General features: G+C 46.8%; 38 protein-coding genes (1 of these 38 cut by a window edge). 25 read left to right on the top strand and 13 right to left on the bottom strand.

The annotated features are described in order from the left end of the window. Window positions 1-481 precede the first annotated feature (481 nt). Complete coding sequence (locus J2T16_RS18230) at window positions 482-853, top strand: hypothetical protein (RefSeq protein ID WP_499018972.1); 372 nt, start codon at window positions 482-484, stop codon at window positions 851-853. 220 nt (window positions 854-1,073) lie between these two features. Here the strand turns inward: J2T16_RS18230 and J2T16_RS18225 are convergent, their stop codons facing one another. Then, window positions 1,074-3,260 (bottom strand): YhgE/Pip family protein, encoded by a 2,187-nt coding sequence (locus J2T16_RS18225; RefSeq protein WP_499018970.1) that lies wholly within the window; start codon window positions 3,258-3,260, stop codon window positions 1,074-1,076. A 76-nt stretch (window positions 3,261-3,336) separates the two neighbouring features. Continuing rightward, window positions 3,337-3,915 (bottom strand): TetR/AcrR family transcriptional regulator, encoded by a 579-nt coding sequence (locus tag J2T16_RS18220; protein WP_154890699.1) that lies wholly within the window; start codon window positions 3,913-3,915, stop codon window positions 3,337-3,339. Window positions 3,916-4,445: 530 nt separating this feature from the next. Between J2T16_RS18220 and J2T16_RS18215 the strand changes: the two genes are divergently transcribed. The 3 genes from J2T16_RS18215 to J2T16_RS18205 all read left to right on the top strand — a co-directional run bounded on the left by J2T16_RS18215 (window position 4,446) and on the right by J2T16_RS18205 (window position 7,113). After that, entirely contained in the window at window positions 4,446-6,026 is a 1,581-nt protein-coding gene (locus J2T16_RS18215) for a hypothetical protein (protein WP_336120979.1), read from the top strand. A gap of 159 nt (window positions 6,027-6,185) precedes the next feature. After that, window positions 6,186-6,293: a putative holin-like toxin gene (locus J2T16_RS18210; RefSeq protein WP_222591835.1), complete on the top strand. Its 108-nt coding sequence runs from the start codon at window positions 6,186-6,188 to the stop codon at window positions 6,291-6,293. 232 nt (window positions 6,294-6,525) lie between these two features. Further along, a complete protein-coding gene (locus J2T16_RS18205) occupies window positions 6,526-7,113 on the top strand; it encodes a hypothetical protein (protein WP_499018969.1) in 588 nt (195 codons plus the stop codon). Between the two features lie 434 nt (window positions 7,114-7,547). On the opposite strand, the gene J2T16_RS18200 is transcribed toward J2T16_RS18205, so the two are convergent. After that, window positions 7,548-9,317 carry a methyl-accepting chemotaxis protein gene (locus tag J2T16_RS18200; RefSeq protein WP_499018967.1) on the bottom strand — a complete coding sequence of 590 codons (1,770 nt, stop codon included), beginning with the start codon at window positions 9,315-9,317 and terminating at the stop codon, window positions 7,548-7,550. Window positions 9,318-9,685: 368 nt separating this feature from the next. Between J2T16_RS18200 and J2T16_RS18195 the strand changes: the two genes are divergently transcribed. Beyond that, window positions 9,686-9,853: a hypothetical protein gene (locus J2T16_RS18195; RefSeq protein ID WP_308722362.1), complete on the top strand. Its 168-nt coding sequence runs from the start codon at window positions 9,686-9,688 to the stop codon at window positions 9,851-9,853. Window positions 9,854-10,404: 551 nt separating this feature from the next. Here J2T16_RS18195 and J2T16_RS18190 read toward each other — a convergent pair. Beyond that, window positions 10,405-10,605: a cold-shock protein gene (locus J2T16_RS18190; RefSeq protein WP_090917732.1), complete on the bottom strand. Its 201-nt coding sequence runs from the start codon at window positions 10,603-10,605 to the stop codon at window positions 10,405-10,407. A gap of 369 nt (window positions 10,606-10,974) precedes the next feature. On the opposite strand from J2T16_RS18190, the gene J2T16_RS18185 reads away from it, so the two are divergent. The 7 genes from J2T16_RS18185 (at window position 10,975) to J2T16_RS18155 (ending at window position 21,554) form a co-directional block, all read left to right on the top strand. Beyond that, window positions 10,975-12,585, top strand: a complete 1,611-nt coding sequence (locus tag J2T16_RS18185; protein WP_499018966.1) for a response regulator — start codon at window positions 10,975-10,977, stop codon at window positions 12,583-12,585. Between the two features lie 38 nt (window positions 12,586-12,623). After that, complete coding sequence (locus J2T16_RS18180; protein ID WP_499018965.1) at window positions 12,624-14,405, top strand: cache domain-containing sensor histidine kinase; 1,782 nt, start codon at window positions 12,624-12,626, stop codon at window positions 14,403-14,405. After that, the gene (locus J2T16_RS18175) at window positions 14,392-15,621 is read left to right on the top strand and encodes a substrate-binding domain-containing protein (RefSeq protein ID WP_499018963.1); all 1,230 of its coding nucleotides are present in this window, start codon (window positions 14,392-14,394) and stop codon (window positions 15,619-15,621) included. The genes J2T16_RS18180 and J2T16_RS18175 overlap by 14 nt, the downstream gene beginning before the upstream one ends. Window positions 15,622-15,974: 353 nt before the next feature. Next, window positions 15,975-17,051, top strand: coding sequence for a galactose ABC transporter substrate-binding protein (locus J2T16_RS18170; protein ID WP_154890709.1), 1,077 nt, complete (start codon window positions 15,975-15,977; stop codon window positions 17,049-17,051). A 75-nt stretch (window positions 17,052-17,126) separates the two neighbouring features. Beyond that, window positions 17,127-18,650 carry a sugar ABC transporter ATP-binding protein gene (locus J2T16_RS18165; RefSeq protein WP_221790731.1) on the top strand — a complete coding sequence of 508 codons (1,524 nt, stop codon included), beginning with the start codon at window positions 17,127-17,129 and terminating at the stop codon, window positions 18,648-18,650. After that, window positions 18,647-19,666, top strand: coding sequence for a galactose/methyl galactoside ABC transporter permease MglC (mglC, locus tag J2T16_RS18160; protein ID WP_154890711.1), 1,020 nt, complete (start codon window positions 18,647-18,649; stop codon window positions 19,664-19,666). The genes J2T16_RS18165 and mglC overlap by 4 nt, the downstream gene beginning before the upstream one ends. Before the next feature lie 325 nt (window positions 19,667-19,991). After that, window positions 19,992-21,554 carry an ATP-binding protein gene (locus tag J2T16_RS18155; protein ID WP_499018962.1) on the top strand — a complete coding sequence of 521 codons (1,563 nt, stop codon included), beginning with the start codon at window positions 19,992-19,994 and terminating at the stop codon, window positions 21,552-21,554. 161 nt (window positions 21,555-21,715) lie between these two features. Here J2T16_RS18155 and J2T16_RS18150 read toward each other — a convergent pair whose 3' ends face one another. Continuing rightward, complete coding sequence (locus tag J2T16_RS18150; RefSeq protein ID WP_499018961.1) at window positions 21,716-22,870, bottom strand: DUF418 domain-containing protein; 1,155 nt, start codon at window positions 22,868-22,870, stop codon at window positions 21,716-21,718. 268 nt (window positions 22,871-23,138) lie between these two features. On the opposite strand from J2T16_RS18150, the gene J2T16_RS18145 reads away from it, so the two are divergent. The 5 genes from J2T16_RS18145 (at window position 23,139) to J2T16_RS18125 (ending at window position 27,222) form a co-directional block, all read left to right on the top strand. Next, complete coding sequence (locus J2T16_RS18145; RefSeq protein ID WP_154890927.1) at window positions 23,139-24,113, top strand: helveticin J family class III bacteriocin; 975 nt, start codon at window positions 23,139-23,141, stop codon at window positions 24,111-24,113. 217 nt (window positions 24,114-24,330) lie between these two features. Then, window positions 24,331-25,239, top strand: a complete 909-nt coding sequence (locus tag J2T16_RS18140) for an NrtR DNA-binding winged helix domain-containing protein (RefSeq protein ID WP_154984560.1) — start codon at window positions 24,331-24,333, stop codon at window positions 25,237-25,239. Between the two features lie 84 nt (window positions 25,240-25,323). After that, window positions 25,324-25,809 (top strand): riboflavin biosynthesis intermediates N-glycosidase, encoded by a 486-nt coding sequence (ybiA, locus tag J2T16_RS18135; protein WP_154959808.1) that lies wholly within the window; start codon window positions 25,324-25,326, stop codon window positions 25,807-25,809. Continuing rightward, complete coding sequence (locus J2T16_RS18130) at window positions 25,802-26,740, top strand: TIGR02452 family protein (RefSeq protein WP_499018959.1); 939 nt, start codon at window positions 25,802-25,804, stop codon at window positions 26,738-26,740. Before ybiA ends, J2T16_RS18130 begins: the two co-directional genes overlap by 8 nt. A gap of 59 nt (window positions 26,741-26,799) precedes the next feature. Then, on the top strand, window positions 26,800-27,222 hold the full coding sequence (locus J2T16_RS18125; protein WP_499018958.1) for a macro domain-containing protein: 423 nt from the start codon (window positions 26,800-26,802) through the stop codon (window positions 27,220-27,222). A gap of 208 nt (window positions 27,223-27,430) precedes the next feature. Here J2T16_RS18125 and J2T16_RS18120 read toward each other — a convergent pair whose 3' ends face one another. The 4 genes from J2T16_RS18120 to J2T16_RS18105 form a co-directional block, all read right to left on the bottom strand. Continuing rightward, window positions 27,431-28,393 carry an iron-hydroxamate ABC transporter substrate-binding protein gene (locus tag J2T16_RS18120; protein WP_154890928.1) on the bottom strand — a complete coding sequence of 321 codons (963 nt, stop codon included), beginning with the start codon at window positions 28,391-28,393 and terminating at the stop codon, window positions 27,431-27,433. A gap of 62 nt (window positions 28,394-28,455) precedes the next feature. Next, window positions 28,456-29,499 carry a FecCD family ABC transporter permease gene (locus tag J2T16_RS18115; protein WP_499018988.1) on the bottom strand — a complete coding sequence of 348 codons (1,044 nt, stop codon included), beginning with the start codon at window positions 29,497-29,499 and terminating at the stop codon, window positions 28,456-28,458. 14 nt (window positions 29,500-29,513) lie between these two features. Then, window positions 29,514-30,485 (bottom strand): FecCD family ABC transporter permease, encoded by a 972-nt coding sequence (locus J2T16_RS18110; protein WP_253500309.1) that lies wholly within the window; start codon window positions 30,483-30,485, stop codon window positions 29,514-29,516. 201 nt (window positions 30,486-30,686) lie between these two features. After that, window positions 30,687-32,441: a helix-turn-helix domain-containing protein gene (locus J2T16_RS18105; RefSeq protein WP_499018957.1), complete on the bottom strand. Its 1,755-nt coding sequence runs from the start codon at window positions 32,439-32,441 to the stop codon at window positions 30,687-30,689. Between the two features lie 230 nt (window positions 32,442-32,671). Between J2T16_RS18105 and J2T16_RS18100 the strand changes: the two genes are divergently transcribed. Both J2T16_RS18100 and J2T16_RS18095 read left to right on the top strand, forming a co-directional pair. Next, window positions 32,672-33,673: a Gfo/Idh/MocA family protein gene (locus tag J2T16_RS18100; RefSeq protein ID WP_499018956.1), complete on the top strand. Its 1,002-nt coding sequence runs from the start codon at window positions 32,672-32,674 to the stop codon at window positions 33,671-33,673. Between the two features lie 324 nt (window positions 33,674-33,997). Continuing rightward, window positions 33,998-34,630, top strand: a complete 633-nt coding sequence (locus J2T16_RS18095; protein ID WP_336122736.1) for a pyroglutamyl-peptidase I — start codon at window positions 33,998-34,000, stop codon at window positions 34,628-34,630. An 842-nt stretch (window positions 34,631-35,472) separates the two neighbouring features. Here the strand turns inward: J2T16_RS18095 and J2T16_RS18090 are convergent. Continuing rightward, window positions 35,473-36,315: a 1,4-dihydroxy-6-naphtoate synthase gene (locus J2T16_RS18090; protein ID WP_499018955.1), complete on the bottom strand. Its 843-nt coding sequence runs from the start codon at window positions 36,313-36,315 to the stop codon at window positions 35,473-35,475. Beyond that, entirely contained in the window at window positions 36,312-37,145 is an 834-nt protein-coding gene (locus J2T16_RS18085) for a futalosine hydrolase (RefSeq protein ID WP_221787700.1), read from the bottom strand. The genes J2T16_RS18090 and J2T16_RS18085 overlap by 4 nt, the downstream gene beginning before the upstream one ends. 1,122 nt (window positions 37,146-38,267) lie before the next feature. Between J2T16_RS18085 and J2T16_RS18080 the strand changes: the two genes are divergently transcribed. From J2T16_RS18080 to J2T16_RS18060, 5 genes are all read left to right on the top strand, one after another. Then, entirely contained in the window at window positions 38,268-38,657 is a 390-nt protein-coding gene (locus J2T16_RS18080; protein ID WP_090917764.1) for a GntR family transcriptional regulator, read from the top strand. Next, the gene (locus J2T16_RS18075) at window positions 38,650-39,552 is read left to right on the top strand and encodes an ABC transporter ATP-binding protein (RefSeq protein WP_339836094.1); all 903 of its coding nucleotides are present in this window, start codon (window positions 38,650-38,652) and stop codon (window positions 39,550-39,552) included. The genes J2T16_RS18080 and J2T16_RS18075 overlap by 8 nt, the downstream gene beginning before the upstream one ends. Further along, window positions 39,506-41,566, top strand: a complete 2,061-nt coding sequence (locus J2T16_RS18070; RefSeq protein WP_499018954.1) for an MFS transporter — start codon at window positions 39,506-39,508, stop codon at window positions 41,564-41,566. Before J2T16_RS18075 ends, J2T16_RS18070 begins: the two co-directional genes overlap by 47 nt. 307 nt (window positions 41,567-41,873) lie before the next feature. Beyond that, on the top strand, window positions 41,874-42,836 hold the full coding sequence (locus tag J2T16_RS18065; protein ID WP_499018953.1) for a hypothetical protein: 963 nt from the start codon (window positions 41,874-41,876) through the stop codon (window positions 42,834-42,836). A gap of 131 nt (window positions 42,837-42,967) precedes the next feature. Further along, entirely contained in the window at window positions 42,968-43,957 is a 990-nt protein-coding gene (locus tag J2T16_RS18060) for an alpha/beta hydrolase (protein WP_186809740.1), read from the top strand. Between the two features lie 104 nt (window positions 43,958-44,061). Here the strand turns inward: J2T16_RS18060 and J2T16_RS18055 are convergent, their stop codons facing one another. Beyond that, on the bottom strand, window positions 44,062-45,240 hold the full coding sequence (locus J2T16_RS18055; protein ID WP_154890725.1) for a PatB family C-S lyase: 1,179 nt from the start codon (window positions 45,238-45,240) through the stop codon (window positions 44,062-44,064). Between the two features lie 318 nt (window positions 45,241-45,558). On the opposite strand from J2T16_RS18055, the gene J2T16_RS18050 reads away from it, so the two are divergent. Continuing rightward, on the top strand, window positions 45,559-46,248 hold the full coding sequence (locus J2T16_RS18050) for a stalk domain-containing protein (protein WP_154890726.1): 690 nt from the start codon (window positions 45,559-45,561) through the stop codon (window positions 46,246-46,248). Window positions 46,249-46,403: 155 nt separating this feature from the next. Here the strand turns inward: J2T16_RS18050 and J2T16_RS18045 are convergent, their stop codons facing one another. Beyond that, on the bottom strand, window positions 46,404-46,582 hold the 3' portion of the coding sequence (locus J2T16_RS18045) for a prolyl oligopeptidase family serine peptidase (protein ID WP_499018952.1). The gene runs 1,843 nt beyond the window's last position; the window shows 179 of its 2,022 coding nt (coding positions 1,844-2,022); its start codon lies beyond the right edge, outside the window; it ends in the stop codon at window positions 46,404-46,406.

Below are 46,582 nucleotides of genomic sequence, written 5' to 3'. Positions count from 1 at the left end.
GTATCGTTGCCGTTGTTCTCCCATGTGGACACACCTCCGTTAGCCTTATTATCCTTCCGTCCGTTAACGGTTGTCCACTTTTTATTCTAGCTCCACCACAAGCGTTATTTGGGCTGAAATCCTCAAAATGTAGCGTGAATCGCTGTATTTAAAGTAAATAAGGTTTCTCGTGATCGTTAGAATTTTAAAATGGCTAAAAAGGGGTAAATAGGGTCTCTGGTGATCGTTAGAATTTGGAAAGGCGGAGATCGTCCACAAAGGTTAATCTGGCATCTGGCGAACTGTAGATCGCCCATACTAGTGTTCTTTTAGAACGAAACTTTCTTAGAGAAAATATAGGTGGGAGAAACCTCAAGTACATATATTCTACCCGAGAGACACACTCCACCATTTTGATAAAACTATGCCAGTTGGTTGATGCAGTCTTTAGTGTTATAGTTTTGACTGCGGGTGCATTTTACATATTAGGAGTACGATCAATATGCTACTTATTACTAGAAAATTAATAAATCGACTAAGCGAACCTTACAAAGAAGCAGATATGCTGGCCTGTTATGTTACGTCACAAGCGATTTCCTCAACGACAACTCGAGCTATATTGCTGATCAATCATGACGTGCTTAAAATTTTGTTCCTCAATTTATTTTCTTCCAAAGTTGTTCAAATGGTTCGAATACCACTTTCAGATCTGGAGCAACAGCGACTAAAATCCGGGGTTTCGTTGGCATTGATATGGTCATTTCAGTCTCATGGTATTCATTATCGATTTAGCATCATCAAAAAAATGCTTACGCTCGGCTCCATGCAAGCAGAGTTTCTAGCGTTTTTTGAAGAACATGTTGTGAGAGCCTGACGATAAGTATAAAATCTTTTTGCTTATAACATGAAGCCGGCAAAGGTTATTTTATTATAAAAACAAATTCAAAAAGGCATATCCATTGTCCCAACTCGCTGCATAACAGCCAGTCTGACATAAAGGATATGCCTTTTAACATTTCTATAACCGTTTGTGTTGATATTTATATTAAATCCAACATGATAGCTAAGTTTTATACCAAAGCTGAATATCTTATCTAAGCTTGAAGCACAGCTTCACTACCAAGACTTTCGTTTTCTACCGTGCGATGTTTCAGGAAATACGTCAATGTACCGACCAGACCGAGAACAGCGAAGATGCACAGAATGCCGATCTGATCCCAGGCAACGCCGAATTGTCCGCTGGAGATGACCGCTTTGTATCCCGTTACGGAGTACGTCATTGGTAACCATGGATTGAACACTTTCAGCCAGTTCGGAATGAGTTCCAGTGGGAACGTTCCCGCGCTGGTGGTGAGTTGGAAGATGAGCAGCAGGATGGCAATGAATCGTCCCGGATTTTCCAGCCAAGTTACCAATGCCTGAATGATGTACATAAAGCTCAGACTTGTCACAAAGCTGAACAAAAGGAATAACGGCACACTCTGTACCTTCAGGCCAAGCCCGTATAACACCAGTCCGGAAGCGAGCAAAGATTGAACGCCACTCATAATGGTGAAGGCAAGGGTTTTGCTGACAAATCGATTCCAGCCACTTGCGTCACTTACACTACTACCACGTGTTGGCACAACCAGCGTTGCAATCAACGCACCGACAAATAATCCGAGTGATAGAAAATAGGGCGAAAAACCTGTGCCGTAGTTGGGCACTTCGTTTAATTTGTGTTCATCGACATGAACAGGTTCGGCATACATCGTAACCAGTTCATCGGTCTTTTTGACACTGCTCGTTTGTTGCGCAGCGTCGTTTAATTTGGTGGCGAGTTCACCGGAACCGTCCGTTAACTTGATCGTGCCTTCTTGTAGCTTACCTGCACCATCAGCCAGTTTATGAGAACCGTCCGTAAGGGTGGAAACTCCGCCCTCCAGCTGGCTTACTCCAGACAACAGCTTACTTGCGCCAGTATTCAGTTGCTCTGATCCTGTTGCCAGTTTGGCACCGCCAGCGGCGGCTTCGTTTAATTTGGCATTGAATTGGTTGAGTCCTGCACTGAGCTTTTCTTGTCCGCCAGATAACTGTGCAGCGCCTTGTACCAGCTGTTCTTCACCTTGAACCAACTGGCTACTGCCTTGATGCAATTGTTGCTGTGCAGCTTGCAGTTGCTGACTTCCGGCAACGAGTTGCTGTCCGCCTTGATATACCTGCTCACTGCCAGCGGCAACGGCCTGACTAGCCGCGAGTAACTGTTGAACAGCGGGGCTGGCTGCCAGTTCGGGACTGGACTTTGCTAATTGAGCCAGACCTTGGGCGACCGCTTTTGCGCCTTCGCTGACTTTGCCGCTACCTTCCACGGAAGTTTGTAGTCCGGCGGTCAGCTTGGCACTGCCTTGTTCGGTAGCTGCGAGTCCAGCGTCCAGTTTGGACGCGCCTTCTTGCGCAGCTTGGATACCGGCATGCAGCTGTTTACTGCCAGCTGCAGCCTGCGTTGCGCCGTCACCCAGCTTGGTGCCGGCGGCAGCTAATTGTGCGAGACCACTGGATAATGTGCTCGCGCCGGAGTGAAGATCACCTGTGCCTTTGGCGAGGGTGGCTGTGCCTTCTTTTAACGAAACGGCGCCGGTTTGCAGCTTGCCTGCCCCGTCAGCCAGTTTCGCCAGGTTTTCTTTTAACGTAGCCGCCCCTTCATCCAGTTTGCTTGCTCCATCATGGATTTTACCTGCGCCATCTCCGGCATCCGCCAAACCGTCCGAGACTTTCTCGACCTTATCCAGCAGGGTTTCGGTATATGATTCTGTGACTTTGGCAGAGACTTTGGAGCGAATCTGTTTCACCGCCGTACCACCGATCTGACCCGCAAGGAAGTTGTACCCTTCGTTGGGCTCGTAGATCAGCTCAGCCGGAGTCGGATGCTCATCCATCAGCGTGGTTGCTTTGGCAGAAAAATCTTCTGGAATGACAATGGTCATGTAATATTTGTTAACCTTCATGCCTTGTTCTGCCTGGTCGCGGGTAACGAACTGCCAGTTGAAATCATCGCTTTTTTTCAGCTCATCGACCAGATTCTGACCGACTTCAAGCGATTTGTCATTGTAAACTGCACCCCGATCCGTGTTGACCACGGCGACAGGTAATTCATTCATTTTGCCATATGGGTCCCAGAAGGCGTTCAGGAACAGTCCGCTATATAACACGGGAATGAACAGCACCACGAGAATTGGAATAAATACTTTTGGTTTCTTAAAGGCGGATTTTAGATCCTGCCCAAATACACGAAATGATTTCATGATGTTCTCTCCCTATCTTACGCTTATCCCTTGTTTCTCTATTTAGTATGGTATGTGTGCGTCTGCGGGCGTTTTTCTAGTTGGGGGATAATCCATTTTTGAGAAAAAGACCTACAAACGCTTTGATCTGATCCTTGTGCAAGGTAGGATGCGCTTTATTCCAATCGGATGTTAGGCTGACGTATAACTTCAGTAGCACAAACGAGACCAGCTTGGGATCGTCGCTCCGAATCTGCTGTAACTCCATGGCCCGACTAACCTGACGCTCGAGATATTCGAGAATGGCCTTCTCTACTTTTTGCAGACCCTCTCTCGCTTGGGGTGTTCCAAAATCGTTGACCTCTTGGAAAAGCTTGATCAGCAGCTCGTGCTCCTCCCGATATTCCAGCAACGAGTCCATACTCTGATGCACGTTATCCAGAAAAGAGTTTTCTTCCTTCACCGTCTGCTCCGTAATCCGTTTCATGTCTGCAATAATCGAGCGCAGGATCTCATCAAACAATTCTTCTTTGTTCTCGAAAAAGGTATAGATCGTTCCTTTGCCCACATTGGCCAGTCTCGCCACTTGCTCCATCGTTGTGGCTTTGTAGCCAAACAGGGCAAAGGATTTCTCGGCAGAGTCCATCACCTGTTGCCTTCGATCTATCGTTTTCACGGCTATGCACCTCCTTGGGGTCTGACGTGTGTAATGGGTGAAGAGGGTAAAACACAAATTACAATTGACCAGTTTACTGTTTTGGTCAGTTGGTCGTTATCTAATGTAGCACTTGTGTATGGGGTTGGATGTGATCTATGTCATAGTTTGGGAAGTGAACGTTGTGATGATGGGGTGGGGAGAAGTTGGGAGAGTAGAGTAAGGTGCGAATGTGAAGCTCACATGAAAACCCCGGGGGATTCGCACCTTGAAAGTAGTGAAAATAGGGCATTTTGATGCCTTTTGGCAACAATATGCTGGAAAAAGATTGAATTCGCAGGCGGGAACACATAGAATAGTAGTGAAAAAACGTAGTTTTGTGATGTGTACGAACGTACTATATGTGTTTTTCGCTGTCTCACTCCGTATGGAGTGTGTGGATTGAAATCATAGGGGGGGAGTCGGTATCAAAATGAGCAATCGGCTACTCACTCGAGATTAGAAGTTTTGAAGATGTTATCCATATATCTACCGATGAGGAGTGTCAGGACATGTCCATACATCACATAGGTCAAGAGGTTACTTTTGCCGATATCAAAACGAGGTTGCCTCACGAGAGCTGGATGTATACACAGAATGAAGCACATGATGGTGAATTTGATGCCGAGGAAGTATGGCTGCATTCGGGTGATCTTCATATCAATGAGCTGTTGCTGGATGAGGGGCCTTTTTTAATTATGGTGGAGGGAAATCTGATCGTTGATCGTTATATTGGAAACACAGGATCGGACGCGGCTGCTTCTAACCTGGTTGTGCTTGGTGATCTTACAACGCCTTATATGCTCGTTGGAGGGCAGGAAATATATATTACAGGTAATCTTTATGTGGAGGATATGTTCTGGGGAGATTACAACCATGGAGAATTGACGGTGAGAGGCAACGTAGAAGGTGGGCTGCTAGTAAGTACAGAGCAATATAGAATTCAGATCCAAGGACAGCGGAAAGTGAAGCGTCAGCTTGAAGAGTGGGAGGATCTCGGACCATGGCAAGGCTTTGACATGCTGGAGTTATTTGTTCCTGAGTGTGTAATTGACGAAGATACAGAAGAGCCGTTTCCATGGCGAGAAGAGATGATAAAGAGGCTTCAGCAGGGACAGCCTATCATTAAACGAGAGTATATTTATGCCGCAGAACTAGCGCCAGATGTACCGGATTGGTTCGAAAATCATAAGTTCACCGCTGAGAACATTGAGCGTCTTACTCACCCTTCATTATTACCTGTAAGAGAGCAGGGTGAGTTGCTGAACAGCTATGAGTTTTGGGTGGATGGACAGTTTTGCCGAGGTTCTGTCTACGGGGATGAGTATACGGAAGGCTATTTCCGGAGTCTGTATTTTCAAGACGACCAAGGCTGTGCATTGTTGCTCAAAATAGAGCCAGCAGACCAAGCTTCAGGCTCTCTTAATGAACTTGCTGAGCAAGCGGGCACTCCTGTCTGGATGATCTCAGGCGCATATCGTTATTTGAACAGTGAGAACTCCGAATGGAGCGTATTTACGGAAGACTCACCTTCGGATATTCAGCAGTTAAGCAACCGTGGATGGGATACCTTGTTACAGTCTGTATCGAATTACCAGTATGTACGCACCTTGATTTCGCCGCAACGTATTCGTGATTTATTAGCGTTGTCTATCGCGGAGCCGTATGACGATTATTATGATGATGACCGGCATGGGTTGTGGATTGGAGACTTCTACTTTGCATTTCGACAAGCAGGTCAAATGTATAATGATGTTCCCCAGCCAGCTATGCTGCGTATTGGTAGAGAGTATACGGATACACAAGGGGAGACGAAGGTCGAGAAATACTTCTATACGCTACACCGGCATGCGGACGGCACGGAAATTGTGTTAATTGAATACTCGGCTCAGGAGCAAGAGGATGAGGAAGAGCCATTGTTGCTTGAACTTCATTATGTAGGTGGTCCTCAATTACTACATGCCGTTCAATTGCTGGAACGAGGACGCAAAGAGCTGATGCAAGCGAATCAGGATTTGCTGGATGGGGAATTGCCCTATGCTGTTGAATCCTTTGCGAAGCGATATTGGAAGTCCAAAGGATACCTGAAATAAAAGAGCTACACCATAAAACAAGGCGCCTAGACAGGATATTGCACCTGACCGAGCGTCTCTGTTTGGAGTTCGTCGATTGAAATATGTGAACTTAAGTAAGTTGTTAAAAAATAAAAAAAAGATGCTCGTCTGAGCACCTACACACTGGGATAATTTAAAATGTACAGCCAATTTGTGGTGTCTATGAATTTCTCTTTTTCAGATGTAATCATGTTCGCAACGTTAATTATTGCGCTCCTGACATACATTGATCGAAAAAAGAAATAACCCGCCATAGGTTGGAGGCCTAGCGGGTTATTTCTTCACCTTACGAAGCACACTTGGAGGATTATCCATCGCAAATGCTGTACAGGAGTAGCCATTGGCCTGGCTACTCTTATTTTTCCTTACTTTCATTTTATTAAACATTCATGCGACATACAACCGATGTATACATATTTTTATTCTTTAACTTTAATAACGAAGCGCAATAGTACAATATTGATAGAGACTCAGAAAGGTGCTGACAATAACGATGAATAACGAGCAAACCAAGTCACTTATCGGCGCGACCTCTTTGGAAGAGTATGTGCAAAAGGGAAAGTTGCCGCAGTGTTTACCAGCAGATGTTCAGATCACATTGGAGAAGGTTAGAGCACAGGCGGATGAAGTGTGGAGTGTGGAAGCGGAAAAACTCGAAGTAATTAGCTTTGATTACGAAGGATACACAGTAAATCTAACATTCCAGATGGACGGGACGTACTTGTTCGATAGTATGGATGTTTGGGCCGAAGTAGGAAACAGCGTAGGAGTAGCGACAGAAATAGATGTAGAGTCAGATTCAGGTTCAGTAGAGTCTACTTTAGTTACTTCTAAATTAGCTGCAATGGAGACAGTAGAACGTATTCAACAATTTGCGGCAAATTTGGGAATGCAGCTGGAATGGTTCGAAATGGGTGATGAGCGAGTATGCCTGATGCCCAGCGCGGTGACGTTACACTATTTGAAGCAGCAAAACAGATGGAAGCTGGTTAAAATTGCGGGAGCTTATCGAAGCGTGGACGAAGTTAGGGCCGGCCTGAGCCGCGTAGCTGATGCGGCGAATTAGTCTCGGACGAGTGCTAACGATCACAGGAGAGCTTATTTGGTCAGTTTATGACCTTTTCCAATTCTAACGATCACCACAGACGTTATTTGGAAGAAATACAGCAGAAAACGTCGGAAAACAAGGTGTTTGGAACAAATAAGGTTTCTGGTGATCGTTAGAGTTCTATGAAGCAAAAAATCAGGTAAATAGCGTCTCCTGAGATCGTTAGAATTAACGTCAATCAGAGCAAGCTAAAAAACCAAGGCATGAGTGCACAAACACTCAAGCCTTGGTTGATGGTACTTCTATGGCGCATACCGCCTATAATCAGTACTTGGTGATATGCCTGCAATTCCTCACAATTTCTGCGGGTTCTTATGCAATACAATTCACAACTACCGCATAATCTGTACTTCTCTCCTCCGCGGTATGCCCGCCCTGCCAAACTTCTCAGCTTACGCTTCTTTTACCTTAAAGAACGAGATGAGTTCTTGCAATTGCTCGGATACTTCAGCTAATTCGTCGGATGCGCTGACGATGGCAGCCATGGAAGTTTCCTGTTCGGCGATGGAGTTCTCGATGAGTTTGCTGCTGCTTGCTGCTTTGCTGACACTTGCAGAGAGTTCGTCTGCTGTCGCGGACATTTCTTGTGTACTTGCTGAGATTTCTTCGGTGGAGCTGGAGATATCCTGAATCTGGTTCGCTACTTTGTTGGTAGCGGTCAAGATATCTTCGAAGAAAACTCCCGTTTTCCGTGTAACGTTGAGGCCTTTTTGTACTTCTTCCGAACCCCGTTCCATTGCGTCTGCCGATTGTCCGATATCTCGCTGAATCTCATCGATCAACACACGAATCTGGGTTGCAGATTCTTGGGACTGCTCAGCCAGTTTACGTACTTCTCCAGCCACGACTGCGAAGCCTCGGCCTTCCTCCCCGACGCGTGCCGCTTCGATGGAAGCATTCAGGGCGAGCAGGTTGGTCTGTCCAGCGATATCCGTAATGATGCCGACAATGCTACTGATCTCATTGGAACGGTTCTCTAGAGATTGAATCGACGCATAAGTGTTCTGGACCGCACTTGAGATCAGGCCCATCTGGTCGATAACCTGTTTCATAATTTCATGTCCGTTATTCGAGCGTTGCTCCATGCTGAGCGCTTCATCGGCGACTTCAGCCGAGCTTCCGGCAATGTTCTGCACTACGGTAGACATCTCGGTCATAGCGCGTGCACTTTCTACAGTTGCTTTGTCCTGAGAGACGAGACCTGTTGAGATTTCACGGATGTTGGTGCTGATCGATTGAATATTATCGTTGTTTTTCGCCGAAATATCCAGCAGTTCTCTGGACGAATTCGAGAGATGGCGAGATGTATTTTTGACTTTGAACAGAGTCGTGTTGAAACGCTCAATCATCTCATTGAACTTGTCGTTAATGACTCCGAGATCATCTCGTCCTGTCCGAATCGTAACGTTTAGATTACCTGTGCTTACTTCCTCAATGCCTTTCATGAGGTCACGAATCGGGCGCATGGTTTTCTTCAGCATAATAAATTGCAGTACCATGAACAGAATCAGGAAACCGACCAGGTACATCAGTCCGTACAACAGTAATTTATTCAGCCCATTGGGAACGGCACTTGCATCAACATCAAAGTACAGTGCTGCGTAGATGGAGCCATCTGCCTTTTTGATTGGATACATCAGTGTTGTCCATGTTCCGAAATCATCGGTATAAAAATCACTAAACGCAGGTGCGCCGGTTGCATTCATATCATCGAGACCATGCTCAATCTGAGGAGATAACGGATAGTTTGTACCGGGCAGATACTTATCTTTCTCAAACGGTTCAACCAGACTGGTTGGAATCGCATAAATCGGAGAACCATTCTCCGCGTCTAGCTGCGAACCGAAAATGTAAGCTTGCGCGATATTGGGATTAAAAGTATGGATGGAATCCAGGTAATCCCGCAGTTTACTCTGATATGTATCGGAATAACTTTTCTCGGATGTGGCTTGTTCAACCTGACTTGTGTCCAGATCCTGGGACCATTTCAAGGTTGTAATCTCGGCTTGATCTTGCAACTGTTTGATTAATATACTTTTTTGCAACTGATAAGCTGCGGTGATCAGAATAATTCCAATCAGAGCGATACTCCCGAATGAAATAATCAGATTTTTGGCGAAAAATGGCATGGTACTCCAGCGAAGCTTTTTAAACAAGTTCATTCACTCCTCCTGTAAAATTAAAAAGGACTTCACCTGGACGTCGTATACGCTACATATTGAGTTGTATTTGGGATGGGTTGACATCTTCAATTACTATGAAAATTTCAATGTCTCTACAGATAAGAAAACTATAGTTGCTAATAAGACTGTGTTTGTTCTTCACGTATATGAATTCCAGGTAAGTTCTACTCATCAGTTATATCGTTATTTCGACATATTAATGTTAGGTTTCTTAAGTAAAATAGGACTTATGGACTGGAACTTTTGGATTATCTTCGTGTTTTGCACGTAACAATTGTCATATTGTACATCTTTCAGAGATCAAGACAATTTAATTGTGAAAAGGGTGGCGCACACACAATCGTAGCATGAGCATTGGTACTAAAATCAGTTTGATCGTGATCAGCAAGCGTGAATTCTCAGCATCCCGCGGGGTTTGCACAAGAGCAACTCAAGTCTGTGGAGCAGATCAAGGAGTCCGCAGCGATGTGTCTGACGTTTCGGCAGAACTGCAAGCATTTCCTGAAACCTTTTAAGATATAACATGTAGAGGATTGAACGCAGGCAGTGGTTTTTGCAATTCGAAACGGTTATGTAAAATAAGCATACAGATGTAGGACTACAAATAAAATAGAAATAGGCCCTGTACCGTTCAAGCGGTTCAGGGCCTTCTGCTTTTGTCGGATAGGTTGCTGTCTTTTCGTGGTTAACGTTCGGCCTTGTAATTCGTGTGATCCGTGTGTTTGGATGGATCAGCCGCACGCGCAGGACGTGAGTGAGCTTCGGTACGTTCAGTGCTCGTTTGCTGAGGCGAGTAGAAGTTAATGATGTCGTCAACCGTGGAAAATACAACGTGTTCACTGGATTTATAATGATCTGTTGGAATAAAAACCTCTTTTCTGTGATGGATATAAGTGTAAGGAAGGTGCTTATACGGATACTCCGATGACAGAATAACCTTTCTGTCCTCTCCGTTATTGTATAAACAGAAAATCCAAACTTATATAGGAATTGGTATTAACAAACAACAAAAAGTAAGTGTCGGTGGGCATAAATAAAGGGCTGCCGGAGGCAGCCCTCGTATCAATTACAGTTTAGTAACGTTCTCCGCTTGTGGACCACGGTTACCTTGAGTTACTTCGAACTCTACACGTTGACCTTCGTCTAACGTTTTGTAACCATCACCTTGAATCGCGCTGAAGTGAACGAATACGTCTGTTCCTTCTTCAGTTTCGATGAAGCCAAATCCTTTGTCTGCGTTGAACCATTTTACTGTACCTGTTTGCATGTGATTCCTCCAAAAATAATAAGTTTTGTACGACCATTGGTATGAGCTGCATTCAATAATTAATGCTCATACGGTGGTTAGACCGTAGACGTTCTGTCCACTAATGTATCGACCTATATCATCATAACACGCGTGCCAATATAAGTCAATTTTTGAATGTATTTTCTAAAAAAAAGAGCGCCCATAGAAGCGAAATCCCTTGCCAGACGGGATAAAATGCTTCATCGGTAGATCATATTTCCTCACCAAAAAGAAAGCGATTACACGAATTGAGTTTTATTGTATATTATGTTGGAAACCTTGCGCTTTATGATATCGGTTAAAGACCGTGCATATTCGTTCGTTAGAGAAAAAGGGAGGAAGTGTATCATGTACCGGGTTCTGCTCGTGGATGATGAGGAAGATGTTCGTGAAGGGTTAGTTGTCGAGGTGGATTGGGAGGCAATGGATCTACGCATTGTGGGTCTGGCCGAGAATGGCCGTGAGGCTCTGGAGATGGCAGAGAGGATAGAACCCGACATCGTGATTACTGACATCAGCATGCCGTTTATGGATGGATTGGAGCTGGCACGAAGATTAAGAGAGCGAAATCCACTAGTGAAGGTCGTTATTTTAACGGGATATGATGAATTTGATTACGCTCGGCAGGCGGTATCGCTCAGTGTGGATGAATATTTGTTGAAGCCCTTCTCGGCCGGACATCTTACCGAACTGCTCACCAGATTGCGTGCTCAGATGGAGGCGGAGATCGCGGAACGTGAGGACGTGCAACAATTGCGAGAACACTATCGCACCAGCTTGCCTTTATTACAGGCGGATTTGATTGCAACGTTGTTACATCGCCAGAAATCATCAGCATATATATTAAGCCGGGCAAGCCAGTGCGGACTGGAACTGAGAGGTAAACGTTATGGTGTATCGATCCTTACATTGCATCCGACCGAAGATCCGGAATTGAAGCTGTTTGCAGCGCTGAATATTGCGGCAGAGGTGTGGGCGGATCATAAGGCAGGCTATGCCTTTATGCACCAAGAGACGGTTGTATTGCTCTACGTGGAACCGCTGGACGGAATAGAAGGGAAGGCGGAAAACCCGCAACAGCATGCACTGGAAAATGTAGTGCGAAGCATCCGTCACTATTTGCGTGTGCCTGTAACGATTGGATCGAGCAGGCTTGTGGACACCCTTCCCGATGTGAAACATGCCTATGAGGATGCCTTGCTGGCGCTGGATTACCGACTTGTGCCAGGAACGGATTCCTTGATCTACATTGCGGACGTGGAGCGGCAGGCCGCAGGCAAGCTACGTTTTGATGAATTGAAACAACAGACGTTAACCCGCTGTTTGAAGGCGGGAACGCAGGCAGAGTTGGAGCAAGGGCTACAGCTCATTTTCCGGGAAATTACGGTGGAACACGGGCGCAGTGATATTCAGTTGTATTTGATCGAAGTATTAACTACCGTTTGGAAGGCCGCACAAGCCTCGGGCGAAGAGATGGAGGATATATTCGGTGCCGGATTCCAGCTGTATACGGATCTGTTCCGACTGCCGGGTCTGTCCGAGGCACAACATAGGGTGAGTGAAGTCTGTCTGCTTGTACAACAGCGAATCTCCAGCGGGCGTCAGCATGTATACAAAGATATTGTGGAGCAGGCGCTCACGTTTACGAAAAAACATTATGCCGATCCGGATCTGTCCATTCAGAAGGTATGCGCACATCTACATATCAGCTCCGGTTATTTTTGCAGCATTTTCAAAAAAGAAGTACAGCTTACCTTCCTGCAATATCTGATGCAGATTCGAATGGATGAAGCGAGGGAACTGCTCCGCTCTACGGAGCTGAAGTCGTTTGAGATAGCCGAGAAGGTAGGCTTTGCCGAGCCGAATTATTTCAGCTTTTGTTTTAAAAAGCATACTGGCGTCTCGCCCAAAGAGTATCGGAAACAGGCGACTACGACCCCTGAAGGTTCCCCTCAATGAGCTGGAGCACGTTAACCACACAAATTAAGTCTATTGTGATGAAACTCCGCTTGGTTGTACGTTCGTCCAAGGTCAGCAGTATTCGTTCTATTATTACGTGGTCTTTCTCCATCTTCATTGTGCTGGTACTAACCATTATGGCGATATTACTGCATGACAAATTCACCCAAGCTGCCGAGCGCAGTGCAGAATTGTCGACCAGACAGATCGTGGATCAGGTCAGTTATAACCTGGAGGATTACGTGCGCAGCATGTCCCATCTGTATCGTGCCATTGAGGAACATATGCTACGGGACGGTACATGGGAAGGGGAACAGGTGGACAAACAGCTGGATACTTTGCTCAGCAGCCGGGAAGATATCATCTCCATTACACTGCTCGACGCGGACGGACAGTTGCTCAAGAACAGGCCGGCTGCCGAACTGAAGCGCAGCGCGCATGTCACTCAACAAGGATGGTTTCAATCGGCCCTGCGTGTACCTAATCATCTAAGTTTCTCCTTGCCTCATATTCAAAATATGTACGCTGGACCTTATCAATGGGTCGTTTCCATGAGCAAGGGCATTACCATCAAACAGCAAGGTCAGGAGAAGCAAGTGATCCTGCTGGTCGATATCAATTTTAAACAAATGGACGAACTGAGCAGCCGGGTCAGCCTGGGGCAACGGGGTTACGTCTATATTATTGATGAGAGTGCTGGCAATATTGTGTATCATCCACAGCAGCAACTCATGTATATGGGACTGAAAAAAGAAAATATTGAGCAAGCACTGGTGGCTACGGGGAGTTACGAAGATGAGGCGGATGGGCAAAAAAGGCTGAATACCGTCAAATCGGTGGCCAATATCGGTTGGAAAATTGTCGGTGTGGCGTATCTGGATGAAATTATGACAACACGTCAGGAAGTGAACGGATACCTGATTCGTGTGCTGGTCGTTGTGCTGGTGCTTGTCATTGTGGTATCCCTGTTCCTCTCTTCGAGTCTGACGCGTCCAATCCGGCGGATGGAACGGAAGATGAAGGCGGTGGAGCGAGGGGACTTCAACGTGGAGCTGCCCATAACGGGACCGCTTGAGGTCGAGCGCCTGGCGCGTAGGTTCAACCTGATGGTGAACAAAATCCGTAACCTTATGGATGAGATCATTCATGAACAGGAGCAAAAACGCCGTCTGGAGCTGGAGGCACTACAAGCCCAGATTAATCCGCATTTTCTGTATAACACGCTGAATTCGGTTGTGCGCATGGTGGGCATGAGCCGTAATGATGAAGTGATTACGATGATTACGTCGCTTTCGCGGTTATTCCGCATCAGTCTCAGCCAAGGGAAAACGATCATTACCGTCCGCGAAGAATTGGAGCATGCCCGTCATTACCTGACCATTCAGCAGATGCGTTTCAAACACAAGTTTACTTTCACTATTCATGCGGATGAGCAGGTGCTGGACTGCCTGACACTGAAGCTGATACTACAGCCGCTCATTGAAAATGCCATTGTACACGGTATCGAGTATCACATGGACGAGGGAAGTATCGAGGTGCATGTGCAACGTGAAGAGCAGATTCTGATATTTCGCATTACAGATAACGGTGTAGGCATGTCGGAGGAACAGCTCGCGGGGTTGCTCAGCGGTCGTCCGGTGGTGAAGAGCGGAGCGGGTTCCGGTGTCGCTGTACGCAATGTGCATGATCGCATCCGGCACTATTATGGCGAGGGATATGGCCTGGAATTCGCAAGTGAGCTGGAGGAAGGCACTACGGTATGGATTCGGATTCCTGTTCAGGAGGAACAGAAGGAGGACGGGATGAATGATGGACGATAGCCCAATCAGTAGCAAAACGAGCAACAAAACCGATAACGAATCCATTAGTGGAACCAGCAGCAAGATCAATAACCACAACAAGAGTACATGCCGTGTATTGGCAAAAAAAAGCCAGGCCACTCTTCCCGGTTCCCCGGGATTATGGCTATTCAAAGCCTTGTGCCAGGCAGCCATAGCCTGCTGCCTGTTCATCTGTGCCGCCTGCGGCATGGCAGAGGCGGATCAACCGGCGTCGCCACAGCGTATTGCGCTGATTACGCCTGCGGGCACGGGAGAGCTCGCCGAAGCGATCCGCCTGGGAGCTGAGGCTGCCGCCAAAGAGCGCGGCGCACAGCTCATCACCGTTGAAGCGTATCCGGTGGATTCCGCTTCACACACCTCACCTAATGCGGACTATGCAATAAGTCCGCCACCTGTGGCAACACTAGCCACGGCAAATCGGGATTATACCCGCAGTGAGCGCGAACAAGCCCAGGTCCAGGCAGCCGAACTCGCATTGAAACAAGGGGCAACCGCACTGCTGGTTGATCCATTAAGCGAAGATGTCCTTGGCGATATCATTCGTAAGGCAGAGACAGCGAGAACAGATGGAGGTATCGTACCTGTTATTGTGTTGAATGATGAATTCCCCGTCAAAGGCATTACCAGCGTCATCTCCATGGATAATCTTGAGGCAGGACGTCAAGCCGGGCAGGCCCTGGCCGAATTACTGGAAGGCCATGGCCTTATTGCTTTAGTAGGCCCGGACCCGCTAAGCGAAGGTCTGGTTCTGAGGGAACAAGGGATCGAGGAAGCGTTGCAACAATACCCGGGCATCAACATCATTCCCAAATCCGTATGCAACAACAGGAATGCGTGCTGGCAAACAGTCAAGCAACTACTGGATCAGCATGAGCTGACCGGAATCATTGCCCTGCAAGAGCCGGCATCGCTCGGCGCGGCAGATGAACTGCATCGTCGCAAGGATGGAAGGCAGCTCAGCATTGTTGGGTTTGGCAGCGAACAACAGCAGTTAGAGCAGTTGCAGGAAGGCGTTTTTCAACGACTGATTGTGCAGAATGGGTACAGTGCTGGTTACCTGGGGCTTAATCAGGCACTCGCCAAACTGAAGCGGGAGCATGTTCAGACCCGGGTCATCTTGGAAACCAAGGTTGTTAGCACAGATAATATGTTCTGGATGGATAATCAAAAGCTCTTATTTCCGTTTGTTCAATGAAGATTAGATCATTGAACCCTATTTTAAAAGGGATTTATATAAGTTGAACTGTTTATTTTACACATTAACGGAGAGGACAGAAAAAAACTGGAAAAGCGAAGCGCTCGCCTTTATCACCGGATTTTTCCCTATGAAAAAGGGAATCGAAAAAATCTGGGGATAACAGCGATTGGAAGTTTATTCAGTCATCGGAGTGGACCGTGTAAAAAACTTTTAGTTCAACTTATATAGAATAGATGAACTGATGAGGATTTCGATAGAACAGATGAAGATATTGTATTCGAAAACAATGTAAACCCTTTCATAATAAAGACATCGGTAAAGCCGAATGAACTTGGGGGAGGTCATGAAGAATGAAAAAGAAAACGTGGATGACATTATTGCTTACGGTGTGCATGGCTGTGGCGGCAGGGTGCAGCAACGGAGGAGACAGCGCTGGTGGGAACGGAAGCGCGGGAACAGACAGTGGCACGAAGGCGGAAGCCGGAACGCAAACGGAAAACCCGAAAATTGGCGTTGCCATCTATAAGTTTGACGATACGTTTATGACAGGAGTAAGGAACGCAATGACTGCAGCGGCGGAGGGCGTAGCTACCCTTGATATTGTAGACAGTCAGAATGCGCAGCCGACACAGAACGAGAAGGTCGACCTGTTTGTATCCAAGAAATACAATGCCATGGCGGTGAATCCGGTAGACCGGACCGCAGCAGGTGTCATTATCGACAAGGCGAAAGCGGCTAATATTCCGGTAGTATTCCTGAACCGTGAGCCTGTAGCAGAGGACATGAACAAGTGGGATAAAGTGTATTATGTCGGTGCGAAAGCGGAAGAGTCCGGTACAATTTCTGGTCAGTTGATCGTGGATTACTGGAAAGCACATCCGGAAGCTGATAAAAACGGCGATGGCAAGCTGCAATATGTCATGCTAAAAGGTGAACCGGGTCATCAGGATGCCGAGCTACGCACCAAATATTCGGTTCAAGCCATACAGGATGCCGGCATTGAAGTTGAAGCACTGGCCGAAGATACGGCGATGTGGGATCGGGTAAAAGGCCAAGAGAAAATGCAGGCATTCCTTGCTTCGCATGGCGACAAAATCGAAGCGGTACTGGCGAACAATGATGACATGGCACTTGGTGCGATTGAAGCATTGAAAGCAGCGGGTTACTTCAAGGATGGCAAAACGATGCCTGTCGTAGGTGTGGATGCTACAGCTCCAGCAATTCAGGCGTTGCAGGATGGTACCATGCTGGGCACCGTGCTGAATGATGCCAAAAATCAGGGAGCGGCAACGGTTGCGCTGGCGGCTGTTCTTGCCAAAGGCGAGACACCAACCAAAGAAAATACCAAATTTGATATTACAGACGGGAAATATGTCTGGATTGCTTACAAAAAAATTACGAAAGACAACATTGCCGACGCCCAATAATAGTAGCAGAGAGGGACGTATGTCATCTTGGCAGCGTCCTTTTTTTGCCGGTCAGATGAAAGGGGAAGATAGAAGATGCAGTCACCTTATCTGCTGGAGATGAAGGGGATTTCCAAAGCATTCCCCGGCGTGCAGGCGCTCAGTGAAGTCACACTGAAGGTGAAGCCGGGAACCGTTCATGCGTTGATGGGCGAGAACGGGGCGGGAAAGTCAACCTTGATGAAATGTTTGTTTGGGATGTATCGTCCCGATGCAGGCACAGTGCGCATCGAAGGCAAGGATGTAGAAATACCGAATTCGAAGGCCGCATTACAGCAGGGTATATCCATGATTCATCAGGAGTTGAATCCGGTTCCGCACCGTCCGGTGATGGAAAATATATGGTTGGGACGTTTCCCGATGAAGGGGCTTCTGGTGGATGAGAAACGGATGTATGCCGATACGCTGGCACTGTTTCAGGATTTGAATCTGGATATTGATCCGAAGGCACTTGCTGGAACGTTGTCTGTGTCCAAAATTCAATCCATGGAAATTGCCAAAGCGGTATCGTTTCACTCCAAAGTGATTGTGATGGATGAACCGACCTCATCCCTTACGGGTAAAGAAGTGGAGCAATTGTTTACGATCATCAATAAGTTGCGAAGCCGCGGCGTGTCCATCATCTACATCTCACACAAGATGGAGGAAATTTTAACGATCTCGGATGAAGTGACTATTATGCGAGATGGAGTTGTTGTAGGCACTTGGGATGCTGCGGATCTGACGACAGACCTGATCATTACACGTATGGTTGGACGTGATTTAAGTGAACGATTCCCGGAAAGGCTTAATGTCCCTGGTGAAGTCATTCTTCAAGCAGAGGGTCTGACGTCGAATCAGCCGAATTCGTTCCGGGATGTTTCGTTTCATCTGCGCAAAGGCGAGGTACTTGGCATTGGCGGTTTGGTAGGTGCGCAGCGGACGGAACTGATGGAATCCTTATTTGGACTGCGAGGACTGGCTTCCGGTACGATTACCATTCATGGTCGCAAGGTGAAGATTAACTCGCCCGCTGCCGCCAAGCGTCATAACATAGCACTATTAACCGAAGAGCGACGAGTGACCGGGATATTCCCCGTGTTATCCGTTTATGAGAATACGATTATCGCAAGCCTTGGTCGTTACCGAAATCGTCTGGGTTTGCTGGACGAGAAGAAGGGACGGGAAGAGGCACGGGAACAGACGCAAAAGTTCAGAACCAAAACGCCTTCAGTTAACACGCTCATTCGGAACTTGTCTGGAGGCAATCAGCAGAAGGTACTGCTGGCTCGCTGGCTCTTGACTGACCCTGAGATTCTGTTGCTGGATGAGCCCACACGCGGAATTGATGTTGGAGCCAAGTTCGAAATCTATACGATCATTACGGAACTGGCCCGGCAAGGCAAAAGCATTATCATGATCAGCTCCGAGATGCCTGAATTGCTAGGGATGTCAGATCGCATTATGGTCATGAGCGAAGGACGCCTCACCGGTATTGTGGACGGAGCCGAGGCGACAGAACAGCATATTATGAGGCTGGCCGCGCAGCAGCGGATGGCTGGTCAGGAGGAACACAAATGAATACAACCCTTGTTCATCAAGTGAAGCAATATGTGGCTCAGCGTGCGATTTTTATTGTGCTGATCCTGCTTGTTATCGGTATCGCCATTGCCGATCCGAACTTTCTCGCATTTTCCACCCTGCGAGATATTTTACAACAATCTTCCACTCGCGCGATTATCGCACTGGGTGCGGCGTTCATCCTGGTGACGGGAGGCGTCGATCTGTCGGCTGGACGCGTAGTTGGTCTGACAGCAGTGGTATCGGCATCGATGTTACAGATTGATACGTATGCCAATCGCTTTTTCCCGGATCTGCCGCAATTATGGGTGGGCTTGCCGATCGTAATCGGCATCATAGCAGGGTTGCTCGTTGGTTTAGTAAATGGCCTTATCGTTGCCAAGCTACATGTCCCCCCTTTTATTGCCACACTGGGTACGATGGTCGCTGTTTATGGTCTGAACTCGATCTACTTCGATACAGAACCCAACCAGTCGCAACCCATCGGAGGGCTTAGACCGGATTTCACGACAATAGGATCAGGTTATATTGATCTGGGTGGAGGCTATTCGATCCCCTACATCGTGCTCATCGCCATTGGAGTAGCACTGATCTGCTGGGTTGTTTTCAACAAAACCCGTCTGGGTAAAAATATGTATGCCATCGGCGGAAACATTCAGGCCGCTCACGTATCCGGTATTCACGTCGCTCGAAACCTGATTGCGTTGTACGCGATTGCTGGGGCGCTTTATGGACTGGGCGGAGTACTGGAAGCGGCTCGTACCGGCGGAGCAACGAACAACTACGGTAATATGTACGAACTGGATGCCATTGCTGCATGTGTTGTTGGCGGGGTGTCTACGGCTGGAGGAATCGGAACTGTACCCGGTGTGATGGCAGGCGTGCTGATCTTTGGCGTCATTAACTACGGTCTCACCTTCATCGGGGTAAGTCCTTACTGGCAACTGATTATTAAAGGGTTGATTATTGTTGCAGCTGTAGCGTTTGATATTCGAAAATATATGGCTAAGAAATAATAGGAAATCCGCTTATTCTTCCAGAACAAGTTACCTAATATGGAAAAACAACAAAGAAGCCAGCCCTCATCCCTCGAGAGCTGGCTTTGAATAGTTTATGATGAATTTTGCGTTGCGAGATACGTACGGAAATATTAATGTGCACATTTTTACATTTCAATGCATTCATATGTCCTGTTGTTTGTGAAAATTATATATTCTTGCGAATTTTAACATCTTCCAATAATCGACAACATCGGCTAATCATAATCGATATAATATTTGTGTATATGTTTGAAAGTGTGACTTTTGTCTAAGGGGGCGAGGCTATTTGCTAAGTTACACAATGAAGATGGTAATTTTCCCAATAGGTTGTCTGCTTGTCATGGTATCCTCTACTGTACTGGGACAAGCATCGCATCCAACCTTGATGATCGTCACAGGCATTCTGCTAATTATCAGCATATGGGCGGAACGGCGTTATCCATTTTTAACATGGATTCAATGGTTAATCCTTGGTGCATTTCATTATTTCAGTCAATTAAACTGGTGTAATCTGCTCTATTATATGCTCATCATTTCAATGATTCAGGACAAGCAGAGAATGGTACAGACCTTACCGATTTCGCTGCTGCTTATGCTCCAGTATACGATCATCAGGTTGTCATATGTTCCGATAGAACCATACAGTTTGCTGGTGTCATTATTTGATTTGCTGACCGCGGTAGTGGTTATTTGGCTATATCATACTTTAATGAACAGTGAGTCTGAACAACGGAAACTTCGGGAAAAAAATCGGTTTCTTACCCTTCATGATCCGCTTACGGGATTGTTAAATTATGAAGGATACATGCAGGTGCTTCATAAGACGTTGGAGGAAGAACGATCCTTTCTCTTGATTCTTTTGAATGTTAATAATTTTAGTGGTTACAAAAAGGAATCAGATGATCCCTGGTGTGCAGTCATTAAGGGTATCGGACAAAAGATCACGAACCAGTTCCCCGAATCTTATGGTATATCGAGGTATGCGGGTGACCGATTTGCCATTGTGTTGCCGCAAATACCCTATATCGAAGAACGGATATCTTCCTTGTTGTCTAATCAGCTACAAGGATTGCAAGTAAGTTATAGCATATCGCGTTATCCGAGGTTATCACAGACTTTGCAACAATTCATGACCATTGCGGAAGATCAACTGATTGAGCAACAGCGTAGTCAATGGATTAAAAATGAAGAGGAAGTGTTCCGTTCCGAAAGACTGCGTGCTGTAGGTGAGCTTGCTGCAGGGATGGCCCATGAGATTCGTAATCCACTCACCGCCATCCGAGGATTTTTGCAACTGTCACGTGGGCAATCCTTTAATATCGCACCGTGGTATGAAGTTATTATGAGTGAGGTCACCAGAGTCACCGATTTAACGGGAGAATTTTTACAATTTTCCAAACCTCAAGCCCATCATATGAAACCGGAGAAGCTGGCACATTGTCTGGAGCGTGTTATGTCTTTGACCGAATCGGATGCGGCTTCCAGAGGACATCGGATTACCCTTCATGTGCGGGATGAGTCGGTTTGTGTGAACATGGATCGGGATAAAATTGTACAAGTTCTAATCAATCTGATTCGTAATGCTTTTGAAGCGATGTCAGACCCCGGAGAGGTACATATCGATATGATACAGGAAGGGGATAACGTGTTGATCTCCATAGCGGATACGGGGAGCGGGATTCCCGAGCGTTCGTTAACCGCGATTTTCAACCCGTTTTTCACAACAAAAGAGGAGGGAACGGGATTGGGGCTAGCACTTTGCCAAAAAATTGTTCAGGACCATAACGGTAGTATTACCGTTTCCAGTGAAATGGGGGAAGGTTCCACGTTCACCTTGTGTTTGCCTGTGGAATCGGGCGAATAGTTAGTGTTGTGTGTCAGACCAGCGCAAAAAGGGGGGATAAGGCGTGCTGGGTTGTTTAGCAGTATGGAATAAACAAGGGCTATCCTACGAACTCCATCGGTCATTGATTACGATCAATCATCGATGGAGTTCCGGGATGCCCTTATTTGCGCGAAACGCATTTATACAGATGTGTCTTGAGACGTACGCCCGGGTTTAGGAGAAGGGGAGATCGACAACCTGCGCCACAACCATTCGACTGGACCTAGTGGATATTTGCGTAGCCAGAGGTGTGAGAAAAGCATAAGTAAGAGGCATATACCAAGCCACATGAGCAAAATAAACAGAGAAGACGGGCGTCCGCCAAAACCAAGTCCCCATCCATAGAAGAGCACAGAGGCGATGATATTCTGTACGATATAACAACTCAGCGCCATCTTGCCAATTTCACCGAAACGCTGGAACAGCTTGGGGAAAAGACCTTTTTCTAATCCATAAGCAATGATTCCGAGATAACCAAGCGTAAGTACTGGCGCGCTGATATAGCGTACCCATATATCCATAACTCCACCGGGAACGAGCAACAACAGATTCAGAGGAATACCTGCCGCAAGTCCGGTAATCATCAGTTTACGGCGCTTACGGCGTCCGGACTCGTCGTTAGAAAATACTCCCGTTCTCATAAGCAGTGCTCCTAGTAGAAAGAGAAAAACATTCAATGGGATAATGGCTATCGATTCTGCACGGAAAAAACCAAAGTTATGCAACCGGAACAGCACTTGTTCCCACCTCGTTCCAGAAGCGTACAGGTGTGTAAGGGTATCCATACCGTTGAAGGATGAACCGGATTCAAATGCCAGCAAGGCTGTAATTCCCGTAACGCCGATCACATGTATGCCTCCTGCAATCACCATCATCGTTAGCATAAAGCGCCTGGAGCGGTGAATAATCAGCGAAACAATCATGCCAGTAATGGCATAACTCATCAATACGTCATATTCCATTACCAAAATATAGTGCAATAGTCCGTCCAGCAGCAGAAGTGCACATGACCAGATATAGACACCGGGCCATGCGTAGCCTTCACGAGCTGCTTTTTGGCGTTTCAATTCCATGCCGGCTCCAAATAGCAAAGTGAGCATACCAAGAAATTTTCCATTCACCAAGATGAGCATGATCGTCTGCATCAGGCGATCTCCTGAACTCCACCACGGCTCAAGCGCGTTACCGAATACCAGGTTCAGATCACCAAGGTAAGCAAAAATCCAGATGTTGGTTCCCAAGGTGCCAATAATAGCAAAACCCCTAAGAATATCGAGTAGGGCAATTCGTTTCATGAAGTCCTCCTTTTTTTGGTACATATGAATTAAAAACAATATAACACAAATGTACTAAAAAGAATTATTCAATTTTAAAGGAAATTAGGTTCTTGGAGAAGTAGTAGTTTCGTGATGTGCAATTTATGATTCGTAATTTGGAAAATATGGTATTATCTATTGAATGCGGTATCGTCTCAGAGACCACCTAACATATCCGATGTATTCCGTACTTAATGAAAAAGGAGGCACCTATGTGATTAAAAAACAATCTCTCAACCTTGCAGCAATGAAGTGGAAAACGATCGTAGCCGCTTTTCTGGCAGTAATGCTATTTATGATGTCTGTGGTCCCGGCTATTGCAGCTTCTCCAGGAAAAACCGTAAATGCTTCAGCAAAACTGGCTTATAACCTCAAAGGACTCAAATTTAACCGGGTGGTGCAGAAGGCTTATATAGCAGACAAATACGTATACGTAACGCAGCGGGTGAATACGACATGTCAACTATCCAGACTACTAATCAAAGGCAATAATGCCGAATACGTGGATCATATGACGATTACGAACAGCGGGCACTGCCAGACGCTGGATATGTATACGTACAACGGAGCGAACTATTTTTATTTTAGCTCCAAAGCGGATTCATCATCTGATAACGTCTGGTCACTTCAAGTAGCTAGACTTCAATATGCTGCTGGCAAAACTGTAGATTATACCGACCTTCATCGGTTTACTTATATGAACTATGCGAATAAAAAGGGTACGAAACAGGGAACGACATACCGAGTGGATGGCGGTGGCAACAGCAACTACACCGTGTTCAGAATTCAAACGAGGGAAGGCGGAAAGTCCAACACGGATAAGGTAGTCTGGTCTGTGTATGATACGGCTGCATTAAACAGGTTGCTTGATCAAAACAAGCAGGTTCGCATGGACAGCCCTGCGGCAATTAAGGCGGCTGTTTCCAGTTTCACGCAGTCGGGCAGCGGAATAATTCGGCCAAATGGGTCATTCCAAGGAGTAGACTTGCTCGGTAAGACTCAAATATTTACATCCGGCGGGGCCGAAGGAGATACACCTCAGATTGCTAAAATTTCCAGTTCAGGCGTGTATCAGTCTCTTGTAAAAATAACGAATGTCGGAAAACACGAAATCGAGGGTGTACAAAACAAGAACGGGAACGTCTACTTTCTGATTGTTGCCGATCCAGGAAATAAATCCAGTGGGCAGAAAATATACTACGTTCCGGATAGCGTGTTTTAAGAAAGATTAGGTGGGTCTCTGAGACTGCACCGCGTTATAAATTCTATGGAATATTAAACGGGTGTGTTAACCGCCACCTTTGCTATGAAAGTGTAGAGCAAAGGTGGCGGCTTTTTGGCTTTATGGAAGATTTGACCTGCTCCCTACGAGTATGCTACATTGTTATTAACGAATTGTTAATAACATATTGTTAATAACAGGATGAGGTGTATGAACCATGTCTCATGGAGACAAAGCGTTTGATCCAGTCAACATTAGCGAGGAAGAGTTTTTAAAAACCTATGATGCCGGAGAATACGAACGTCCCTCGGTTACTGTGGATATGCTCGTATTTACGATTCGAAGCGGAGAACAGGAAAATTACCGTAAGTTGGCGGAACCGGAGCTTGGTTTACTGCTGATTCGCAGGGGAGGTCACCCCTACCTGGGGCAATGGGCACTGCCAGGGGGATTTGTCTCCATGGATGAATCACTGGAGGATGCTGCCCGTCGGGAATTGCATACGGAGACAGGACTGGACGGTATCTATCTGGAACAGCTGTATACATGGGGAGATGTAGGCCGCGATCCGCGCACACGGGTCATTAGTTGCTCTTATATGGCTCTGGTGGACAGCAGTGAACTGGAGCTTCAGGCGGGTGATGATGCCAGCGACGCAAGCTGGTTCCGGGTAGAGCAGAAACTCATTGAAGAGAAACGTCATATTCATGAACGCGGCCGGGTAACAGAGCGCAGATTGCAGCTTATTTTGAGCAATGAAACAGAACAGTTGTCAGCCACTGTGGAGACCACAGAGCAGGTAGAAGGGCGAGTGCGGAACAGCAAGTTGAGTTTGGTGGATGTTCAAGGGATCGCATTCGACCATGCCCAAATTATTCATTACGCGCTGGAGCGGCTACGTTCCAAGATTGAATATACGGATATCGCGTTTAATCTGATGCCGGAGAAATTCACGTTAACGGCGTTGCAGAAAGTGTATGAGATTATTAGCGGCAGAAAACTGTTGGCAGCTGCATTTCGGCGCAAAATGGCAGACTGGGTGATTGAAACGGGGGAATATACAAGCAGTGCGGGTCATCGGCCATCCCGGCTGTACCGATTAAATCCGGAGAGAGAAGTACTGTAGTTGGAGTTAGTCATGAGTAGAAATAGTTCAATCCGAAGGATGTAAGCAATCGTTTGGAATGGAACGAAGTAAGAGGTGATATGTATGGAAAAGTTTACGTTTTTCTGGCAGACAGCATCGCCGTTCTCCCAGTGGTTTAAGGCTGATTTTACGGTGGACGGGGTTCAGTATACAAGTGCAGAGCAATATATGATGCATCAGAAAGCACTGCTCTTTGGCGATCAACAGATTGCGGATAAAATCATGAAGACCCGTTCGGCTTCGGTACAAAAAAAGCTGGGGCGCCAGGTCACAGGTTTCGACCAGACCATATGGGAAAGCGAGTGCCAGCGCATTGTCTATGAAGGCAATCAGGCAAAATTTACACAGAACGAGGATTTACTGGCGGCTTTGCTCGCCACCCAAGGCACAACACTTGTAGAGGCAAGCCCGGATGATCGGATCTGGGGTGTGGGGCTGGCGGAGGAAGATCCGCGTATTCGTAACCGAAAAACATGGCGAGGAACGAACTGGCTAGGTGAGATTCTTACTCGTCTGAGAGAAGAGATAGGAAGGGATCGACATGAGTAACTTCGATAAACAAAACAAACACAGCAACATCAGTAATTCAAATAATACGACCACCGGGTCTCGTAATTCTAACGCATCAACAGATAAGACTGGCGTTAGCTCTCGTTCCGGACGCTCACGTATAGCACATCAGACGCTGGAGATTCTGGAGGAAGGCGTGTATGTAAACGGTTATGATCGTGCTGTTCATATCAAGAAAGACATGGAGCAAGCCATTCAAAATTCAGTTCTCTATAGGCCCTCGGAGCTTTCTCAACTAGGGGAGAAATTGCGCAAAGGAGGAAACCCGGCCCGGATGGAAGTAACCGGTGAAACGACGCTGGCAGCAGCAGCGCGTCTAACCCTAGAGGAAGGCAAAACGGATGTCGTTTGTCTGAATTTTGCATCGGCCAAAAATCCGGGCGGTGGTTTCCTTGGTGGAAGTCAGGCTCAGGAGGAAAGCTTGGCACGGGCAACAGGGCTATATCCATGTATTGCCCAGATGACAGAGATGTATGAGTACAATCGCAAGCAACGTACGTGCCTCTATTCAGACCATATGATATATTCTCCAGATGTTCCCGTGATCCGTGACGACTACGACCGATTGCTGGATCAATATTACACAACGGCCTTTATCACCGCTCCAGCGGTAAATGCAGGTGTAGTCAAAGAGCGGAAGGAAGCAACAGATGCAGAGATCAAGTCGGTCATGAAGCAACGCATTCGATATATATTGGAGGTTGCCGCTGTACAAGGTCATAGAACTATCGTACTTGGGGCCTTTGGCTGTGGTGTGTTCCGGAATGAACCGGCACAGGTGGCATCGTATTTTGCCGAGGTTTTGGATGAAGAAGGATACAGGGACTACTTTGATCACATCGTATTTGCCATATATGACCGGAGTGCAGGACAGCGAACGTTGGAGACCTTCAAGCGTCTGCTAGCATGAGTGTGAGCAGGTGAAGTAGGAGAAAGCACGGACGTCATGTCATAGAAAGGGGAACTAACATGCAATTTCATGAACGACAGCAGGATTTGTTTGAACTAGAGCATCACTATGCGCTGGCACACTGCATATCCGCTGATGCGAGAATGGGTAAAGGAATCGCGGTGCAATTCAGAGAGCGGTTTGATCTACAGACTCTTCAGGAGCAAGCGAAGCTGGAGCCGCTGGAGATTGGGCGATGTTATCCGGTTGGAAGGACGCTGAATCTTGTGACCAAAGCCAAATTTTCGAATAAACCTACGTATGCATCATTAACCCAGGCGGTTGAGTCTATGCGGGATGTCTGCTTAGAACAGGGAATTACTGGGCTGGCTATGCCTCGAATCGGTTGCGGGTTGGACAGATTGAAGTGGGAGAAGGTCAGCGTAATTATTCAGAATACGTTTGCGGAGATGGATATTGAGATCGTTGTATGCACAGTATGATCGAGTACAATCGGTATGTTGTATCTAAAAGAAAAAACCTCAGCTGGGTAAGGAAGCATGCGAGGTACAGGGAGTAAGACTATTACGAAGTCTGATCCCTGTATTCATTAAGCTCGGAGCATGAATCATATGCCCTGTGTTCTCGCAATCGCACTTCCGTTACTGAAGCGAGGTTTTTTTTTGTTTTTATGAATAGGCGAAGCTGGGTTTATTTTTTGGAAAACATCTCTTTTGCTTCATCCATAGCCATCTTGTTCCCGATGGAAGAGTAATCAAGCCAAGGCTGTGCCCCGATCGGGTACACGTGGCCTGCTTTGACCGCTTTCAGCCCTTGCCAGATTGGATTGCTTTGCAGCTCTTTGAACATCGTTTGGGCTTCATCATCCGAGTTAACCACGACAAAGATCGCATCGGCATCATAGTCTGGCAACACTTCACGGGATACGACCTGATATGGCTTGGAGGTATCCATGTCTTTGATGCCTTTGGCTGGAGTCAGTCCGAGATCATCGTACAAAATAGGGCCCATAGGACGGCGTGTGCTGAATACGCGTAATTCCTTGGCTGTGACACGAATAGCCATGACAGTGCCGTCACCGATCTGATCATGAATCAGTGATTGGACTTCTTTTGTTTCTGTCTCATAGTCCTGAATATACTGCTCCGCTTCTTTCTCGCGATTTACCAGTTTGCCAATCTCTTTCAGGTGATCCCGCCATGTGCCGTTGTCCAGATTGAACACATGTACAGGTGCAATTTTTTCGAATTTGGCCACATCGTCACCGGAGAACTCCTCATCCAGATAGATGACATCCGGTTTAAGTGCAAGCAGTGCTTCCATATCAGGGTCCTTGACCGGGCCAAGTGGCGTTGTATCTTTCAGGCGATCAGCCACATGGGACAGGAAACCTTTCGCTTCCCCGCCGATGACAGAACCGACAGGCGTGATCCCGAGGGACAGCAAATCATTGGTCAGGTGGATGGACATGGAAGCGATACGTGGTGCACCTGAAGCAGCAGTGCTATTTGAATCGTCTGCGGAGGTGTTTGTGTTAGCATTGGTGTTTGAATCGTTCGCGCCCGATGTGGACGTTTTGGCCGTTCCGCAGGCTGCAAGTACCAGCACCAAACTGATCGTTAGCATAAGCATAAGCATAAGATTTTTCTTCAACATAAACATAATTCGCGTTCTCCTTAAACATCTCATGGATGAAATTCATATTTTGGATAGCTTTATTTCGTTCGTACCAGCAGGTATAAAAAATAGGGCGCGCCAATCGCGGCTACAACAACACCCGCTGGTATGGCATTTGGTGCAAATATTGTCCGGCCGACCGTATCGGCCGTTACCAGAATCACCATGCCGATCAGTCCTGCGGCGGGAATCAAGTGCCGGTGCAGTGGCCCGACCAGTCTGCGGGCCAGATGCGGGGCGGCGAGTCCAATGAAGCCAATACCTCCAGCGACAGATACGCTGACCGCAGATAAGGCAACGGCACAGAGCAGAAGCAGGATGCGCCGCGAGCGCACAGGTGTGCCGATGCTGGTCGCAGCGGCATCGCCTAGATGGAAGGCGTCCAACGTTTTGGAACGGCTCCAGATATAGGCGATGCAGATTACGGTCCAAGGTAACAAAGCCTGGACATGAATCCAGTCTCGACCCCATACACTGCCTGCAAGCCAGCGTGCAGCGAATGAATACGTGTCCTCGTCGAGACGTAGCGACAGATAGAGCGTAAGCGCATGAAATCCAGCAGCAACAGCAATGCCGACCAGAATCAGTTTAATTGGTGATACGCCGCTGTTTCGATCATAGGACAGTAGCATAATAATCAGCGCTGCAGCTACACTGCCGGCAAAAGCAAAGAGTGGGATCAACAGTGCTACTGAGGTATCCATGCTGAACGACAGGCTGACAAAAATCATTAGCCCAAAAGCCGCCCCGGCATGCAAGCCCAGAATCCCCGGATCGGCAAGTGCATTACGTGTAATGCCTTGCAGCGCAGCACCTGCAATACCCAATCCAGCTCCGGCAAGAACGGTAACCAGAATGCGGGGCAATCGGTAGTCAAACAGGATGATCTGATCCTGTTCGCTCCCTTGTCCCAGCAAGGTCTGCACCACGGCCAGTGGGGATACGCGAATTGTGCCTGTATTCAGACTGATGAGAATCACCAATGTTGCGAGACACAGCAGAACAGAGCTGATAAGTACGGCTCTTTTGCCCCGAGAGGTCTGATTAAACTTCTCTAAAGGGGATCTGAAGAGGAGTTTCATTCCCTGTTTCTTCACTACAAAGCCCTCCTTTCTTTACGGGCTAGATAGAGGAAGAACGGTACACCGACAAAAGCGACCATAATACCTACCGCCAGTTCCTGAGGCGGATTCACGATGCGTGCCCCGAGATCAGCGAGCACAAGTAGAATCGCCCCGAGCAGGGAAGACATCGGAATGATGAGCCTATAGTCTACGCCAACCAGTTTACGGGAGATATGAGGGATAACCAACCCTACAAATCCAATCGAACCTACAGCGGAGACGGACACCCCTGCGAGCACAACGACAGCGGCAAGAGCAAGAAAGCGAGTCCAGCGCAGGTTCATCCCGAGATTAATGGCGACCTCTTCCCCCAGAGACATCAGCGAAACACGACGTGCGATCGGCATGGTTAATAGTAGTGTGAGCAGCAACACCGGAAGAATCAGTTTCAGATGGCGCCATTCAATACCTCCAAAACCTCCCGCATACCAGAAGGCCAGATCCTGGCTCAGATCAAAATAAATGGCTACTCCTGTGCTCAGAGAACCGAGCATTGCGGCAATCACTGCACCAGCCACCGTGAGCCTAATGGAGCTCAAGCCCCCTGGGGCAGCCATGCCCAGCAGAAAGATGAGCAATGTACCGAGCACGGCTCCTATAAACGATAAAAGCATAATCCATCCATAAGATAATCCCGGCCAGAACGCAAAGCTTAATGCGACGACAAACGTTGCTCCAGCGTTAATGCCAAGGATGCCGGTGTCGGCCAGTGGATTACGGGTAATGCCTTGCATCAAGGCTCCGGCTACAGCAAAAGCTGCTCCAATCACAGCGGCAGCAAGCACGCGTGGCAGTCTCAATTCATGAATGATCTGATGCGGTGTCAGAGCCGGGTTGTACTGGAAAATGGCTGTCCACACGGTTTCCAGTGTTAAGCCTTTGGCTCCTAATGAGATGGCAACAAACATGCTGATCAGCAGGATCGCGATGGCAGACAGAAACATCAGCCCAACGGTGACTGCAGATCGTTGAGTCATGGACGGGCGATGAGGCAGTCCCGGATGTTGGATACGGGTCACTCCTTTATAACAAATAACATCTTTCGTTGTTATTGATTATCATTATCAATTAGTGAATATTATAAAATCTTAATCCAGGCCCGTACATGGCATAAATTAAGATTTGGGAAATGGACATTTTTTAGATTACAAAAGTGCGGGCCTGTTCGTCAACATCGAGAGCGCTTCCTCAAGCTGGATGTTAATGGAATATGGAGCGTACACAACCCAAGCGTTCCAATCTACAAGATGCACACGGCCGCTGCGAACGGCGGGATGGCTGTTCCATAGTGGATCATTCTTTAATTTTTGCAATAATGTTGCCGGGTGATGCAGGTTGTCTGTCGCAAGTACAAGCACATCGGCTTCCAGACCGTCCCATTCTCCCGGTGTGAAAGGCATCCAGTTGAAGCCGATCCCGGGAGCCTTGCCGTTCAGTTCCGTCTGAATACGCTGAGGTGCATTGAGTTGTAGCGTCCGGTAAAACACATGACCGAAGTTACGGTGGCTGTACATCCGCGGCCCTTTGGAAGTTAATGTACCTACAGCTACAGTGAGGCTGCCAGCCTTTTCTTTGATCTTCTTGCGCGCACGCTCTGCTTTGCGCTCATGCTTGTCCAGCCATTCTTTGGCCGCCTGAGTCCGGTCTACAATCGAAGCGATCTGTTCCAAATGGCCGAACATGTCGGTCTGGTTCCATGGAATGGTTATGATGGGTGCAACATCACCAATATGTTCCATCGCTTTAGCCGTAGCGTTATCTTTGGTCAGAATCAGGTCGGGATTCGCATCGAGAAATGCCTGCCGTCCTTGTTCCCACGGTTCATAGGCATGAAAAGGCATGGTAAGCGAACGGGGCAGATGTGGCAGATGGCCTTGAATCTGTGCTGCACAGGGTGTGATGCCAAGTGTCATCAGATGATCGGTATAGGGATAAGAGAGTGACACTATGTTGCGATGAACTTGCTTGGCATAAGCCGTTGGAGCATAACCGGCATAGTTACGAAACCGTCTGCTGAAATAAAACTCGTCACGGTAACCGACCTCACGGGCGACATCACGAATACGCAGATCGGAGGTCAGTAACATTTCCTTCGCCCGGTTCATACGCAAATGAGTAATGTATTCGATCGGATTTTTGTGCATTCGGCTTTTGAACAGTTGAGAATAATACGACGGATGCATGCCGGCCAGTTCGGCTAAGGTATCCAGCTTAATCTCATGCATATAATGCTGCTGTATATATTGCAATGTGGATTTTAACCAGGACTCCGGATCATCCTGCTCCGATTCATCCGTAGGGCTTGCATGTTCTTCAGGCCAGAGTAGATAGAGTAGCTCGGCTAATAGTAATTGTGCTTTGATTTCACGGGATGCTGTTTCGTTATCGGGATGTGTAAGTTCGATCAGTTGGGTAGCGATCCGTTGAATGCCGTAAAAGGGACCTCGAATCCATCCGGCAACAGGTGAATGAAGTTCACGTTCATAGATGCGCTTCGCTTCTGTTTTCTCCGTCACTCGAAACAGGTCAAATTCAAGAATATACAGCTCGGCATCTTGATCGACATCCGACACAAGTTCCAAACGGGTTCCGGGTGGGTACAAACAGGCCGCTTTGCGAACAACACGGGATGGCTCTGCATCCACAATCTGTGTTCCCGTGAAGCGATGTATATAGATGAAGGTATGATTCCGGAGTTCGTCCGTCTGCCACCGGAAACGTTGCTGTGTGTTAACATGCTCTGCCCGGCGAAGTTCAACCAAGGCATGATCCAGGAACTGGTGAAGTTCATTGCGAGCCGTTGCACGTGTATTTATATGATTTAAATTGCCGCTAGGGCGTACAGTCAGTTCGTCATCTGAAGGTATGCGGTTATGGCCTTGATTTGGCTCAGAGATCATAGCGTACCTTCCTTTCATTGGGATCATTGTGTTCTTCAACAGGGTACATGTGCTCATTATGTGTCTCCAAGTTATCTTAGCAAATCTGTTGCGGAATTGAAATGTGATAAAGGGAAGCAAGCTTTTCTGACGAAAACGTTTCTTTTTGGTAAAATAAGAGAGATACCATGTTGGCTGGTCTGAATCATGAACCTTGTAATACGCAAATTGGTAGTAGGGAGGATGTACGTATGACACAGACAGCGGGACAGGATAAGGTACGATGGGGCATTATGGGCACGGGATGGATTGCATCCCAGTTTGCCAAGGATTTGGCACATGCGGGGAATGCGGTGAAAGCAGCGGTTGGTTCACGAACCGCAGGTAGTGCGGAGAAATTTGCAGCCGAATATGGTTTTGAACGCGCTTACGCTTCATATGATGAATTGCTGCGAGACCCTGAGGTGGATATCATCTATGTGGCAACGCCGCATCCGGTACATAAGGAAAATGTGATGGCCTGCCTCGAAGCGGGCAAAGCGGTACTTTGTGAGAAACCGTTTACGATGAACTCACGTCAACTGGAGCCGCTCGTGGAAACGGCGCGAGAACGGAAACTTTTCCTGATGGAGGGCATGTGGACACGCTTCCTGCCACCGATTGTACAGGCACGGGCATGGATTGCGGAAGGTCGTATTGGTGAAGTACGGATGGTGCAGGCAGACTTTGGATTCCGCATCGGCTGGGAGCCGGAGGGGCGGCTGCTTAATCCCGATCTGGGCGGTGGTGCGCTACTGGATGCCGGAGTTTACCCGATCTCTTTCGCGTCGATGATCTTCGGTGAACAACCTCAACATGTATGGAGCACAGCACACATTGGGGAAACCGGTGTGGACGAGCAATTCTCTATATTGTTGTCTTATTCCGAGGGGCGTTCGGCGTCACTAAGCGGTGCCATTCGTTTGAATCTGAACAATGAGGCCGTCATTTATGGTACGGAAGGCCGAATTCGTCTGCCTTTTTTCTTCGCAGGCAAAGAAGCTTATTTACATGTGAACGGACAGGACGAGCCAGAGAAGTTTGTGGATGATCGGACTTGTCTCGGGTACGCGTTTGAAGCAGAAGAGGCTGGACGTTGCATTCTGCAAGGGCGAACAGAGAGTCATACCATGAAACTGGACGAATCCCTGGAGATCATGAAGCTGATGGACACGGTTCGCCGGCAGTGGGGATTGCGCTACAGATCGGAGTAAGTGTCGCTGGCTAGTGATGGGAAAGGCCTTATTTATAGTGACTTAGATACACGCAAGCTGGATGGAACGCTGGAAATGCCGGGCGTGTGAGAAGTCCCACGCTTATGGCGAGTGTTTTCTTTAAGTGATGTAGTCCAGTTAGTTTATTGTGATGGCATCTGTTGTTGTATCCGCAGAAATAAACAAAGGGTTGGCGGGTTGATTAAAAAGGGGCGCTGGAGTTGTACAAGCCTTGCAGTTGTATAACGGAAGAGTAGCGTTACTAATTAGGCGAAGCAGGTTGTAGCATTTGGATTAGTCCATCGGGAGGGAGTGCAGCAGTTGATGAAGTTTCTGATTTCGGGGTTTGAACCTTTTGGCGGTGATGCTGTCAATCCGACAGGAGCGTTAATGGAAGCATTAGCGCATGAGGTAATCGAGGGAGCAGTATTAAAAACCGTGTTGCTACCTGTGAATTTTGATGAGTGTGCAGACATGCTGATTGCAGAGATGCAGGCCTTTCAGCCGGATATCGTTATCGCCTGCGGGTTAGCAAAAGGTAGAACGGCAATTACGCCAGAGTGCATCGCCATTAATGTGAAGGACATTCCGCCCGGATCTTATGCGGACAATCAGGGTCAGCGCCCTGTGGATGAACCGATTGTAGCCGGAAGTCCCGATGGTTTATTTTCCACCTTGCCTATCCGGAAGATGGTCAATGATATGTCGGCTAGAGGCATACCAGCAACAGTCTCCAATACGGCGGGAACATATATATGTAATAACACGATGTACCGGATACTCGATTACATTCGGTTGCAACAGTTGTCTGTGCGAGCAGGCTTTGTTCATTTTCCGGCTTCGACAGAAATGGCTGTGCAGGCACCTTCTGTCCCATCTCTGCCACTTCCAGTGATGCTGGATGCACTGCGATCGATGATTCGCACGGTTATGTCGGAGACGGAAACAAATAAATAAAATGCCAATATATCAAGCAGTAACGAATAACTAGGTAACCAACAAAAAGCGGATCCGGACAATCAACACTAATCAGGCAACCAACAATGATAAACTAATAACGAGGCAAACAATATATCAATAACCTGGCGACAAACAACAAACAACAAACAACAAACAACAAACAACAAACAACAAACAAACCAAACTAACAACCAAACCGATACAACGAGGAAACTAATACGAGGAAATCAATAAACTAATAAACAATCAACAACCAGGTAACCCACAAACAAACTATAGGCTATAAGCAAGCCATAACTGATAAACCAACTCAACGAATAAAAGGGCAACTCCAATACGTCACAAAGGTGGCGAGAGGAGTTGCCCTACATGTATTTGATTAGTTTGGTTTTTACACATATATCTCCCAATCATAGGGGAGTTTTACGAGCTAGTACCCAATATGAGGGTGGAAACCTTGTGTAGACTCAATCTTACGGCGTGTTAGGGCCAATGATACTGCATGACTATCTGGCGCAATTTCTAACGATCCCCACAGACGCTATTTACACCAATTTGGCGGTTTTAGAATTCTAACGATCCGTAGGAACGCTATTTCACCGAAATAGACCAGATTGAGATGAAAAAGGACCATTTTCGGCTAAATAAGGTTTCTGGTGATCGTTAGAATTTGCAGACTGCAAAAATGAGTCAAATAAGGCCTGTCAGGATCGTTAGAGATAGACGGTACATAAAAGATAGGTCAAAACCTTAAGGAGTAGTAGCTCCGGCTAAGTTCAGAGTTAAACAACATGGAAACATTCCAATACCAGCCGATAGAGAGCATCGCAACGTGAAGGTTAGATTTTTAACAAGTTCAAGTCAAACTCGGGAACCAGTTTTTCTTGCATGGCACGACCAAGCAGGGCCGTAATCGCAGCATAGCCGTCTGGACCCAAGTTAGCACTGAATTCGTTGACGTACAGGTCGATATGTTGAGCGGCTACGTTGGGATCCATCTCTTGTGCATGCTCCATGACATATGCTTGCGATTCTTCAGGATGAGCCCAAGCGTACTCCACAGAGGCACGTGCCCAGCCGGCCAATGCGTGAGCATCCAGATCGCGGCGGGCAATAATGGCACCGAGCGGAATCGGCAGGCCTGTGTCATTTTCCCACCAGTTGCCGAGGTCAGTCATCAGCTGCAAGTTATAGTTTTGGTACGTAAAACGTGCTTCATGGATAACCAGCCCGGCATCGATTTGACCATCACGAACGGCAGGCATAATTTTATCAAAAGGCATGACGACAATTTCACCGACACCGCCAGGAACATTTTTCGCGGCCCATAGACGGAATAACAGATAGGCTGTCGAGCGCTCGCTTGGTACGGCAACACGTCGTCCAGACAGGTATGACGGATCAGTTGTTCGATCAGCTGTTAAAACCAAAGGGCCGCAGCCTCTGCCCAGAGCACCGCCAGCAGGTAATAAAGCATAGTTTTCCAATACATAAGGTAGCGCTGCATAAGAGATTTTCATCACTTCCGGAATGTCTGGTCCAATTGGACTTGCAGCAAGACCGTTCGTTATATCGATATCCGCATAGCGAACGTCAAGCTCAGGTGCACCAGAAATCAGACCGTGTACCCAAGCGTGAAAGATAAAAGTATCGTTAGGACAAGGGGAAAAAGCAATATTCATGATGTAATAACCTCCCGTAAAATAGAACTTGCTGCCTGGAGCGCATCCAGGGCATCCTTGATGCGCCAAGCGTCGCGGTCGCGTGGACCGACCGCGTTAGATATGCCGCGCAGTTCGAGCACCGGCAGGCCGAACTGCTGCGCAGCTGTTGCTACGCCGAAGCCTTCCATGCCTTCGGCGGCAGCATCCGGCACGCGGCGCAACAGCTCCGCGGCCGTCTGCGCGGTTCCGGTCGCCGTGGACACGGTGACCGCAGTGCCTCCGCTGACAGCGAGCCCTGCCCGCTGCAGCTCATGGCGAAGGCGCGCGGCAAGCACCGCGTCCGCCGCCACACGGGACGAGCCGAATCCGAGCTCGTCCACAGAGAGGAAGCCGTCTGGCGTCTGCGAGCCCAGATCGGCTGCAACCATGGCGTCGGCTACCACGAGGGAGCCGACGTCCGCCCGGCCGGGGAACCCGCCGCCGATGCCGGCACTGATCACCAGCCCATAGGCTGATGATCTGGCGCCGGTCCCGGCAACGGGCCCCGGCCCTGAAGATGCGGCTGTGCCTTGCGCCGCATCAAGTTCCTCTGGCGCGGCCTTGCCGTGCGCCAGTTCACGTGCCGCTGCTGAAGCGAAAGCTAGCGCAGCGGCAGTTCCGGCAGCGGCCGAGGCAGGGCCAACGCCCGCTGCAATAACATCAAACTGTGCTGCGGCATGATCACCCAAGCCGCGAAGGATGGCGTCTTTTTCCGCGTCCACAGCCGTTACAATCAGTATGCGTGAAGAAGCGGAGAGAGCGGCTGTAGAAGCGGCCTTATCAGAAATCGTACCTTTTGTTATGTTCATGAGTTGTTTACCTCGATTTTAATTGTAATAGTAGATAGATCGGCGTTGCCAAGCCCAGCATGCATACGGATAGTGTTTAGAAGGCTATCTACTTTAGTATTTTGCAAAAATTCATCATTCGTTTGCATACACACACATAACCCGAACTCAAACTCGTAACCATACACTTATACGTATATAAATGTCCACTGTATGGGAACAAATTCATTCTTTTTGTCTTTCAAAGAGTGGACAGTACTCTCCAAAAGAGCATGTCCCACCGCTAATGATTGTAACACCATATACAGATGGGAAAATCAAAATTGTTATTTTTGATCTATATGTAGGTTGGTAGGTGAAGTGTGTTCTTTTAAGAAAAGTGTCCACCTTTTGATAAACAAAATCCCCAAATGTACACGACAAGTGGACAAGTTACAAACACGATCATGTCCTTTCCGAAAGCCGGAACAGCGAATAGCGAATAGCAAAATGAAAACTTTCCACCTTACTATTACTCACACTCACTCATCACACTCACACTCACACTGACTCTAACTCATCCCATCTTAGCTCTTCCCACCTCACACTAACCCACCCTGACTCATCCTAACTCATTCTATCATTTTAACTCATCGCATCTCTAACTCATAACTACCTCTCTATCTCACCCTCACTGATCTTACTCATATCTCGTCATACCTTGTTATACCTCATCTTAATTCATCCTAACTCATACTAAGCCGTTGTAACTCATCATAACGAAGGAGCAGGTGCAAAACAATCTTTCGAGCTTATTCGCACCAAGTCCAGTTTCGAGCATATTCGCACCAGCTCAATAAGGAGGAACGATATTTATAGAAGTGATCAGATGCTCCCTCGCTAAACTATATTCGAAAGGAATATCCCTCTGATCTTTTAGAAAATAACATGATCGTTTTCTTGTTTCCTTTTTATATGTCAACTATACCATATGGATTGGTTTTATATACATTTTACTGTTCCCTAATTCAGGCATGGAGTTAAAGTTAAAGATTGACAAACTGTATTAACTGTATTATTAATAGTAGTACAGGTAGTACACTGAGAGTACACTAACAGCAAAACAAGCAAGGCGACATACTAAGTTAAGAAAGGAGGTGCGGGATGTTCGAATTGGATGTACGTAGCCGGAAGGCGATCTATGAGCAACTGGTGGATAAAGTCAAAGAAATGATCGTATACGGTATTCTGAAACCCGATGAGCAGCTTCCTTCCGTTCGGTCATTATCAACACAGCTCACCGTGAACCCGAATACAATTCAGAAGGCATACCGTGAGCTTGAGCGAGAAGGTTATATTTATTCCGTGCAGGGTAAAGGAAGTTTCGTATCACCATCTGTGGAACATCCGAAGGAGGCTATGAAAGACGAGATCAGAGAATCCTTGGTGAAACTGATTGCCGAAGCTTCGTTTTCCGGTTTATCCAAGGCGGAGATGACTCTTTTATTCGAAGAAGCGATGGCCCGTATAGAGAAGGAGGTGCCCCATGATTGAGCTGAATCAAGTCGTTAAAGCTTTTGAACAGGAAAAGGCTGTCGATGGCGTAACAATGTACATAAATAAGGGGTCGATCTATGGTTTACTCGGTTCCAACGGGGCAGGCAAAACATCGTTGCTCAAAATCATTGCCGGTATTTATCGTCAAGACCGTGGAACAGTGCGCATTAACGGAGCCGAGGTATACGAAAATTTAGACCTGAAAGGCCGCACTATTTTCATGGCAGATTCACCAAACTTTTTCCCGCAATCTTCGATTACGCATATGGCTTCATTCTACCGCTCAATCTATCCAAGCTGGAGTGAGGAACGTTTCAACCAACTCGGGGCTGTCTTCAAATTAGATGTAAAACGCAAGCTTCATCGCATGTCCAAAGGCATGCGCCGTCAGGCTGCGGTATGGCTGGGACTCAGCTGTATGCCTGAGGTGTTGCTTATGGATGAACCGATTGATGGACTCGACCCTGTCATGCGCCAACAGATCAAAAACCTCTTGTTTCAGGAAGCGGCGGAGCGTCAGGTGACCATTATCATCTCATCCCACAATTTGCGGGAGATCGAAGATCTCTGTGACCATGTAGCCATCATGCACAAAGGCCAAATTATCGTGCAGAAGGATCTGGATGACCTTAAGTCTGATACACACAAGATTCAGGTTGCCTTTCGCCACCCGGATCATGCTGATTTATTGAAAGAACAGGTTCATATTATGCATGAAGAAAAAAGAGGAAGTGTCTCTTTGTATATTGTTAAAGGTCATCGTGAAGATGTTACGGCGCAATTTCGTTTGCATGATCCGTATCTGCTGGATGTGTTGCCGCTGACACTGGAGGAGATTTTTATCTATGAAATGGAGGGTGCCGGGTATGACATTCAACCGATTATACTTTAACCGCGGTATCCTGTACCAAAATTTCAGGCAGCACGGATGGCTTGGTATTGTTTATCTCTTGTTATTATTAACGCTTCCGCTATTTATCGGCACAGAGTATCGAGATTATACGGAGGAGATTAGTACTCTATTTAAAGTAAACGGGGAGTTTCATTGGTTTCTTGCAATTACGGTGCCGGTTGTGATGGCTTTGTTCCTGTTCCGTTACATTCAAGCAGGGGGGCCTGCGGATGTATATCACAGCCTGCCGCTGAAGCGTAGACATTTGCTCACGATGAACCTGATGACCGGATATGTAATGATTCTGGTCCCCATCTGGATTACGGCTGGAGTTACCAAGTGGGTGTCCGTAGCTCTGAATGAACCCGCTTATGTTTTTAACGACAGTGCAATCTGGATGTGGGGAGTAACCATAAGCATTGTCTCTCTCTTCATGTTTACGCTGACAGTTGCGGTAGGGATGTGTATCGGGCAATCTATTCTACAGGGTCTGACTGTATATGGCATCAGCCTGATTCCTTTGATTTTCTGGGGAGTCTTTGGACTGCATCTGAAGCATTATCTGTTTGGTTATCCGGAAAACATTTTCCGATTCAAAATCGAGACTATTTCTCCAATTTCCCGCGTCAGCAGCCTCAGTTATGCGATTCCTGGATGGGGCGAACTGAGTATTTACGCTGGGATGACTGTACTTATGATCGTTCTATCGTATCTCTTTTACCGTAAGCGCCATGTAGAATCGGCAACCCAAGCCATTGCATTTCGCATTGTCAAACCAATCTTCCGTTTTGGCTTCATGTTCACGATTGTATTGCTTAGTGGCGCTTATTTCTCAATGATTTCCCCAGGCGATTCCCGGATATGGGGCGTTGCAGGTTACATCATTGGAGGCGTTGCGGGGTACATTGGAGCTGAGATGATCATTCGCAAAACCTGGCTGATCTGGAACCGCGGCTTATTACCACAGTTTGCTGTATATGGAATTGCAACTGCACTTATTCTTTACGTGCCTGTGGCAGACTGGAATGGTTATGCGACAAATGTGCCATCGAAAGACAACGTCGAGAAGGTTCGAATTGGCGGGGACCATACGATCTATGTAGATAATCAGATTGTAAAGCTGGATGATGAACAATTCTACTCTAATGACATGGGATATATTGATGCTGTTCTTGCACTTCATCAGAAAATTGTAGATTCCCGTCAGACGTTGAATGAGAAGGGACAAAGCCGGATTATACCTGACCAAGAGAGCGTCAGGGTTGACTATAAATTGAAGAATGGAAAGACAATATCACGGCAATATATCGTTCAAGAGAGCCGTTTTCAACAAGAGTTTGAGCATATGAAAAACTTCGAAGATTATAAAGCAGTCAGTTATGGAACCTATGCACTCGACAATGACGTTCGCAGCATTGGTATCCGGTCAAGATTAACTAGTGATCGCGCTGTATACATCAGTAACCCGCAGCTCATTCGTGAATTCAAGGCACTCTTGAAAGCAGAAATTTTAGATCAAACGTATGAAGATCAAAAATCCCATTGGGAGTCGTATGCATCAGCTGAGGTTTATCAAGATTACCGGGATGGATTATCGTCCAAGCAGATTTTGGATCAACCTAATCTTAGCTCCACATATGAGATTAAACCAACCTACACCCGTTTAATTGCATGGCTCAAAGAGAACAAATTGTATGATCAGTTGCAGGTCTCTGTAGATGAAGTTGCTTCTGCCCAGTTTATTAAACAAGAGATTAACAGCCCGGGTAAAGCTATATATGTCTATCCTGACCCGCAATTCATAGATGAAAATCTAAAAGGAAACAAGAAGGTAGCCACCAAGAACAAAGAAATTATCAGCCAGTTGCTCCAGCGGCAAAGATCAGGTTACTACACCGATCAGGGTATCTTCTATCAGATCAAGCTTAATTTTAATAAAGGCCAGAACGTCTATATGATGTTAGAAGAGGATGATCTTACCGAGGGTATGAGAGCCATTCTAATCGATCTTTAAATTTTTCTTTACTTCAGCTTGACCAAATGAAAGATGTGGAATATATTTGAAAAAGTGAAGATCCAAGCGATTTGTTGAATCACCGAATCTTATATGGAACGGCTCAAGAGGGAAGCACCCGTAAGAGCAGGCACATGCCTGACTTGCGGGTGCTTTTTTGTCGTTCGCCGAACGGATCGCTGATGTTGAATCTTGAACTGCAAGGGAGTCTTACTCTGGACGCTGTACGGAACAATTGTTGGATATATACAGGGTGAATAGTGTCGCGGACTTCCATACTAATTTTGAGAAAAAGGGGTGCAGAAGGATGATGTATTTAAGACCGGAGAAGAAACGATTGGTAGAGCAACTTACGTTGCCTCGACAACCAATGGAAACGTGGAAGAGGCAGTCAACGTGGGTGCAGTTTTTTCATTTTTGGTTAAAGCTACTGGTTGGACATTCGGTTTTAAGAAGATTGAGTGTGATGTTTGTTGCAACGTACGGCATTGGAATGATATGTAGTGCAACAACAGTTCACGGTGAAGGGATTGAGCTGAATGTTACTGCGCAGAAAGCCTGGAATACAGTAGTGAATAAGGCAGATGCGCAAACGGAACGTTCCTTACTACAGACATACGAAAGTGCCGGGAAATGGATTTCCCAAAAAGAGATGTGGGAACAAAAGATCAAGCAACTACATACAACGAACGCTACTGAGTTGGTGCAGCTTCGAAAGGCAATCAGTAATACCGATGCAGCGAAGCTGGCTGCTCTTCAGAAGTCAGTGGAACTTACACAGGCACGTTATGAACCTTTATTCAAACTTTATAGCTCACTGAACAAACAATTGTCTGCTTCCAAGGCTCTCCAGAGCAAAGAGTGGAGTTCGGCCATTCGTACACAGGCTGACACGCTAAAACCCTTGGTGCAATTGGCACGTGAGGATATTCGTGCGAAGAAATTGAGCCTTGCTGAAGCACGGAAGCGGAAAAATAAGGAGGTGAAGCGGCTGCGAGCGATGTTAAATGGCACAAATGCTGTAAAAAAGCAGATACAAACGGCCAAGAAACAAGTCAGTTTGTCCAGAGAACGGTACTCGGATGCGCTTCGTAACTTTAAACAAACCCTAAAAAAAGGTGAGCCTTCACGTGTGCTGAGTAGCCTGAATTCCCTGGTTTCTTCTGCTGAGAGATGGACGGTTGCGAGCCAACATATTCACACGTTAGAGCAAAAGATGTCTACGATCTACGTTACAGTAAGCCAAGAAATCCACAACAGATCCAAATGAATGAGCCTGATCCTGCAAGAAAATTGCATGGGAGAAACTAGATTTTTTCTGGTGCGTACACCTCTATAACAGAACCATTCATTGAACATGGAGCGAGGTGCAGGCTGGTGCAGATAGAGAGCAGAACGGGTTTGAAACGAAAGCGTTACTGGATTCCCATCAGTTTATTGCTCCTGATTATCGGTGTTGTAGGAGTAGGCTCACAATTCACACCCAGAATAACAGTACTTTTGCTAAAGACAGGGAATGGATTGTTTACTACAAATGAAAGCGACAAGGCATCGTTTATTTCGGAAGGGATAACCCGTGTTACCGATGTGGCCTATGCAGATGGAGGTCGTAACAACAGTACGCTGGACATTTATTATCCTTCCGCAGCAACTAAACCCTTGCCAGTCATATTGTGGGTTCATGGCGGCGGTTGGGTTATGGGTGATAAAAAAGACATAGCCGATTATGCGGTGCAGTTAAGCAAACGTGGTCATGTGGTGGTCAGCATGAATTATGCACTTGCGCCGAATACGACATACCCTGTGCCCGTAATGCAAACCAATCAGGCTCTAACATATATCAGAGATCATGTGAGTGAATATCAAGGTGATCCGAGCAACCTGTTTCTTGCTGGTAATTCGGCTGGTGCCCAGATTGCAAGTCAGACTGCGGCGTTGCTTACGAATCCCAATCTGGCAAAACAAATGAATATAACGCCATCAGTGGAATCTGAACAGTTAAGAGGTACACTTTTGTTCTGTGGGCCATATCAATTGCGTACTGTCGAGAGTACAGGCTTTCCGTTTATACGAACGTTTCTATGGTCATATACGGGAAGCAAGGCATACGAGAATGATCCACATCTGGATGAAATGTCAACGGTCCTTCAGGCCACAGCCACCTTTCCACCATCATTTATTACTTCTGGTAATGATGATCCTTTGACCGTACAATCGATTGAACTTGCAGAAGTGTTAGAGCGTCAAGGTGTCACGACAGAAACATTATTTTTTCAATCATCTTCGGAGAAGCTGGGACATGATTACCAGTTCGATCTGGGGAGTGAAGCAGCGCAGCAGGCGCTACAGGCATCCGTGCAATTTATTCAGGCTCATAAAAAAGAAAACTAAAGATACAAAGAATTCAAGTTAAATCGGCACTTTAAAAAGGGTATCACAGCGATTCACCATGAAAAAAACATGACATACGACTGGGACACCCTTTATTTATTTATTTATTTATTGGCCAGAACTAATAATCTGAGCATAGCTTCTTCAACTGTTGCACGTGGACAGGCTACGTTGATGCGCATGAATCCGGCATATTCTTTGCCGAATACAACCCCACTATTGAATGCGAGTCCTGCCTCATGAAGCAGTTTCTTGCTTAATTGCGCATGAGTCAATCCTAATTCCCGGAAATCGACCCATAACAAATAGGTGGCTTCAGGAAGGTACAGACGGATACCTGGCAGATGCTCCGCAATAAATTGCTGCACGTATTCCATGTTGCCCCGAATATAAGCAAGACATTGATCAAGCCAATCTTCGCCACCGTTATAAGCGGCCTCGGTTGCTACGGCTCCTAGTGTACTAATACTGGATAACCCCATGGTACGCACGCCTTTGGCGAACTGTTCCCGCAATTGGGCATTAGGAATGATAATGTTTGATGAACTTAATCCGGGGATATTAAACGTTTTGCTTGGTGCTGTGCAGATGATGCTGCGAGCTGCGATCGCTTCCGAGATCAGACTTAGCGGTGTATGTGTTCCACGTTCATACACCAGATCAGCATGGATTTCATCCGATACGATGAGCACATTATATTTCAGACACAGTGATGCAAGAGCCTCCAGTTCCTCAAGACTCCATACTCGTCCAACCGGATTGTGAGGACTGCACAGGATCAGTATTTTGACCTTTCCATTCTGGAAACTTCTCTCCAAATGATCTAGATCCATGGTGTATTTCCCATGTTCTTCGATCAGTGGATTCGTAATGAGTTCCCGGTCCTGATCTCTCACGACATCATAGAAGGGAGGATATACGGGTGTCTGGATGACTACAGCATCCCCTGGTGAAGTAAATTGTTGTACCGCTATACTGAGCGCAGGTACGATCCCTGGCGTGAATACGATCCAGTCCGCATGGATTTTCCAGTTGTGACGGCGTTGCATCCAGTCTGTGACGGCTGCATGATAGGCCTCGGTTCGCAGAGTGTAACCAAAGATGCCGTGTCCCATCCTGGCCTGTAAAGCTTCAATAACAGATGGAGGAGCAGCAAAATCCATATCGGCTACCCACATAGGAAGTGCATCTGCTACACCGAATAATGCCTCAAGCCCGTCCCATTTCTCGGAAGCGGTAGATATTCGGTCAATCGGTGTATCAAACAAATATTGATCTATCATAACAAAGAAGTCCTCCTTGGTTCATTGATTCGTTGTTACGTCCTACAAACAAGACATCATTATCTAATACATCTTGTATTTTCGCAACTTCTAAACCATTTTTATATGACCCAAGTCCTGATTTAGCGAGATATCGTTTACAACCTGCCATCAAGTACTTATGATATGGCTAACATGAGGTGGGAGTTGAAGGATTATCGATACAGTTCATTGTTATATGAACTAAATTCATCTGCACTATACCTTTCATAACCTCATGATTCAATTCAATATGTAATATTCATCTTTTATTATACTGAACTTTGGAGGCGAAGGAACATGAAAAACAAAAAGTGGTTGATTGCAGCAGGCGTATTTGGGATGGTTTTAACGGGATCAGCAGGTGTCTATGCAGGTACGCAACTGGAAACGATCAAAGCCTATCTGAATCACGGACTTGCCATTGAAGTAAACGGACAAAAATTCACACCGACAGGTGATCAGGGCAAAAAACTTGCGCCTATTACGTATCAAGGCAGTACATACCTTCCGGCTCGCTCCATTGCTGAAGCTTTAAATACAGAAGTGAAATATGACGCCAAGAATAATAAGGTAAGCATAGGTGCTTCAAGCTCATCAGGCGGGTCTGCATCCACTGGAAGCGGTCAATCCACATCTCCATCGACAGGTACGAACACACAAGCTCCAGGCGTGAAATCCAAGTACTTGCCAGCAGATTTCCCATTGCCTAAGGATGCAAAAGCGACCAGCTTGATTGAGAATGTTGTAGATGGAAACAAAAAAGTAGTGCTGATCTATACATCCAAGGAGAGTCTGAGCACTCTCGCTTCATCTTACAAAAACTATTATCAGAATAAAAACCTGACTCAAAACAGTGAGGATATTCAAGCTGACGAATTCAGCATTTTAGGTCGTGAGGAAGGCAAGTACGCTGTAACGATCACAGGTAACGCATCTTCAAGCGATAAGGATTTGAATGAAGTTACGGTCATCTGGGGAGAAGAATAAGCAAGTTCATATGTTTTCTAATTCTTAAAATAAAGCAAGCCGATATGCCTGTAATGATTCGTGATTACAGGCATATCGGCTTTTTGCGTTCAAAGTGCAGAGTATCCATGTAACAGTCTTTAGGTCAATCTTTTCGTTCAACTTCCATGGGAGGTTTACAGATACTCGTTAAACCACCCGACGATATGCTCTAAACGTCGCACCCTCAGATGTGGATTACCGGAGCGAGATAGTTCATGGTTGGCTCCAGGGAAACGAACGAGTCGGGTCGTTTGCTTGCGCCGTTTCAGTGCAACATATAATTGCTCGGCTTGCTCAATGGGACAGCGGAGAT

It is taken from the genome of Paenibacillus intestini (assembly GCF_030803945.1).
Lineage (GTDB): Bacteria > Bacillota > Bacilli > Paenibacillales > Paenibacillaceae > Paenibacillus > Paenibacillus polysaccharolyticus.
This window is presented reverse-complemented; position numbering and strand designations above follow the sequence as displayed.

Bases quoted from the DNA above. Each gene is read 5' to 3' on its own strand.
- J2T16_RS18110 (WP_253500309.1), bottom strand. From the start codon at position 30,485: ATGTTTCTGTCTGCCATCGCGATCCTGCTGATCAGCATGTTTGTTGCC.
- J2T16_RS18065 (WP_499018953.1), top strand. From the start codon at position 41,874: ATGATGTATTTAAGACCGGAGAAGAAACGATTGGTAGAGCAACTTACG.
- J2T16_RS18090 (WP_499018955.1), bottom strand. From the start codon at position 36,315: ATGAATATTGCTTTTTCCCCTTGTCCTAACGATACTTTTATCTTTCAC.
- ybiA (WP_154959808.1), top strand. From the start codon at position 25,324: ATGGAAAAGTTTACGTTTTTCTGGCAGACAGCATCGCCGTTCTCCCAG.
- J2T16_RS18155 (WP_499018962.1), top strand. From the start codon at position 19,992: ATGAAGATGGTAATTTTCCCAATAGGTTGTCTGCTTGTCATGGTATCC.
- J2T16_RS18095 (WP_336122736.1), top strand. From the start codon at position 33,998: ATGAAGTTTCTGATTTCGGGGTTTGAACCTTTTGGCGGTGATGCTGTC.
- J2T16_RS18075 (WP_339836094.1), top strand. From the start codon at position 38,650: ATGATTGAGCTGAATCAAGTCGTTAAAGCTTTTGAACAGGAAAAGGCT.
- J2T16_RS18210 (WP_222591835.1), top strand. From the start codon at position 6,186: ATGTACAGCCAATTTGTGGTGTCTATGAATTTCTCTTTTTCAGATGTA.
- J2T16_RS18165 (WP_221790731.1), top strand. From the start codon at position 17,127: ATGCAGTCACCTTATCTGCTGGAGATGAAGGGGATTTCCAAAGCATTC.
- mglC (WP_154890711.1), top strand. From the start codon at position 18,647: ATGAATACAACCCTTGTTCATCAAGTGAAGCAATATGTGGCTCAGCGT.
- J2T16_RS18070 (WP_499018954.1), top strand. From the start codon at position 39,506: ATGAAATGGAGGGTGCCGGGTATGACATTCAACCGATTATACTTTAAC.
- J2T16_RS18190 (WP_090917732.1), bottom strand. From the start codon at position 10,605: ATGCAAACAGGTACAGTAAAATGGTTCAACGCAGACAAAGGATTTGGC.
- J2T16_RS18050 (WP_154890726.1), top strand. From the start codon at position 45,559: ATGAAAAACAAAAAGTGGTTGATTGCAGCAGGCGTATTTGGGATGGTT.
- J2T16_RS18225 (WP_499018970.1), bottom strand. From the start codon at position 3,260: ATGAAATCATTTCGTGTATTTGGGCAGGATCTAAAATCCGCCTTTAAG.
- J2T16_RS18215 (WP_336120979.1), top strand. From the start codon at position 4,446: ATGTCCATACATCACATAGGTCAAGAGGTTACTTTTGCCGATATCAAA.
- J2T16_RS18130 (WP_499018959.1), top strand. From the start codon at position 25,802: ATGAGTAACTTCGATAAACAAAACAAACACAGCAACATCAGTAATTCA.
- J2T16_RS18100 (WP_499018956.1), top strand. From the start codon at position 32,672: ATGACACAGACAGCGGGACAGGATAAGGTACGATGGGGCATTATGGGC.
- J2T16_RS18140 (WP_154984560.1), top strand. From the start codon at position 24,331: ATGTCTCATGGAGACAAAGCGTTTGATCCAGTCAACATTAGCGAGGAA.
- J2T16_RS18085 (WP_221787700.1), bottom strand. From the start codon at position 37,145: ATGAACATAACAAAAGGTACGATTTCTGATAAGGCCGCTTCTACAGCC.
- J2T16_RS18115 (WP_499018988.1), bottom strand. From the start codon at position 29,499: ATGAAACTCCTCTTCAGATCCCCTTTAGAGAAGTTTAATCAGACCTCT.
- J2T16_RS18125 (WP_499018958.1), top strand. From the start codon at position 26,800: ATGCAATTTCATGAACGACAGCAGGATTTGTTTGAACTAGAGCATCAC.
- J2T16_RS18170 (WP_154890709.1), top strand. From the start codon at position 15,975: ATGAAAAAGAAAACGTGGATGACATTATTGCTTACGGTGTGCATGGCT.
- J2T16_RS18200 (WP_499018967.1), bottom strand. From the start codon at position 9,317: ATGAACTTGTTTAAAAAGCTTCGCTGGAGTACCATGCCATTTTTCGCC.
- J2T16_RS18185 (WP_499018966.1), top strand. From the start codon at position 10,975: ATGTACCGGGTTCTGCTCGTGGATGATGAGGAAGATGTTCGTGAAGGG.
- J2T16_RS18080 (WP_090917764.1), top strand. From the start codon at position 38,268: ATGTTCGAATTGGATGTACGTAGCCGGAAGGCGATCTATGAGCAACTG.
- J2T16_RS18055 (WP_154890725.1), bottom strand. From the start codon at position 45,240: ATGATAGATCAATATTTGTTTGATACACCGATTGACCGAATATCTACC.
- J2T16_RS18145 (WP_154890927.1), top strand. From the start codon at position 23,139: ATGAAGTGGAAAACGATCGTAGCCGCTTTTCTGGCAGTAATGCTATTT.
- J2T16_RS18150 (WP_499018961.1), bottom strand. From the start codon at position 22,870: ATGAAACGAATTGCCCTACTCGATATTCTTAGGGGTTTTGCTATTATT.
- J2T16_RS18175 (WP_499018963.1), top strand. From the start codon at position 14,392: ATGATGGACGATAGCCCAATCAGTAGCAAAACGAGCAACAAAACCGAT.
- J2T16_RS18230 (WP_499018972.1), top strand. From the start codon at position 482: ATGCTACTTATTACTAGAAAATTAATAAATCGACTAAGCGAACCTTAC.
- J2T16_RS18105 (WP_499018957.1), bottom strand. From the start codon at position 32,441: ATGATCTCTGAGCCAAATCAAGGCCATAACCGCATACCTTCAGATGAC.
- J2T16_RS18180 (WP_499018965.1), top strand. From the start codon at position 12,624: ATGAAACTCCGCTTGGTTGTACGTTCGTCCAAGGTCAGCAGTATTCGT.
- J2T16_RS18195 (WP_308722362.1), top strand. From the start codon at position 9,686: ATGAGCATTGGTACTAAAATCAGTTTGATCGTGATCAGCAAGCGTGAA.